The sequence below is a fragment of the Corynebacterium sp. HMSC034B08 genome, assembly GCF_001835805.1.
GTDB lineage: Bacteria > Actinomycetota > Actinomycetes > Mycobacteriales > Mycobacteriaceae > Corynebacterium > Corynebacterium coyleae.
The window spans coordinates 1-55,987 of the sequence record NZ_KV825963.1 but is presented as its reverse complement, the minus strand read 5'-3'; the positions used below and the strand labels follow the sequence as shown (position 1 = coordinate 55,987).

Here is a 55,987-nt window from a genome sequence, read left to right as displayed (position 1 = left end):
CGCCCGACCTTGCCGGAGCACGACGTGCGCTTCGGTCGCCAGATCGGTCGCGAGCCGGTGAAGACCCCAGTGGAGATTGCGAAGGAGCGTGGCGAGGAGCCACCAAAGCGCTTCTCCATCCTGGAGGCGTCGAAGGCGACGCGTGAGCGTCGTCGCAAGGAACGCGAGGCGGAAGAGAAGGCAGCGGAGAAGAAGAGCTCCACGCGTTGGCAGCCGCCGAAGGGCCAGGCCCCGCAGTATCGCGGTGAGAAGCCGCCGGCGGACTGGACCTACGTGGGCGGGCCCAAACCACAACAGCCCGAGCCGAAGCAGCACCCGGGTGCGGAGAACTACCCAACCCGGGAGACCGAGGAGATCGGCTTCCGCCTGCCGGAGCACGAACGCCCAGACCACCCAGCGCGTGGTCCGGAGCCGGAAACCCGTCCGACTGCGTCTGAAGACGAGACGACCCAGTTGCCGCGCGAGCCGCAGGAACCGAAGCACAGGAGAGACGACGATGACGACGCCTAAGTTTGACCACGAGCGCGCCGAAGCCGCCGTGCGTGAGCTGCTCATCGCGGTGGGGGAAGACCCGGACCGCGAGGGCCTCGTGGAGACGCCAGCGCGTGTGGCGCGCGCCTACGCAGAGGTGTTCGCGGGCCTGCACGAGGACCCGAAGGTGCACCTGGAGAAGTCCTTTTCGGAGAACCACCGCGAGTTGGTGCTCGTGCGTGACATTCCGATCTACTCCACCTGCGAGCACCACCTCGTGCCGTTCTACGGCGTGGCCCACATTGGCTACATCCCGGGCCCGGACGGCAAGGTGACCGGCCTGTCCAAGTTGGCCCGTGTGGCGGATATGTATGCGAAGCGCCCGCAGGTGCAGGAGCGGTTGACGGCGCAGATTGCGGATGCGATCGTCGAAAAGCTTGATGCGTCTGCGGTGATCGTTGTCATCGAATGCGAGCACCTGTGCATGGCAATGCGTGGAATTCGGAAGCCGGGTGCGACGACGACCACGTCCGCTGTGCGCGGCGGTTTTCAGAAGAACGCGGCCTCGCGTGCCGAGGTCATGAGCCTGATTAGGGGATAGACACCAATGACCACTGTCGCCGACCTGACACTTCCCGGGCGCACGAGTGTGATGGGGATTGTCAACGTCACGGAGGATTCGTTTTCGGATGGCGGCAAGTGGCTCGCCACCGACGACGCCATCGCGCACGCCCACGAGTTGGTGAAGTTGGGGGCGGACATTATCGACGTCGGCGCCGAATCCACCCGACCCGGCGCCACCCGCGTTCCCGCGGAGGTGGAAGCGGAGCGCATTCGCCCGGTGATCCGGACGTTGCACGAGGATGGCATCCGGACCTCGATTGACACGATGCGTGCCGCTACCGCGCAGGCCGCTGCTGAAGAGGGCGTGGATCTGATCAACGACGTCTCCGGTGGCCTGGCGGATGAGGACATGTACCGCGTGATGGCGGAAACGCAGCTGCCGGTGTGCCTCATGCACTGGCGTGCGGACGCGTTTGTCAACGCCTCGGGCGCGGCTGACCATGGCGGGGATGTGGTCAAGGATGTCCACCAGGTGCTGGCGGAACTCGTCGAGAACGCCCTGGCCGCGGGTGTGGCCAAGGAGCAGATCACGCTGGACCCGGGCTTGGGCTTTGCCAAGACCGCGGCCGATAACTGGGCGCTGCTCAACGCTCTGCCGGAGTTCATCGCCGGTGAGTTTCCGATTCTTGTGGGTGCGTCGCGCAAGCGTTTCCTCAGAGAGATCCGCGCGGACCGCGGTCTTGAGCACTCCCCGGTGGATGCGGATCCGGCTACCGCTGCCGTCACGGCGCTGTCCGCCCAGGCCGGCGCGTGGTGCGTGCGTGTGCACGAGGTTGCGGTCTCGCGCGATGCGGTGGATGTGGTGGCAAGGTGGAACCATGGCTGACCGCATCGAACTCAAAGGGCTTAAGTTCCACGCCAACCACGGCGTACTCGAGCACGAAACGGAGTTTGGCCAGGCGTTCTCGCTGGACATCACGTGCTGGTTGGAGTTTGCAGACGCCGCGCGTGACGACGACCTGACCAAAACCGTCAACTACGCCGAACTCGCCGACACCGCGCTGGCGATTGCAACCGGTACGCCACGTCAGTTGATTGAGACCGTGGTTGTCGAGATCGCAGAGACCGCTATGCGCACCTACGACGTGCTGCAGGCCATCGAGGTCACTCTGCACAAGCCGCACGCGCCGATCCCGGCAGTGTTCGACGACGTCGCAGTAGTGGCTCGCCGCTCCCGGAAACGGATGTGATGCCCATGCGCGCAGTGCTGTCCTCCGGATCGAACATGGGTGATGCGCGTGCGCACCTGCGCGCGGTTGTGGACGAGTTCGTGAGCGAAACCGTTGCCGCCAGCTCCGTCTACGCCACCGCCCCCTGGGGCAAGACGGACCAGCCGGACTTTCTGAACCAAAGCCTGCTGGTGGAGGTGGACCAAACCCCACACGAGTTGCTCGATCGCTGCCAGCGCCTAGAAAACGATGCCGAGCGTGTGCGCGTGGAGCGCTGGGGCCCTCGCACCCTAGACGTGGACATTGTCTGGATCGAGGGCTACACCTCCGACGACCCGGTGCTGACGGTCCCGCACCCGCGCGCGCACCTGCGCCAGTTTGTGCTCGAGCCGTGGTTGGAGATTGATCCGGGCGCGGAGTTGAGGGGGTCGTCGATACGCGAATTGCTCGATGGCCTGGAGGATCAAGAGGTGCGCAAACTATGAAGCGCACGCCGATCGAAGGCCTTATCGCCGCCGCTGGCTTCAGCGCCGCAGCCGCGTTGATTGTGGTGCGGCGTTATTACAGCTGGCTGGAGTCGCTGGACCTAATCGTGCCGCTGTCGCTGTGGTGCATCGCCGCGGTCGCCGGGTGGCTGGCATGGGTGGTGCACAAGCGCCGCAAGGACGGCCAGGTGGGGCTGGACCGCAGCCAACTCAACCCGATGCAGGCGGCGAACTTCATGGTGTTCGGCAAGGCCAGCGCGTGGGCGGGTGCGATCTGCGGCGGCATGTATGCAGGTGCGTTGATGTATGTGGTGCGCAAACTTGATGTGCTGGCGGCGGCATCTGACGACGTCGTTCCCCTGACGGTGGGCACTCTCGGCGGCATCGCGCTGTGTGTGGCCGGGTTGGTGCTGGAGAAAAACTGCGAGGTGTCGCCACCCGCCGACGGGCAGGGGGTTGGCTAGAGTGTTGGGCATGAGTGCCAAAAACACATCCAGTGACAGCGCAACCCTGTGGGTCATCGTCCCCTTTGTTGTCGCCGTAATTGGCACCGTTGTCATGCTGTTTACCAACTCTGCCAACGCGCTGAAGATCGCGTTGATCTTCGCGCTGTGGGCCGGAGCGGCCGGGTTGATCTTGAACTTCCGCAGCCGCCGCGAGCGTGACGACGCCACCCGGGACGCCGAAGCCGCCCGCGAGCAAGTCCGCGAGCAGGAAGAGCGCCACAAGGCCGTCATCGCCGCCCTGCCGCAGGGCGAGGGTTCCGCGGTGGACATGGAAGCCCTTCGCGCGCTGCAGGACGAGATCCAGGCACTGCGAGCACAGTTGGAGGAGCTCAACGGCCGCGTCTTCGAGTACGAGCCAGCCGCCGTGCGCGCCTCTGCGCGTCGCATCTCCGAGTTGGAGAGCACCCCAGAGCCAGAGCCAGAGCCAGCGCCGGAACCCACCCCGGAACCAGAACCGATCTCAGAACCAGAACCAGCGCGCCCGTCGCCGTCGACCGACGACACGGTTGTGCTCGACCGCGTGCGTCCGACAGGTGCGCCGAGCTCGGATGCGATCGCTGGCCGCATTGGCACCCAGCCGTCCGGCCGCCCTGCCCGCAACCCGCTGTCTGACCTGATCAGCGAGCGCAAGGCGCAAGCGGAAGCAGAAGCAAAGCCAGAACCGCAGCCAGAACCAACCCCGGAACCGGAACCGCAGGAGGAGCCGCGCCGTTCGGGCCGCCGTCGTCGTGACGAGCGCGAGAACTCCATTTCCGTCGCTGAACTGCTCGCGCGCCGGGGGAAGTAAATGGCGCCACGCCTGCTCGTAGGCGCAATCCCCGGCCACAGCCAACTCGCTTACGACATGGAGCGCGCCGGGCACACCGTGCGCCCGATCGATATCAGCACCGACCCGGGCGCAATCGCGCACGTGGACCTCGTGCTCATTGACGGCTCCGCGAACGATATCCGCGCCGCCGCAGAAATCCTGGCTGATTACGCGCGCCCGCAGCAGATGTTCCTCCACACCGCGTTGGAGGAAGGCCCGCAGTTGCTTGACGACGTCGAAACGTCCCAGGCCATCACCATGTGCGCCCACAACCTCTTCGACAACATCTGGGTCACCTCCGCCACGGACGAACTCGGCGAGACCGTCGTGGGGCTGCTCATCGCGGAGATCGGCGGTACGAGCATGCGTATCGACGACACCGTCCGCCCCACCATCGCCGCCGCTCAGGAACTTCGCGCGCTGGAGGCGACGGTGCGCGACGACGCGCTCGAGCTGCTCATCGACGCGGTCCCGTCGTTTGAGGCGGTGGCGGAGAAGTTCATGGCGGCGGCGTCGGGTCGTCGATACGCAAGGAGCGTCAGCGAACTGGATCGGATGCTCGTCGCGCTGCCGGAACCGGGAGTGCGCAGGCTGTTTGTGGATCTGCAGCGCCGACGCGGTGAGATGGAGCAGGACACGGATACGGAACTGTGGGTTATTCAGAAATACGAGGGAAGATAAAGGGGAAGATTAATGGCGTTTGAGGCAGGTAAGGCGGCCGTCGTTACGGACGAGGCGCTGCTGGCGACCTACGGGCGGGCGTTTCGCAAGATCGGCAAGTCTGTTGTGGTGGTGCCGCTGGGCCGCGACGTGCACGCGGGCCACATTGAGTTGATCCGTGCGGCGAAGTCGCTGCTCGGCTCGTATGTTGTGGTCACGTTTACTGGCGACGAGGTGCCGGACATCTTCGCCGAGGAGAAGGTGGACGTGGTGTTCCACGGCCCGCTGGAGACCAAGGTGCGGGTGGATTCCGGGATGGATCCGCTGGAGGACCCGGAGCACACGCAGCGCGAGGTGGCGCGCATCCTTGCTGCGATTAACGCCTCGCATGCGACGGATGTGGTGTTGGGGGAGAAGGACTTTGAGGTGCTCGTCGCCACGCAATATGCGGTCTCTGGCCTGCGTATGGAGGTCAAACTGCACTCCGTGCCTACCGTGCGCACCCCGAACGGGCTGGCGGTGTCGCTGCGCAACGCCGACGTGCCGGAGGATCTGCGCGAGGCCGCTCTCGCACTGCCGGCGGCGCTGACCGCAGGCGCCCACGCCGCTGAGCAGGGCGCCGAGGTCGTGCTTGAAACCGTGCGTGGTGTGCTCGCCGCCGAGGGCCTTGAACCGGCCTACCTTGAGCTGCGCGACCTGGCGATGCGCGAAGCGCCCGAGCGTGGCGACGCCCGCCTCCTCGCCGCCGTCGACCTCGGCCCTGTGCGCCTGGCCGACAACGTCGGTTTGCCGCTCGGGATTGGCTTCAAGCACATCGAAGAAGATAGGTAGCCGAACGGGCTGCGGTCGCAGGCGGTAGAATGCGGCGCATGTCTGTGCCCAACATCGCCGGAATCCTCGCCGACCGCTTCGGCTTCGCCTTCACCCCTGAGCAGGTGCGTGAAAGCGGCCGTACTGAAACGTCCACGTTGTACACCGCGTCGGACGACAAAGGCCACGCCGTAGAGGTGGAGGTCTTTGACACGAAGGTGGCGGAACACCTCGGCGCCGACGTGAACACGCTGAACAGCCGCCTCGCTTTGGCGGCGCACCCGGGCGCGTTCCAGCCGCGCAGTGTGGGCACCACCGACGAAGGGCAGCTTTTCGTCCTGCGCGAGGCCGCAACCGGCACGCCGCTCAGCGACCTCATTGCGGAAAAGGGCGCGACGTTTACCCAGCAGGAAGTGCGCGACTTGCTTGCCCCGGTGGCCGAGGCCATCGACGATTACGACTTGAAGGGCCTGTCCGGGTTCGTCTCCCGTTCTATTTCGCCGGAGCGCCTCTTGGTGCAGCCGCAGTGGTCGACCACCCCGGTGAAGCTCACCCTGGTTGGTCCGAGTACCGACGCGGTTGGCTCGGATGAGGAGTTGGCCAAGGCGAATGTGGACAAGTTCGCCAGCGTGGTCAGTCTGATGACGGGCGAGGCTCCGCGCGAGGGCACCCGCACCTGTGCGGACGTGCTGCAGATGGTGGCAGTGGGCGACGCGCCCCAGGAGGCGTCCAACATCGACGTTGCTCCCAACCCGGAGGACGGCTATCGCAAGCGCCCTGAGCCGTACGCGTACGGCCCGGACGGCAACTACACCCGCCCGGCGGCGACGAACGAGAAGAAAGTCCCGTGGCCGTGGATCATCGCGATCCTGGCGCTACTGCTCATCGCTATTGCGGCACTGTGGTATTGGTCCGCCAACCGCGGCGAGGCCTGGGAGGGTGCGGAGGCGCAGATCGCCGAGGAGTACCCGGATATCGTGTCCAAGAAGTCCGGCCAGAAGGGCTGGCAGGATCTGCGCTGCGAGAACGGCTCGACCGATCCGGACCAGGAAGGCAAGATCCGCTGCGCCAACGCAGAGTTGGGCGTGTCTGTGGTGAAGTACGCCGACGAGTATGACCGCGACGATGCGGTGCCGGACCCGCGCGAGGCCGTCGTTCTGGGCTCCGGTGAGTGCACCGTGAACTCCTATGAGTTGCCGGACGCGAACCCGCCTGCCTATGTGATGGTGCCGCAGGACAAGCCTGAATACCTCATGATTATTAACGGTTTGAACTCGGAAGAGCAGCGTCTGGATCTTCCGCTTTGCCAATAGACTACGATTGACCGGCGTGAGTACGCAGGATCTTTCAGAGCAGCAGCAAATCCGCCGGGAGAAGAGGCAACGGCTTATCGGCGAGGGCCGTGATGCCTACCCCGTCGAAGTTGACCGTACGACCTCGCTGAAGGACCTGCGGGCGAAGTACCAGGTCGTTGAAGAGGGCGAAGGCGACGGCGTGACCCGCCTTGAGGCCGGCCAGGAAACCCAGGATGTGGTGGCTGTCGCCGGCCGCATCATGTTCCAGCGCAACACCGGCAAGCTCTGCTTTGCCACCTTGCAGGAGGGTGACGGCACCCAGTTGCAGGTCATGTTGTCGCTGGCAGAGGTGGGCGAGGAGGCCCTCGCGCAGTGGAAGGCTGACACGGACCTGGGTGACATTGTCTCGGTTCGTGGGCGCATCATTGCTTCTCGACGAGGCGAGCTCTCCGTCCAGGCACAGTCCTGGCACATGGCCTCGAAGGCCTTGAGCCCGCTTCCGGTCGCGTTTGCGGACATGAACGAGGAGCAGCGCGTCCGTCGCCGTTACACGGATCTGATCATGCGCGAGGATGCGCGCAAGAACGCCATGACCCGCATCAAGGTCATGGCCGCGGTGCGTAAGTTCCTTACGGGCCTGGACTTTGTGGAGATTGAGACGCCGATGCTGCAGACGCTGCACGGCGGTGCTGCGGCTCGTCCGTTTGTCACCCACTCCAACGCGCTGGACATTGACCTCTACCTGCGCATCGCGCCGGAGCTTTACCTGAAGAGGGCCGTTGTTGGTGGTCTGGAGCGCGTCTTTGAGATCAATAAGAACTTCCGCAACGAGGGCGTGGATTCGTCCCACTCGCCGGAGTTCACCATGTTGGAGACCTACCAGGCGTGGGGCACCTACAAGGACGGTGCCGAAACCATGAAGGGTCTTGTCCAGTTCTGTGCCCAGGAAGTCTTCGGCTCCCAGAAGGTCACGCTGGCTGACGGCACCGAGTACGACTTCGGCGGCGAGTGGAAGGTACTGGAGATGTACCCGTCGCTCAACGAGGCGCTGCAGCGTAAGTTCCCGGGCCAGCCTGAGGTGACCATCGATTCCTCCGTGGAGGAACTCAAGGGCATCGCTGAGACTATCGGTCTGAAGGTTCCGGAGAATGCAGGCTGGCTGCACGGCAAGCTTGTTGAGGAAATCTGGGAGGAGCTTTGCTCCGACCAGCTCTACGAGCCGACCTTTGTCATTAACTTCCCGGTGGAGACCTCCCCGCTGACCCGCGACCACCGCGAGCAGCCGGGTGTGACCGAGAAGTTCGACCTCTACGTCCGTGGCTTCGAGCTGGCTACCGGCTACTCCGAGCTCATCGACCCCGTGATCCAGCGCGAGCGCTTCGAAGACCAGGCCCGCCTGGCGGCGCATGGTGACGACGAGGCCATGGTGCTCGACGAGGACTTCCTCGCCGCTATGGAGCAGGGCATGCCGCCGACAGCAGGTTGTGGCATGGGCGTGGACCGCCTGCTCATGGCCCTGACCGGCCTGGGCATCCGCGAGACCGTCCTGTTCCCGATGGTGAAGCCGGAGGCGTAACGACGATGCGCCGTTGGCCCCTCGCAGCAGCCGGAGTACTCCTCGCAGCCTCGTTGGCGGGCTGTGGCAGTAGTGAACAAGCAGAGCTTGCGGAGCCAACGGTGCCTACCACGCCAACCACAACAACGTCGCAGTTGCCCCCACCGGATTGCTCCACTGATGCAATCAAAAATTCGCCAGGGCTTGAAGAGTTTGAGCTGTATGGTCCTTGCGAAGGTGGCTTCACTCGTCCTGGAGTTCCGAATTCCGGCAACATCATCCTCGCGCAGTGGGACGGTAAGCACTGGGTAGAGGTAGAGCCCGACGGTGTGTGGGATGGCATGGGTATGGCGCGGCCGTGCTTTAACCCGGGTCGTCTTGAGGAGCTCGGCGTTCCCGAATCCCTAGCGGATAAGGAGCCACGCTGCGGCGTATACCCGCCTGGTCAGGAGCCGCCGCACAAGAAGCAGGCGAAGGCTTCCACCCCTGTGCCGACATCGAGCACACTCGACCCAAACTGGGGGATTAAGCGCGACAGCGATGGCGTGATTGTCGAGGCGCAGTTTGAAGGGGTTAAGCGTCAAATCTCCGCGCCGAATTGTGATGGACGAGGAATTCTCATTCTCGATTCCGTAATTGCGGACGGAGATATTGGCTCGACACACTCCAAGCTTGCGTTTGACATTGCGTATCTCGGCGATGGAAATGCTGAGTACACCTATCCAGGCCACTGCCCGTCGCTTCGCGCACAGGTCGATGGCAACGACATCTACCCGGTGTATCTCGACTTTGGTCACGACACGGATGCGCTGTGTGCTGCGAAGAAGGACTACGGCGGGAACGCGCGAGTGTTGTCGGATCGTGAGGAATATCTCGACCCCTGCTAATTGTGCACGGTGGTTATAACCAACTAACGTTTGATGTGACTAAACCATGTGGTTGAAAGGAGCATCAGCATGGCGACCACTAAGGCGAGCCTGCAAGATCAGGCTGCCGATATCCTCGCCGGAATCGGCGGGGCCGACAACATCGCGTCGATGACACACTGTGCGACCCGACTGCGGTTCGAACTCAACGACGCCTCCCTGGCCGACAAAGACCGCCTCGAAGCAAACCCGAAGGTAATGGGCGCGGTCCCCCAGGGCGGCAGCCACTACCAGGTCATTGTCGGTGGTGACGTGGCTACGGTGTACAACGCGATCAATAACCTGCCTGAGATGGCGGGCCGCACCACGTCCAACGACGAGCTAAAGAAGCAGCAGCGCGACAAGGCCAAGGGCAAGATGCCGTGGCTCGATACGTTCTTCGAGTATCTCTCAGACTCTTTCCGCCCGATCCTGGGCGTGCTGCTCGGCGCGTCGCTGATCATTGCGTTCGCTGCCTTCCTCGACGCCTTCGACATCATCGACTTCCGTGCGGAAGTGAAGACGCCGGGCTGGCAGTTCGTCGACGCCATGTGGGGCTCGGTGTTCTTCTTCCTGCCGGTGGCGGTTGCCTACAACGCGGGCAAGAAGCTCAACATCGACCCGTGGGTGCCGGCCGCGATCATGCTCGCGCTATTTACCCCGGACTTCATTGACTTGAAGGACCACCCCGATGCGCGGATGATCGATCTCTTCGGCGCACCGACCGACGTCGTCGACGTCTTCGGCCTGCCGATGATTCTGAACGGCTACAACGGCAACGTGTTCGTGCCGCTGATCATGGCGGCTGTTGCCGCCCTGCTGTACAAGGGGTTGCAGAAGATCATCCCGTCTGCCGTGCACATGGTGTTTGTGCCGTTTTTGACGCTGCTGGTCATGATCCCGGTCACCGCGTTTATCATCGGCCCGTTCGGCTACCTGCTCGGCGCGTGGATCGGTACTGGTCTGGCGTGGATGAACGGCAATGCGCCGTTCCTGTTCGCGCTGCTGATCCCGATGCTCTACCCGTTCCTGGTTCCGCTTGGCCTGCACTGGCCGCTCAACGCGTTGATGCTGGTGAACATCAACACCCTTGGCTACGACTTCATCCAGGGACCAATGGGTGCGTGGAACTTTGCCTGCTTCGGCGCCACCGCCGCGGTGCTGGCTATTTCTATTCGTGACCGCGACCCGCTGATGCGCCAGACCTCCGGTTCCGCCCTCGCCGCGGGCCTGCTCGGCGGCATCTCCGAGCCGTCGCTCTACGGTATCCACCTGCGCTTTAAGAAGATCTACCCGCGCATGCTCGTCGGCTGCTTCGCCGGCGGCCTGACTATCGCGATCCTGGGCACCCCGTTCGGTGGCGTGAAGACGAACGCGTTCGTGTTCACCTCCATCCCGACCATGTTCGTGTTCGACCCAATGTGGGTCTACATGATCGCCATCGCAGTGGCGTTCTTCACCTCGTTCTTCATCATCCTGATCACCGACTACCGCACCCCTGAGGAGAAGGCGGACGCGCTTGCTCGCGCGGCTGCTGCTCGTGAGGAGGAGCCGGTTGCGGTTGTGGGGTCGTCGCAAAGCACTGAAAGCACAGTGCTCGCTCCTGTCGCTGGTGAGGTTGTGGCGATGGCAGCGCTTAACGACGCCGCCTTCGCCTCCGGCGCCCTCGGCCAGGCTGTTGGTGTGATTCCGGCGAATGACAAACTCACCGTGGTTGCGCCCGCTGCGGGCAAGGTGATTTCTGTGGCGAAGACGGGCCACGCCTACGGCATCAAGACCGACGACGGCGCGGAACTGCTCGTCCACATCGGCATCGACACCGTGAAACTCGAGGGCGAGGGCTTCACCCCGCTGGTAGAGAAGAAACAGGAGGTCGCTGCCGGTGACGCACTGGCGGAGGTGGACTTCCCGGCGATTGCCGCCAAGGGGGTCGACACCACTGTGATCACCACCGTGGTCAACTCCAAGAAACTCGGCGGAGTAAACGACGTGGCCGATGGCACCGTCGAAATTGGAGATGCCATCCTCGAGATCACGCCCGCCGAGTAGGCTCGGTGCCATGACTGAGCGCACAGTTCTTCATGGCATTGGTGTGTCCGCCGGTACTGCCTGCGGACCCGTCGCGGTAGTGACCCCGGCGGTGGGTATCGATAACCACGAGCCCGCCTCCGTGGACCCCGAGGCGGATGGTCAGCGGATACGGGAAGTGTTGGGGGAGGTGGCGTCGTCGTTACGCGAACGTGCGGCGCACGCCAACTCGAAGGCGTCGCAGGACGTGCTCGAGGCCACCGCGGCGCTGGCCACGGACCGTGGCCTGACCCGCGGGGTGGACAAGGAACTGAAGAAGGGCAGCGGCCCCACCAAAGCGGTACACGATGCGGTGGAGACGTACGCGAACAAGCTGCGCAAGCTCGGCGGCTACATGGCCGAGCGTGTCACTGACCTCTACGACATCCGCGACCGCGCCACCGCGCGCCTGCGGGGCTTGCCGGAGCCGGGCGTGCCGGATCTGACGGCGCCGTCGATCCTGGTCGCGCACGATCTTGCGCCCGCCGAGACCGCCACACTGGATCCGGCGATGGTGCTCGGCATTGTCACCGAGGCGGGTGGCGCGACCTCGCATACCGCGATCCTCGCCGCACAGCTCGGCATCCCAGCTGCGGTGCAGGTCAAGGGCATTTCCGATGCGATTGTCGACGACCCCCGCATCGCCCTCGACGGCAGCACCGGCCAAATCATCGTCGCCCCGTCCGATGAGGACGTCGCCGAACTCGACGAGCGCTCCCGCCGCCGCGCCGCCGCACTGGAAGGCTCCGCCGGCGCCGGCGCCACCCGCGACGGCCACGCCGTGAAACTGCTGGCCAACATCGGCACCGCCGAAGACGCGGTGAAGGCTGCGGGCTATGACCTGGAAGGCTCCGGCCTGTTCCGCTCTGAGTTTCTCTTCCTGGACCGCGACTCCGCGCCCAGCGTGGACGAGCAGACCGAGACCTACACCAAGGTCCTCGAGGCCTTCGGTGCGCGCCGCGTGGTGGTGCGCACCCTCGACGCCGGCGCCGACAAGCCGCTGTCGTTTGCGGACCTTGGCGAGGAGGAAAACCCCGCCCTCGGCCGCCGTGGCCTGCGCCTGTCCCAAGCCCGCGAGGATCTGCTCGCCGACCAGTTGGAGGCACTCGCCAACGCGCAGCGTAACGTGCCGGACGCCGAACTGTGGGTCATGGCGCCCATGGTCGCCACGGTCGAGGAGGCCGAGTGGTTCGCCGAACGCGCCCGCGCTGCTGGACTGAAGCAGGTGGGCATCATGGTCGAAACCCCTGCGGCCGCGATTCGCGCCGGGCAGGTGCTCGACGTTGTGGACTTCGGCTCCATCGGCACCAACGACCTTTCCCAGTACACGATGGCCGCTGACCGCATGCAGGGCGAACTCGCCGAACTGCTCTCGCCCTGGCAGCCCGCGGTGCTGTCCATGATCCGCGAGACCTGCCGCGGCGGTGAAGCTACTGGCAAACCCATCGGTGTGTGCGGCGAGGCCGGCGGCGACCCGCTCATGGCCCTCGTCCTTGTCGGCCTTGGCGTGAAGTCACTGTCTATGGCGCCCGGCAAGGTCAACGCCGTGCGCGCGGCGCTGCGCCTGCACGACATGGATACCTGCCGGAAGATGGCCGATGCTGCCCTTGCCGCCCGGACCGCTGAAGATGCACGTGAGGCGGTGCTTGGGATCGCGGATTCGGTAATTCTTGACCTACTGTGAACCGCATAGTCTAGTATTGGCAGACAAGGTTGTTCACAATAGGGAAAGGGCTTCCCCATGAAGCGTTTCGCGTCCATTGCTTTGTCTGCCGCAGTTGGCCTTGGCCTCGTTGCTTGCTCCAGTGATTCGGGCGACCTCGAGCCACTTACGGTGTTAGCAGTGCCGACACCGCATGCGGAAATTCTGCGCTATGTCGATGAGAAGAATCCGGAGTACGAGCTCGACGTGAAGGTCGTTCCGGGTGGTATCGACCCGAACATGTCGGTAGCCAATGGCTCTGCTGCTGCGAACTTCTACCAACATCCGCCATACCTGCTGGACTGGGAGACTCAGACCGGTAAAAAGTTGGTCAACATCGTCGGAGTCCACATTGAGCCGATGGGGATGTACTCCAACTCCATTGATTCCATCGATCAGCTGAAACAAGGGGCGAAGATTGCGACGCCGAACTCCCCGTCCGACCTAGCGCGTGCGTTGATCCTGCTGGAGGCCAACGGTGTCATCGGTCTGGACCAGGAGATCGATCCGGCAAACGTGTCCAAGATCAACCTGCAGTCGATCACCGACAACCCGAAGGACATTGAGATCGTCCCAGTCGACGATGTGATCGTTATCCAGTCGTTGTCGGATGACTCGATCGACGGCGTCATCTCGTCGTCCAACTTCGCACTCCAGGTCGGCCTGAACCCGTCGGAGGATTCTGTCATTGCCGAGAGCCCGGAGAACAACCCGTACGTGAACATCCTCGCAGCCAATGAGGACGCGGCGAAGGATCCCCGCATCGAGAAGTTGGCGGCGGACCTGAGCTCGCCGGAGACCGCAGAGTGGATCCGCGAGAAGTACAGCGGCTCCGTAATCCCGGTGAATTAATGAAAATCCACGGTATCGACGTTGACCCGCAAGGCCGGTGCGCGCATTGGCATTCGGAGCGCGACGTCGTCGCCAACACCTGCGGGGCCTGCCACAAACTCTGGGCCTGTTCGCTGTGCCATGACGAGTTGGCGGATCACCGGTTTGTGGGCGTCGATAAGCACCTGCGCTCTGTGATGTGCGGCGCGTGCGGTTACATGATGACTCACGCCGAGTATGGGGCCGCGTGCCCCTCGTGCGGGCACCCGTTTAATCCGGGCTGCAAACTGCATGAAAGTGTGTATTTCAGGGATGTTCGCTAAGGGTGAACATCCCCTCTGAGCACTGCTTTTCGACGATTCCACGCCCCCGGCAGCCAAAACGTGGGAAGTGATGTCGCACCCCGGCGTTATGGTGGTGGACAACGATTTAGCTATAGAAGGGGTCAGCCACATGTTCGAGCGGTTTACCGACCGGGCCCGTCGCGTCATCGTCCTGGCGCAGGAGGAAGCGCGCGCGCTCAATCACAACTACATGGGCACCGAGCACATCCTGCTCGGCCTGATTAAGGAAGGCGAGGGCGTCGCCGCGAAGGCCCTCGAATCCATGGGTATCAACCTTGAGGATGTGCGCCGTGAGGTCATCGACATCATTGGCCACGGCACCCAGCCGGTCACCGGTCACATCCCGTTTACCCCGCGTGCCAAGAAGGTTCTGGAGCTCTCCCTGCGTGAGGGTCTGCAGATGGGCCACAAGTACATCGGCACCGAGTTTTTGCTGCTCGGCCTGATCCGTGAGGGCGAGGGCGTTGCGGCGCAGGTGCTGATCAAGCTCGGCGCTGACCTGCCGCGTGTGCGCCAGCAGGTTATCCAGTTGCTGTCTGGTTACGAGGGCGGCGAGGCGCAGAATCCGGAGTCCCCGCAGCAGGGCGGCGGCCCGGGCTTCGCAGGTGCGGGTGCTGGTGGCAACCGTGCAGGTGGTGGCGGCCCGCAGGGCGGCGAGCGTTCCAACTCGCTCGTACTCGACCAGTTCGGCCGTAACCTCACCGCAGCTGCCAAGGAAGGCAAGCTCGACCCGGTTGTGGGCCGTGACAAGGAAATCGAGCGCGTCATGCAGGTCCTGTCGCGCCGTACCAAGAACAACCCGGTGCTCATCGGTGAGCCGGGCGTCGGTAAGACCGCGGTCGTGGAGGGCTTGGCGCTCGACATTGCGAACGGCAACGTCCCGGAGACCCTGAAGGACAAGCAGGTTTACTCGCTGGACCTGGGCTCCCTGGTTGCAGGTTCGCGTTACCGCGGTGACTTCGAGGAGCGCCTGAAGAAGGTGCTCAAGGAGATCAACCAGCGCGGCGACATCATCCTGTTTATCGACGAGATCCACACCCTCGTCGGCGCCGGTGCCGCCGAAGGTGCGATCGACGCTGCTTCGCTGCTGAAGCCGAAGCTGGCTCGTGGCGAGCTCCAGACCATCGGCGCAACCACGCTGGACGAATACCGCAAGCACATTGAGAAGGACGCCGCTCTTGAGCGTCGTTTCCAGCCGGTGCAGGTGGACGAGCCGAGCATCGAGGACACCATCCAGATCCTCAAGGGTCTGCGCGACCGCTACGAGGCGCACCACCGCGTGTCCTACACCGACGATGCACTCAAGGCTGCAGCGAACCTGTCGGATCGCTACATCAACGATCGTTTCCTGCCGGATAAGGCAGTCGATCTTCTCGACGAGGCCGGCGCCCGCATGCGCATCAAGCGCATGACCGCCCCGGATTCCCTGCGTGAGGTCGACGACCGCATCGCTGAGGTCCGCAAGGAAAAGGAAGCGGCGATCGACGCCCAGGACTTTGAGAAGGCAGCCAGCCTGCGCGAAACGGAGCGCAAGCTCACCGAGGAGCGCGCCGCGAAGGAGAAGAAGTGGCGCTCGGACGACCTCGAGGACATCGCCGAGGTTGGCGAGGAGCAGATCGCTGACGTGCTGGCCAACTGGACCGGCATCCCGGTGTTCAAGCTCACCGAGAGCGAGTCGAAGCGCCTGCTCAACATGGAAGGCGAGCTGCACAAGCGCATCATCGGCCAGGACGAGGCTGTTAAGGCTGTGTCCCGTTCCATCCGCCGCACCCGCGCAGGTCTGAAGGATCCGAACCGTCCGTCCGGTTCGTTCATCTTCGCTGGCCCGTCCGGTGTGGGTAAGACGGAGCTGTCGAAGGCGCTTGCAGAGTTCCTCTTCGGCGACGACGACTCCTTGATCCAGGTGGACATGGGCGAGTTCCACGATCGCTTCACGGCGTCGCGTCTCTTCGGTGCCCCTCCGGGATACGTCGGCTACGAAGAGGGCGGCCAGCTCACCGAGAAGGTGCGCCGCAAGCCGTTCTCGGTCGTGCTTTTCGACGAGATCGAGAAGGCCCACAAGGAGATCTACAACACCCTCCTGCAGGTGCTGGAAGAAGGCCACGTCACCGACGGCCAGGGCCGCAACGTGGACTTCAAGAACACGGTGCTGATCTTCACCTCGAACCTGGGTACCTCCGACATCTCCAAGCCGGTCGGCCTGGGCTTCACCGGGGACACCGCCGCGGATTCCGAGGCGCAGTACGAGCGCATGAAGGGTAAGGTCCACGACGAGCTGAAGAAGCACTTCCGCCCGGAGTTCCTGAACCGTATCGACGAGATCGTCGTGTTCAAGCAGCTCTCCCAGGAAGAGATTGTCCAGATGGTGGACCTGCTCATCGCTCGAGTGGACAAGAACCTGGCCGCGCAGGACATGGGCATCGAGCTCACCGAGAACGCCAAGAACCTGCTTGCAGTCCGTGGTTTCGACCCCGTGCTGGGTGCACGTCCGCTGCGTCGCACCATCCAGCGCGAGATCGAGGACATCCTGTCCGAGAAGATCCTCTTCGGCGAGATCGGTGCCGGCGAGATCATCACCGTGGACGTCGAGGGCTGGGACGGCGACGTGGAGACGGCCCGCAAGGATCGTGGCAAGGCCGCCCCGGATGCGACCTTCACCTTCACCCCACGTCCACGCCCGCTGCCAGCGGAGGCCTTCGACGTCGAGCTGGAAGAAGAGGTCCGCGACATCGAGCCGGAGCGCACCCAGCCGGAGTCCGAAGCCTCCGAGTTCCCGGATGAGCGCGACACCGCAGACGATCAGAAGGGCAACGAGGGCAAGGAAGACAACGGCCCCGAGCCGGTGTAACCCCACCAGGCGGCTGCGGCACCGAGCACGCCAAGGATGCCCAGGACTAACGCGGTGATCTCCACCGCGTTGAGCCCCTCCACCACCTCATATGCAGGGTGGTCGGAGGGGCACACCCGTTTCATAGGCTGTTCGGCGAAACGATCATCCATCCACGCAATCGCATTATCGGCCTGCAAAAGCAGGGGAGCGGCATGGCCCGAACCAGGAACGCGTGGCGTCAACTGCAGACGCCCCGAAGACAATGGTTGCGTCGGGGAACCCGGCACCACCACGCGGCGGTACTCCACCTGCGCACCGACGGCGCAATAGTCCTCTGCCAGTTGGGTGGCTTGCGGCTCCGGAACGAGGTCGTCGTCGGCATTCGTCATCACCATGATCGGCGCAGACGGCGCGACGGTGCCCATTTTGTTCAGTTCCAGATACTTCGCCAGCCGCTCATCCGAGTGCACCACTTCAGCGAACGAGTTGCCTGCGGTGAACAGTGTGGAAGGGTCGGCCGGCGCAGACAACGAGGCGTCGACCACGCACGAGTTTTTCAGTCCTTCGAGCCAAACTTTGCCTTCGTCGGTGAGGTGTTCCTGCAAGGCCTCGCCGAATTCCGGGTAGCTTTCGGAGTAGCTCGCAGCGGCAAAACCGGCCACGGCGGTGAGCATCGGGGCGGTACCTTGCTCCAGCACACCCAGCGGGTCGGCTGGCGGAGCACCGGAGAACGTTCCCATCACGTTGAGTTCGGGGGCGTAGTCGGCGACGAGTTCCGCAGCGGCCGCGGCAGCGCCACCGCCTTGGGAGTAGCCCCAGAAGCCCACTTTTTGGTTTGGTTTTGCAACGGCGCGGGCGGCGTCGATAAGCGCATGCCCCTGATCCACCCTGTTCAAGTAGGTGTGCAACCCATCGGTGCCCAACCCGATGTAGTCGGTGACCACCACGGAATAGCCGGCATCCAGCAGCTTCTGTACCAGGGGCGCCTCATAGTTAATGTTCACGGTGCCGTCTTCGATGCGCACCAGCATGGACGAGCCTGCCGATGGCGCGCACTGATCACCCAGACCACGCGTGCCCGGTGCGAGCGCGATGAGTCCCTTCGCGCGGCGATGCTTGTAAAACGCCCCAGTCACCGCGACCTTCTCGCCCTTGTCATTCGTGGTGGTGTAGCGGATGCGCTGGCCGGTCGACCCTGGCACCCGCTTCACCGCGTCAAGCGAGCCCGCCTCGCTACCTGGTGCGCCGGCCAGTGGTTTCCACGATGACTCCGGAAGCGACGACAACGACGACGCGTCGCGTACCACCTCGAGTGTCGACGACCCCACCGACGACAGCGACGACAACGACTCCGCGCTCAGGTCCGCAGCCTGCGCGGATGGGGCCAATAACACCGGAATGAGCAGGGAGCACCAACGTTTTTGCATGTACAGCAGTGTAAACTGCCGGCTATGGGATTCCAGTTTCGTAAGCGCCAGAAGCTCAGCAAGGACAGCTGGCTGAATTACTCCGGTTCGGGCGTTTCCGCCTCCAAACGCGTCGGGCCAGTGACCATCAACTCCCGCGGCGGCGTATGGGTCAAGCTGCCGGGTGGGCTGACCTACCGCGGTAAGTGGAAGTAACCGCGCTCATCTTGTTCAGCGAGGCCGTCCTCCAACAGTGAGAACAGTGCGCGTGAGCGTTGCGCGTCGTCGGGCCAGACGGCATCGATAATCGCCTGCTCAACCGGCGAATCTGCCTCGCGCAGCACCTTCATAATCTTGCCACGCACCTGCCTATCCGTGCCCTCAAAACGTTGCGACGGCCGCCGCTGCCCCTCCTCAGGTGCCGGCCTGCCCGCCGCCAACCAGGCACAATCCTGCGCAACCGGGCACGCATCGCACTTCGGTGCCTTCGCGGTGCACACCAGCGCACCAAGCTCCATGAGCCCGACCGAAAACTCGGGACCGTTGTCCTCCGGAAGCAGGTGCGCAACCTCCTGGATTTCCTTCTTCCCCGGCACCCCCAGCGCCTGGCCGCGCTCCACACGCGCCACCACGCGACGCACATTCGTGTCAACAACCGGCACGTTCTTCCCGTAGGCGAAACACGCCACCGCCCGCGCCGTGTAGTCCCCAATGCCAGGCAGTGCCAGCAGCGCGTCCACATCGTCCGGCACAACGCCGCCATGCTTGTCGACGATCACCTGCGCGCACTCCCGCAACCTCAACGCCCGCCGTGGGTAGCCGAGGTTGGCCCAGGCGCGCAGGATGTCGTCGATACGCGCCTGCGCAAAATCGTGCGGAGTCGGCCAGCGCTCAATCCACTTCAACCAAATGGGGGCAACGCGCTCCACCTGGGTTTGGTGGCTCATAACCTCGCTGATCAGCACACCCCACGGTGACGTACCCGGTTTGCGCCACGGCAAATCCCGTGCGTTGGCGCGATACCAATCAACTATCTGATTTGGGCGAATATTCTGCACAATGCGTGCCACAATAGCCGGTATGACTAATGCAACAGAGCTCCAGGCCGCTACCTCCCCGCGCGAAGTGTGGGACCTGCTTCGCGCAGGCAACGAGCGATTCGCCACCGGCAACACCGTCGCCCCGCACCGCGACGCCGAAACACTCCAGCAGCTCACCTCCGGCCAGAACCCAGCCGTATGTGTCATCGGTTGTTCTGACTCGCGCGTGCCCGTCGAGCTGCTTTTCGACGCCGGCTTCGGCGACATCTTCGTCATCCGCACCGCCGGCGGCTGCGTCGACTCCGCTGTCTCCGCATCCGTGGAGTTCGCCGTCGACGGCCTCGGAGTAGACCTCGTGCTGTTCCTCTCCCACGAAAAGTGCGGCGCTGTCGGCTCCGCAGTCCAGGCGTTCGAGTCCGGCGAGATCCCGCACGGCCTGACCCGCCTGTTCGTCGAGAAGATCGCCCCATCCATCGTCGAGGCCGAAAAGCGCGGCGAACAGGTCGAGCAAGCCCACGCCCGCCACGGCGCCGAGCACTTGGTCGCCCGCATCCCCGCCGTCGTTGCTGGCTTGAGCAAGCGCAGCATCGGTGTGGTTGGCGCGCGTTACCGTCTTTCGGACGGCCGTGTCGAGACCACCTACGAAAACTTCGGCGATTAAGTTATAAGCATGTCGAACCAGCGCCCATTGCCCCCGGAGATCTACATGCGTCGCCGCGTCGCGGCCCTCGTCATCCTCCTCGTGGTTGTGGCGTTGCTGGTCTGGGCGCTTTCCGCCATGGCCCGCAGCGGCGGATCCGGATCGGATGGGGCAACCGAAACCTCCACCGAGCAAACCGTGAACCCGACCGTGGCTACCGAGCCGACCGTCGCCGCGCCTGAGGAATCTACGTCTGAGACTGCGTCCGCATCCCCGTCGGAGGAACCTTCCTCCAGTGTTGAGGCCGCACCGGCCCGCACTGGCGCATGCGAACTCAAGGACCTACGGATCAAGGCGTTGCCGAACCAGCCGTCCTACGCCGCAGGCACCGAGCCGGTGTTCTACATGGAAGTGGAAAACCCGACCGACACCGACTGCGTCATCGACCTTGACGAGAACATCCTGCGCTTCGAGGTGTACGACATGCGTACCAACGAGCGCATGTGGGCAGACACCGACTGCTACCAGCCCGTCGTGTCCGGCACCCAGACCTACAAGGCGGGGGAGAAGCAGGGCTACCAGGCTCGCTGGTCCGGCACCGTATCTCAGCCGGGTAAGTGTGATGACCGTCCCGCGATCGAGCCGGGGTCCTACTTCCTGCACACGGTCATCGGCGACAATGCTTCGGAAGCAGCCCCCTTCAACATCACCTAGTTTCTTGTAGTTACTTAGCTAACAGCGCGATCGCCTCCCCGAGCGTAGAGACCTGACTGACCCGCATTCCCTCGACCGGTTCGAGTTCTCCGCTGGGCACGATCGCGTTTTCGTATCCCAACCTCGCCGCCTCCTGCAGGCGGCGTCCGAGGTTAGGCACCCTTCGTAGTTCACCCGCGAGGCCCACTTCGCCGATGACCACAGTCTTCGGCGGCAGCGGTGTTTCGTGCAGGCTCGACCATGTAGCCAGCGCGACCGCAAGATCCGTTGCTGTTTCGGTGATCTTCACACCGCCAACGGTTGCTACGTACGCGTCCTTGTCATTCGTGCGCTGCCCGCAGCGTGCCTGCAGGACAGCGAGCACCATCGGCACCCTGTTGAAATCCAAGCCCGTGACCACGCGTCGCGGGCTCTTATTCACCGGATCGACGGTAAGTGCCTGGACTTCCGCCAGCATCGGCCGGACGCCATCCATCGCCACCGTGACCGCAGAACCGTCCGGAGTCTTCCCGCGGTGAGAGAGGAACAGCCCCGATGGGTCCGGTACCTCCCGGATGCCACCAGCGGTCTGCTCGAAGCACCCCACCTCGTCCGTTGCCCCGAAGCGATTCTTCATGCCACGCAGCATGCGTAACGACGACTGCCTGTCACCCTCAAAGTTCAACACCACATCCACCAGGTGCTCGAGCACGCGCGGGCCGGCCACGTTGCCGTCCTTAGTCACATGCCCCACCAGGATGATCGGCAGGTTCGTCGTCTTCGCCAGTGTGGTCAGCGCAGCCGTTACTGCGCGGGACTGTGCCACCCCACCCGCAACACCCTCCACACCCGCGGCGTGCATAGTCTGCACCGAATCCACAATGAGCAGCGAGGGGTTGACCTGCTGGACGTGGCCAAACACCACGTCGAGGTTCGACTCCGCCGCCAAGTACAGCGTGTCTTTCAGCGCATCGGTGCGCTCAGCACGGGCACGGACCTGGCCTGCAGATTCCTCAGCAGTCACGTATAGCGCCTTGCGGCCATCCATCGCCGCCCACCGGGATGCCACCTCAAGCAACAGCGTCGATTTACCCACGCCCGGCTCACCGGCCATCAGCACCACCGACCCCGGCACGACACCGGAACCCAACACCCGGTCGAGTTCCCGGATGCCAGAGGGCAACGTGCGCGTCGCAGTCGCGTTCACCTTCGTAATCGGGGTTGCGGGCGACGTTGGTGTCAGCGCGGACGTCTTTACCGAACCTGCGGAAACCGCAGCCGGCGCTTCTTCTTGCAACGTGCCCCACGACCCGCACTCAGGGCAGCGGCCGAGCCACTTCGGGGAAGAGTAGCCGCATTCGGAGCACGTGTGGATCACGCGAGGTTTCTTAGCCATGTGCGACACCGTATAACACGCACACGACACGGAGCCTGCAAGTGTTCGAAAAGTGTTCGAAAACGTAAAGGCCGCTGGTTAACCCAGCGGCATGTGTTCGTCGATAAGCGAAAAGCTCTTAGTGCTTCGCGCCAGTCTCGCGGTCAACCTGGCCCGAAACGAGGTGCGGTGCAGACACGGTAGCCACAACGTCGATGGAGCCGGTGTCAAAGTTGAACGTGACCGGGACGTTGCCGCCGTACGCGAAATCGTCGTTAGCCAGCGAGGTAGCGGTGTAGCTGATGCAGTTCGCGTCATCCTGCGGCAGGCGCTCGAGGCCCTCGGCGGAATCAGCAACCAACACGCAGTTGTACTTAATCGTGTTGTTGTTTGCGATCTTGACGGTGTTGCCACCAGCGGTGACGGACTTCAACGTGTGATCCGTCATGGAGGTGTCCTGGTTCGTCGCGGTGAACTTGAGGGCAGCCTTGCCGTCCTCAGCCAAGACGACGGTGACATCCTGCACAGCAACTTCGCCGTTCTCGGTTGCGGCGCTGGCACCATCCACAGCAGCGACCTGGTTCGAGGTCTGAGTAATCTGGCCAGCGGAGCAGCCAACAAGGGCCAAGGATGCGCAGCCAGCGGCAGCGATAACGGCTACCTGCTTCAGGGACTTCACGTGGGGTCCTCCATAGTCAAACGGTTTCGAAGGTTATTCTCTGGAATACTTTAGCGCCTAGACAGCAACTTTTCCCATTTTATCCCCTATTCGGAGCTTTGAAGGCGGTGGTAGGGTTGTGGGGTCAAAACTTCGCCGGGAGCACCAAGGAGCGTTTATGGAATTCAAGGTCGGAGAAGTGGTCGTTTACCCGCACCACGGCGCGGCGCGTATCGCCGACATCGAAGAGCGTGAGATGCGCGGCGAGAAGCTGGACTTCTTGGTGCTGCAGATTCTCCACTCAGACCTTGAGGTTCGCGTGCCCGTAAAGAACTCCGAGCTTGTCGGTGTGCGTGACGTAGTCAACGAGGAGGGCCTGCAGAAGGTGTTCTCCGTGCTGCGTGAGACGGATGTTGAGGAGGCTGGCAACTGGTCTCGTCGCTACAAGGCGAACCAGGAGCGCCTTGCCTCCGGCGACATTAATAAGGTGGCCGAGGTTGTACGTGACCTGTGGCGCCGTGACCAGGGCAAGGGTCTTTCTGCTGGTGAGAAGCGCATGCTTGGCAAAGCTCGCCAGATTCTCGTCGGCGAGCTCGCGCTTGCAGAGCCTGTCGATGAGAAGAAGGTCGAGGAGATGGAAGCCGAGATCCAGAAGATCATCGACGAGCAGGTCAAGGCCGGTATCTCCGAGGCGCCGGGCGATGTTGACGCCGAAGATGATGTTGACCTCGACGAGCTTTCTTTCGACGACGAGTAAGACGAGCCCTTGGACCGCCGTGTTGTAGCGGTTGTTGCCGCAGCAGGTCAGGGCACCCGGCTGGGCGCTGAGGTGCCAAAGGCGTACGTCCCGTTGCGCGGGCGCACGCTTTTGGAGCGTTCCGTCACCGCGATGGAAACCTCCGAGATTGTGGACCAGATTCTCGTCGTCATCAGCCCTGCCATGGAGGAGCACGCCCGTCAGTGCCTGCGGGGGCACGACGTGCAGTTTGTGCATGGCGGTGCGGAGCGCGCGGACTCCATCTACGCAGCGCTCGAAGCAATTTCGCTTGACGACGCCTGCGTGCTCGTCCACGACGCCGCCCGCGCCCTCACCCCTCCCGGCATGATTGCCCGCGTGGCCCGTGCCGTGCTCGATGGCGCGCCCGCGGTGGTGCCGGTTGTACCTGTCGCGGACACCATTAAACAGGTCAGTGGGGGTGCGGTGAATGCGGTGGAGGCGACGCTGGACCGCGGCCGTTTGCGGGCCGCACAGACACCGCAAGGCTTTGACCTGCGCCAATTGCGTGCCGCCAACCGTGCTTACCTTGAGCAGTCGCCCGAGTTCGTGGCAACTGATGACGCGTCCCTGATGGAGTGGTACGGCGCCCCCGTCACCACAGTTCAGGGCGATCCGATGGCGTTCAAGATTACCACCCCGATCGATCTTCGCCTGGCGAAAAGCATTACCGATGAGGCCGAGCCGACCGTGTTCGAGATCCCCGGCAACTAGCTAGGGCGTTCGAACGAATTATCTAAAAAGTTTCGAAAAACCCTTGCATTGTCGCGGTGGTGGCATGTATGTTCGATTGAAAGATCGAAAGGGGGGACAATGTCTACCGGATACTTCGCAACAGAACGTCAGGATGACCAGATTAGCGTCGCAGGTCAAGCGATGCGAGACGCGGAATACAGTATCTTTCACGCTTACGCTGAGCCCGGTGCGATTATCGACGACTTCGAACTGGTAAGCCAGCGCATCGCAAGCGCCGCCGGCCGTACCGTGAGCTGGGCTGAAAGCGGAATTCTTGGGTATAGCGTCTTGGCAGACCTGCCGAAACTACGCCAAATGCAGGCTGATATGCGACGGCTAGATATCACGCGCCTTAGCGCAATCGAGACCGTGCTAAACCGGTTGAACGATCTCGCCACGCCCGAAGTGTTGGCTGAGTTCGACGACTACCTAGTCAAGGTGTTCACGCCGCGTTCCGCCGGGATGGAGTTGCCATCGGCGACGTCGCTAAAGCGCCGCCTGCGGGACCGGATCAAGCAGGTTGATGCGAAGTTGGCACCAAGCCCGAAGAAAACGAAAGCTCGCAAGAAAGCAAAAGATGCGCCATTCGGCACCTGCCAAGGCGTGTTCTATGGCCAAGACGACGGGGACGCCGGTCTGAATATCTCTGGCGACTCGGCAACGATTGGTCTGATGGATATGTATGTCGGTGCCGTCGCGAAGGAACACAAGCTCAGTCGTGACGATGCACTGCAGATGATCCTCACCGGCCAGCAGCACTCGTCGATTCAGTTGGTGCTGCACGTGTTTTCGCCGAAGACCCCAGGCGCCGGCTACTTCGTTCCCGGCTTCGGCTGGTCGGGGGCAGACGGCACGGAAATCATCGACGCGCTCAAAGAAACCGCCAAGGTGAAGGTCATCGACCTCGACGAGGCTGAACATGCCGAGACCGACGCCTATGTGCCCACCGAAGCAATGAAGGCGTTCGTGCAAACCCGCGACGGTACCTGCCGTTGGCCGGGTTGCAACGTTGCCGCGAGGCGCTGCCAGCTCGACCACCGCATTCCCTACGGCAACGGCGGCAAAACGACGCCGTCGAACCTGTTCTGTCTGTGCCAGCGTCACCACAACATCAAGACGGACCGCCGCGCTACCTATGTGGTCGATCACGTCACGGGCGAAGTCGTCTGGCTTTTCGATGACGGCACCTTCCAGGTCAGCGAACCCGACGGCTTGATCGTCGAGTATCTCGCCGAAGGTGAAAACCCGCGGTGGAAGTCCACTCTGGAACAGCGTCGGAAGCGGCGCCGCGACAGTGCGGAGTTCAACGCCCGGTGTCACTCGGCGGTGGAGCAGTACGAAAAGGACTACGACTGGGAAGCCTGCGTGGAAACGATCACCACGCTGGAGGATAAGTTTGGCCGCAAGTTCGAGTATGCGCCGGAGAAGATGCCGGAGATTACGCCGGAACTCCTCGCCTCGCTGAAGAGACACCTGCGCGACCTCGAACTGGAGCGCGAGGGCTTCGAAGAATGCGACTCGGCGTCCCCGGAGTCGGTAGTGTTCAGTCCATGACGAATCTGCGAGTTGGTACTGCCTTCGATGCCCATCAGATCCAGGCCGGGAAGGAGTGCTGGATCGCCGGAATTCTGCACGAGGGCCAGGATGGTTGCGAAGGTCATTCAGATGGCGATGTTGTCAGCCACGCGATCGTGGACGCGGTGCTGTCGGCGGCGGGCCTTGGGGATCTCGGCTCGTTCGTCGGGGTCGGCCGCCCGGAGTATGACGGGGTCCGAGGGGTGCAGTTGCTCGAGGAGCTCCGTGCGCTTGTCGACGACCACGGCCACACCGTCGTCAATGTTTCTGCACAAATGATTGGGCAGACCCCGAAGATGGGCCCGGTGCGGGAGGAAGCGGAAAGGGTCCTCTCTGAGGCCCTGGGGGCCCCGGTATCGGTGTCGGCGACGACGACGGACCACATGGGGTTCACTGGTTCGGGTGAGGGCCGGGCGGCGATTGCCACTGCGTTGGTGGAATTGAACGGCAACGTAGGATAAACGGCGTGAATCAACGTATTTTCGACACCAAGACCCGCACGCTGCGAGACTTCGAGCCGGTGAATCCTAGCCACGTTTCGATTTATCTGTGTGGCGCCACTCCGCAGGCGAAGCCGCATATTGGCCACCTGCGTTCGGGTGTTGCGTTTGATATTGTTCGTCGCTGGTTTGCGGCGAAGGGCAACGACGTCGCGTTTGTGCGCAACGTTACGGATATTGACGACAAGATTCTCGCCAAGGCAGACGAGCGCAATCGCCCCTGGTGGGAGTGGGTGTCCACGTACGAGCGTGAGTTCACGCGCGCGTACGACACGCTTGGTGTGTTGCCGCCGTCGGTGGAGCCGCGGGCGACTGGGCATGTGACGCAGATGGTCGATTACATGCAGCGCCTGATTGATAACGGCTACGCCTATGCAGCGGACGGTTCGGTGTACTTCGACGTCGACGCTTGGGTGAAGGCGGGCGGCGATTACGGCTCGATTTCCGGCAACAAGGTTGAGGAGATGGAGCAGGGGGAGACGTCGAACGCGGGCAAGCGTGGCGCACGTGATTTCGCGTTGTGGAAGGCGGCGAAGCCGGGTGAGCCGAGTTGGCCGACCCCGTGGGGCGATGGGCGTCCGGGGTGGCACTTGGAGTGCTCGGCGATGTCCACGTGGTACCTGGGTGGCACGTTTGACATCCACGGTGGTGGCCTTGACCTGCAGTTCCCGCACCACGAGAACGAGCAGGCGCAGTCGCATGCGGCGGGCGATGATTTCGCGCAGTACTGGATGCACAACCACTGGGTGACCATGGCTGGCGAGAAGATGTCGAAGAGCCTGGGCAATGTGCTGTCCATCGACAACATGCTGGAGGAGGTGCGCCCGGTGGAGTTGCGTTACTACCTCGGGTCGGCGCATTACCGCAGCGTGTTGGAGTATTCGCCGGAGGCGCTCAAGGAAGCTGCGGCCGGCTTTAGGCGCATTGAGGAGTTTGTGAAGCGCGCTGGTATGCCGGAGCCGTCGACGTGGACTGAGGCATTTGAGCAGGCGCTTAACGACGACTTCGCCGTCCCGAAAGCCCTCGCAGAAATCCACAACCTTGTGCGCGAGGGCAATAAGGCAGCCGATCCGGCCCCGATCGCGGCGCAGGTGCGTGCGATGGCGGCGGTGTTGGGTGTTGATCCGGGGGCGTGGCCGTCGTCGTCAAGCAATGGCAATAGCAAGGCATTAGACGTGCTGGTGGAAGCTGAACTGGAACGCCGTGCGACCGCGCGTGCGGAGAAGGATTGGGCCACGGCGGACGAGGTGCGCGACCGGTTGGCGCGTGCGGGAATTGAAGTGACCGACACGGCCGAGGGGCCGCAGTGGCAGGTAAAGGAGTAGACGATGGCGAAACCGTATCAGCGTCGTGACGTACAGAAGAAGAACAAGAAGGGCCCAACGAAGGGCTCTGGCGGGCAGCGTCGCCGTGGCCTGAAGGGCAAAGGTGCGACGCCGAAGGCTGAGGATCGCGTCTACCACGCGGCGCATAAGCGCAAGTTGGAGCAGAAGCGCCGCGCGCAGGGCCGGCACGATCGTGAGGTGGCGGATCTGGTGGTGGGCCGCAACCCGGTCATTGAGTGTCTGAAGGCGAAGGTGCCGTCGGAGGCGTTGTTCGTCGCGCAGGGCACCGGCCACGATGATCGTCTGAGCGAGGCCGTTGCGCTGGCGAACAGCAAGAACATTCCGGTGCAGGAAGTGCCGCGTCAGCAGTTGGATGCGATGACCGGTAACGGCCTACACCAGGGCATTGGGTTGAAGATCCAGCCGTACAAGTACGCGGACCTGGATGACCTGCTGGAGTCGGTGGATGGCCCCGGCATGTTTGTGGTGCTGGACAACATTACGGATCCGCGCAATCTTGGTGCGGTGATTCGTTCGACTGCGGCGTTCGGTGGTAACGGCGTGATCATCCCGGAACGGCGTTCGGCGCAGGTCACGGGTGTGGCGTGGCGGACGTCGGCGGGTACGGCGGCGCAGTTGCCGGTGGCGCGCGTGACCAACGTGACTCGCACGGTGAAGAAGTTCCAGGACAACGGCTACACGGTCGTCGGCCTGGATGCGGGCGGCGAGCACACCCTGGACACGTTTGACCAGGCCACGGGCCCGGTAGTGATCGTGGTTGGCTCCGAGGGGAAGGGTATTTCCCGCCTGGTGCGCGAGAACTGCGACGTGATCATGTCGGTGCCGATGACGGATTGGGTGGAGTCCCTCAACGCGTCGGTGGCGGCGGGCGTGGTGCTTAGCGAGTTCGCTCGTCAAAGAAGAATCGCTGAATAACCTCACCGCCGGTGATCTCGTCGGTGCCGGGCCCAAGCCGCGCGTCGAGCGTTTTGGCTACCGGCACCATGTGGCCGAAGCCGTCGATGGTGATGAGGCGGACGGGGGCGGGGCCGTGCCAGTCGTCGATACGCAGGGCACCGCTTGTCGACGACCCCCGCCACTCACACGAGTTGAGTTCCGCAAAGAACTGCGCAGAGTTGATTGCGGAACGGGTCTGGCCACGGTTGTTGCCGCCGATCCCGGCTTCGCCGCCGTTGTAGGGGACGAGCGGGTCGGCGGTGCCTTGGACGGAAACGAGCGGGGTGGGCTGATAATCGGAAGTGCCAACACACGTGTTGGATTCGACGGGCATGGAGGCGCCGAAGGTGGCGGCGCCGTCGAGGAGGCCGGGGGCGTCGAAAAGGAGGCGCATGACCATTTGGCCGCCGTTGGAAAAGCCGATGCCGATCACGCGACGCGGGGCGTGGTGTGCGATGACCTTCCGTAGGAATCCGACGTCGTCGATGTTCAGGCGGCGTGCGGACTCGTTGAAACCGGTGCGCAGGTCGTTGAAGTGGTGCTCCACACCGTCCGGGTAGGCCACGGTCGCGCCGAGGGTTTCAAAGGTTCGGTCGGTGAAGTTGCGCATCACGTTGCCGGATTGGCGCGAGCCGTGCAGCACCAGCAGGAGCGTGTCGGGGTCGCCTTCGACGGCGGTCCAGGTGCGAGTGCGGCCTTGGTGCTCTAGCGAGAGGCGTTCCATGCTTCCCTTTCGTCGGCGAGTTCCGCCAAGAGCTCAGCCATGGCGTCAACACCTGCGACGCGACGCGACGCCAGCGAGGGTTTGTCGCCGACCTTTACCGCCAGGTCGGTGGGGCCGAGGGCGGCGATGGCGGTTTCGTCGGTGTCGTCGTCACCCGCGAACACGGTGGCCGCGAAGTCGCGCTTGTATTCGGCGAGCCAGGTGCCCTTCGTGATATCCACGGCCGAAAACTCCACCACATTGTGTCCCAGTGTGATCTTTCGGGCGGGCAGGGCAGCGGCGGCGTCGAGCATGTCCTGGGCCGCTTGCTTATCCGCGACCGGCGCCACGTGCAACACCCTTTGATACGGCTTCACCTCCACATATGCGGGGGGAATCGCAATGTCGCGCAGTTGGCGTTCGATGTCGTCGAGGTGGGCGCGGGAGTCGTCGTCAAGCGTGGGCCCGGGCTCGGCACCGTGGGAGCCGACGAGGGTGACATTGAGGCCGGAAGGGAGGACCTGGCGCAGACCGTCGAGGTGTCGTCCGGACAGGATGGCTACCTCGGTGCCGGGGAGCGCAGCAAGGCGACGGATCGCGTCCTCGGCCGCCGGATGCATTGTGACCGCGTAGGGGTCGGGGTTGAGTTCAGCAAGCGTGCCGTCGAAGTCGAGGCATACCAACAACGTTTCGGCCTGAGCAATCACCATGTGCGCAGTTTAACGGCCGGGGCATCCACGGCGTCACTGAGCAGGGTGAGTACAAGGTCGGTATCGGTTGGGCGGGTGACGGTGAACTCGGTGTCGTCGTGAAGCAGGGGCGCCAACTGGTCGTGCATGTGGCGGGCCCAACCGGCGCAGTCGCCCGGGTCGCCGACCGTCACGTCGTGGAGGCGCACAGTGTCGTCGCCTTCAAACTCGCCGGACACTTCAGCGCAGCCGGTGGTGCCGGAAAACGACGAACCCGAAAAGGTGACGGATGCGCCGCCGGTATTGCGCGCGACGGGCGCCTCTGGGGCGGTGTACACGCCAACGACGTGCCACTGCTGCGGGCTGGAACACGCCGCGAGCAGCATCACCGGGGCGAGCAGCAGCGCGCGCTTCACAACGCCTCCAAGAAGTCCTGCGCCCAGCGGGTCACGTCGTGTTCCATGACCCAGTCGTGCATCGCCCGCATGCGTGCCGGGTCAGGGTCGGTGGCGGCCATAATCGCGGCTTTGACGGACCCGAGGTCGAACGGGTTGCACAGGTACGCCTGGTTGAGTTCGACTGCAGCGCCTGCGAACTCGGAAAGCACAAGCGCGCCGTCGCCCTTCGGGTGTGCGGCGACGTACTCCTTGGCCACGAGGTTCATGCCGTCCTTGAACGGCGTAACCAGCATGATGTCGGCCGCCGCATAAAAGGTGCCCAGCTTGTTTTTGGGCACGCCGCGGTGGATGTAGTGCACGACCGGGCGGCCGACCTGGCCGAAGCGGCCGTTGATACGCCCGATCGCCTGCTCAACTTCCGTACGGGTCTTGCGGTAGTGCTCGATGCGTTCACGCGACGGCGTAGCCAACTGCACCACGGCAATATCGTCGAGTTCGCCTTCCTCCAGCAGTTCCTCGACCGCCAGCAGTCGCTGCAGGATGCCCTTGGTGTAATCCATCCGATCCACGCCCAGCAGCACGTGCTTCGGGTTGCCGAGCGAATTGCGCAGTGTGCGTATCGACGACTCCGTCGCCGCCTGCACCTCATCCGCATCAATAGAAATGGGGAAGGTGCCAGTACGAATATCGGTGGTGAGCAGGCGGAAGTTCTCTTCGTCGGTGGTGCGCTGAAAACCGATCAGGTCGCAGCCGGACAGGCCGGAGAGGATCTCGTCGCGCCACGGCAACTGCTGGAACAGCGCCGGAGCCGGGAACGGGATGTGCAGGAAGAAGCCGATGGTTAAGTCGGGGCGTAGTTCGCGCAGCATCCCCGGTACGAGCTGAAGCTGGTAGTCCTGCACCCACACCGTGGCGTTTTTGCCAGCGGCTTTGGCGGTCGCCCGCGCAAACTTTTCGTTGACGGCGACGTAGCGCTCCCACCACTCCTGCCTGTACTCGGGGGTGACGATGAGGTCGTGGTACAGCGGCCACAACGTGGAGTTGGAAAAGCCCTCGTAGAAGCCCTCGAAGTCGTCCTGATCCAAGCACACGGGGACCAGCGAGATGCCGTTGAACTCAAACGGTTCGAGTTCTGCGCTGGTATCGCCAGGCCATCCCACCCAGCAGCCCCCACGGGAGCGCAGTACCGGTGCGAGGGCTGCGACTAAACCGCCAGGGGAGACCTCGTAATGGTCGCCCACCTTGTCTACAGGCAGGCGGTTGGCCACGACGAGGAACTCGTTGCTACCCATTAGGCCTTCTTGGCGGTCTTCTTCGTCGACTTTTTAGCAGTCTTCTTGGCAGCCTTCTTCACTGCCTTCTTGGTGGACTTTTTCTTCGTCGCCTTCTTCTTGGTGGCCTTCTTCTTGGACGCCTTCTTCTTCGTGGCCTTCTTCTTGGTGGCCTTCTTCGGCGCTTCCTCTTCCGCTGCTTGCTCCAGGTCCTCGACGTAGCGCTTGTACACGAAGCCCTGCGGGGTGACACCCAGCATGGACATGAGCGTTACGCCGTCCAGGAAGTCCTCAGCGTAAGTGGCCACGATCCGACGGGCGCCCGACGCAGTTTGCTCCTCAACGGCATGCGTTTGTTCGGCGGTGGGGCGCGAATCGGTGATCTTAGGTGGCACTTGGGGGTTCCTCCTTGCAAGAACGACAGCTAAAGCCCCATCATTCTACGCCACCTGCTTAACGACGGCGCCGTACCCGACGAATCTGCTGGAAAGTCAGCCGGCCAGCGCGCCTAAACGCCTCGTACGGCACGTAGAGCTGTGGGGCACGGATGCGGCGGGCCAGCCACTCGCCGAACACCACACCGCCGGCTAGGGCGAGGCAGGTGCCGATCGCGGTCAGCAGGTTCATCATGCCGAGCAGGAGCTGCTCGTTCATCAGCGCGTACATGCCGCGGTAGATCCACGAACCGGGCAGGAACGGGGTCACGCCGGCGACAGCAGTGATCACCGGGTTGATCAAGAAGCGGCGGGAAATGAGACCGCCGGCCAAACCGACGGCGACCGCACACGCCGCGATAGCCAACAGTCGGCCAGCGCCGAGCGGGGTGAGCACGATGTAGAAGATGAACGAACCTGTCGCTGCGGTGACGAAGGACAGCAGCACAGCGGCTCGTTCCGCAAAGCAACACACCGCGAACGAGGCTGCCGCCATCGCACCACCGAAGGTGGTCAGCCACACGTTGTTGTACGCCGCATCAGCTGGGAGCACCTCGACTGGTGGCAGTGGCATCCCGACCAGCTCGGAAATCTGCACGCCAGCGGCGACGCCTGCGACGATGCCGCCGGTGCCCAACATGGCTTGGAAGAAGCGGGCGGAGGCGTTGACCATGGACCCGGTGACGCCGTCGAGAAGCGATTGCACCAGCGTCAAACCTGCAAGCAGGACGATGATGCCTGTTGCGATCAGCTGACTGGGGTTGATCGTGTGCCCGATCGAGGCGGAAAAGTCATAGGCGATTGCAGCGGGCAGCGTGGCGACGAACCCACCAATCACATTGTGAAAAAACCCGGGCAACCCGCCACGGGAGAGCAACTTGGAAAAGCCCATGATGAGAAACGCGGTCAGGCCGCCGAAGAACATGAGCAGCAAATCGCCGCCGAGCAGCATGGCGACGAAGAAACCCATCACAGCCCAACCGGCCAAGTTGCGGGTGTTGCGGTAAGGGATGGGGGCGTTGTCGATCTCGTCGAGAATCTTCTCCGCCATCTCGGGAGGCGTCGCACCTGAGCGGATCGAGCGGATCAGGCGGTCCACTTCCTGCAGTTTGTGGTAGTTCTCGCTGATCATGGTGACCACGCGGAACACGGTGACCGGGGTGCGATGGTCCACGCCGATGATGGTGTTCAACGTAATCGTGTTCACCGTGATGGACACGTGCACATAGTGCAGGCCGTACGACGAACACACGGTGTGGATCTGCTTGATCGCGTCCGCAGATGTTGTTGCGTTTGCGATGAGGATCTCGCCGATGCGGGCGGCGATGTTCATCACCGCGGCGACCTCGGTCGGGTCGGTCAGGTTGATCGGGGCGAGGACGGATGGGGGAGGAGAGGTGCGGGCAGCGTCGATCGTCGCTAAGCGTTGGCGCGAACCTCTGAGCTTTCCCCACAATCTCTTTTCCACACAGGCCACACTATCGGCTTGGCGGTTTTCGCGCGACCACGGGCTATGTGTAAGATCTAGCGCGTTGCTGGAGTGGCGCAATCGGTAGCGCAACGCACTTGTAATGCGTAGGTTGCGAGTTCAAGTCTCGTCTCCAGCTCGTGGGTCCCCTCGTCGATACGTATCGGCGAGGGGGCACTTTCTTTGGCGAACAAAGATCGACTTGCTCAACCTTGGGCAGCAAGTACACAGGCGACGTACAGCGTTGTGTTGTTTAATCGTGGCAAGTGCATGATTGCCGCAAAAATTAAGGAGAACACAAACCATGGCTGACTCGCAGAACCTCAAGGTGCTGGTTGTTGATGACGAGCCGAACATCGTCGAACTGTTGACGGTGTCTCTGAAGTTCCAGGGTTTTGATGTGGAGACCGCCAACTCTGGTGCGGAAGCCCTCGAGCTGGCGCGCACCTCCCGCCCGGATGCGTACATCCTGGACGTGATGATGCCGGAGATGGACGGCTTTGAGCTGCTCAGCAAGCTACGAGCTGAAGGACTTGACAGTCCGGTGCTGTTCCTGACAGCAAAGGATGCCGTGGAGGACCGTATCCACGGCCTGACCATTGGCGCGGATGATTACGTGACCAAGCCGTTCTCGCTCGAAGAGGTGATCACGCGCCTGCGTGTGATCCTGCGGCGCGGCAACGTGGTGGACGATTCGAACCAGGATTCCACTCTGCGTTATGCGGACTTGACGCTTAACGACGACACCCACGAGGTCACCAAAGCCGGCGAGATCGTCGAGCTCTCCCCGACGGAGTTCAACCTGCTGCGCTACCTCATGCTCAACGCTGAGGTGGTCGTGTCCAAGGCGAAGATCCTGGACAACGTGTGGCACTACGACTTCGGCGGCGACGGCAACGTGGTCGAGTCCTACATTTCCTACCTGCGCCGCAAAGTAGACACGGGCGATGTGCCGCTGATCCACACGGTCCGTGGTGTCGGTTACGTGCTGCGCACCCCACGCCAGTAGGCCTTTCGCAACGTTATGGCGTATTCCTTATTTACGGGGCCGACAAAGAAGCCACTGAAGCGGCAACTTGTCACCACCGTGATGGTCATCTCCGTGATCGGTACGACACTGAGTTCCGTGCTGATCTACTTCCTCATGCGCAACCTGCTGCTGGATCGTGCAGACGACCAGCTGCGGGAAGGCTTGGATACGTGGGCGCACCAGGGGCCGGTGTGGCAGTTCAACCCTTGGAACCTGCCGAGTGAGTTCACCCAATCCAGGCTGTACCCGGACCGGGGCGTGATGGTGTCGCGCCCGGGGGAGGTCAACTCGCCAGATTGGAGCCAGATCAAAACGACTGACTTCGGACAGTTGGTCACGATCACTTCTGATCTCAGCGACCCAAATACGACGACTGTGAAGCGCTGGCGTGCCATTGCCACGGAGCAGTCCGACGGTTCCGTGCAGTATGTGGCGAAGTCGCTGGAGTCGGAGTACCGGATGTTGCGCTCCCTGGCACAGATTGAGGCGCTGGTTGGGGCTCTGGTGCTCGTCGGCATTGGCATTGCAAGTAACTACTTCGTGGCACGTGCGTTGGCTCCGTTAAAGATTGTGGAAAACACCGCTCTGGCGATCGCCGGAGGCGATACCGACAGGCGAGTGCCCGCTTGGCCACGTGAGACAGAAGTGGGCAGTCTGTCGTTTGCCATGAACACCATGGTGAGCCGCTTGCAAGAATCGCTGGAAAATGCGAAAACGCAGGAAGAGCAGATGCGCCGCTTCGTTGGCGATGCTTCACACGAACTGCGTACACCGCTCACCAGCGTGCGCGGATACACCGAGCTGTACCGCAAGGGCATGGTGGATGACCCGCAAATGGTGCTGAGCAAGATCGATGAAGAGTCCGCGCGTATGCAGCTGCTCGTCGAGGACCTGCTGGCGCTAACCCGTGCGGAGGGTTCCCGCCTGGAGAAGCAGGAGGTGGATGTGCTCGAGCTTGCGCTTTCGGTGAAGGACTCGATGCACGCCGCCTACCCAGAGCGGGTGGTGGACGTGGTCAAGGACACCCCAGACGTCCCTGTCGTGGTGGGGGATCCCGGCCGGCTGCGCCAGGTAGTGGTCAACTTGGTCACTAACGCCTTTAAGCACGCGGGTCCGGATGCAGAGGTGACCATCACGATCCGTCACAACCTGGACCGTGTGGTCCTCGACATTGCGGATAATGGCTGCGGCATGGAACAGAAGGACGCCGAGCATATTTTCGAGCGCTTCTACCGCGCGGATGCGTCGCGCAACCGCAGCTCGGGCGGAGGCTCGGGTCTGGGGCTGGCGATTACCAAGTCGCTGATCGAGGCCCACGGCGGCACCGTGGTTGTCGATACGGCGCCGGGCGAGGGCTCGACGTTTACTATTTCGCTTCCAGCTGCTTAATGCCTTCGCGGATGGTGTCGGCGGCGGCGTCCATCTTGGCGGCGTCGGTTTCGTCGGCACGCATTGCGCTGGCCAGCGAGTAGCCGGACATGTCGTTGGCGGGGAAGACGTGGATGTGGGCGTGGGGGACCTCGAATCCTGCGATGAGGTAGCCCGCGCGCTGCGCATCAAACTTATCGACGACAACCCGTCCGACCTTCTGCGCCACCTCATTCATGTGCGCCCACAGGTCCGCCGGGATGTCGGTCCACTTGTCAATCTCTTCGATGGGAACGACCAGCGTGTGGCCGTACGCGACCGGTTCGATGGTGAGGAATGCGGCGACCTTGTCGTCCTGGTACACAATTCGGCCCGGGATGTCGCCTGCAATAATTTTGCTGAATACAGTGCTCATAGTCTCCGACGCTACCGGTAAGTTGGATCGCATGCGCATCCTTGTCATCGGTTCGGGCGGCCGGGAACACGCCCTTCTCCATGCAATGCACGGCAATGAGCTCACTGTCGCGCCGGGTAACGCGGGTATGTCCCGCCTGGCCACGGTGCGTCCGCTCGACGTGTCGTCCCCAGTAGATATTGTGTCGCTCGCCCGCGAGATCGACGCGGAACTCGTCGTCATTGGTCCCGAGGTGCCGTTGGTTGCGGGTGCAGCCGACGCGTTGATCGACGCCGGCTTCCCCGTCTTCGGACCAACGAAGGCGGCCGCGCAGCTTGAGGGCTCGAAGGCGTTTGCCAAGGAAGTCATGGCGGCAGCTGGTGTGAAGACGGCGACGGCGACCCGCGCGGAATCCGCCGACACCATCGAGGCAGCGCTTGACGAGTACGGCCCGCGCTACGTGGTCAAAGACGACGGCCTTGCTGGAGGCAAGGGCGTTGTGGTCACCGAGGACCGTGCCGAGGCCAAAGCGCACGCAGAGGCTGTCATTGAGGCTGGAAACCCAGTGCTGTTCGAGTCCTTCCTTGAAGGCCCGGAGGTGTCGCTGTTCTGCCTCGTCGACGGCGAAACGGTCGTGCCGCTGCTGCCGGCGCAGGACCACAAGCGCGCCTACGACAACGACGAAGGCCCGAACACCGGTGGCATGGGTGCGTACGCGCCGCTGCCGTGGTTGCCGGAGTACGGAGTGCAGGTGCTTGTCGACGACATCGCCCGCCCCGTGGCCACCGAAATGGTCAACCGTGGCATTCCGTACCAGGGCCTGCTCTACATCGGTGCCGCGTGGGGGCCGGAAGGCCCGGCGGTGGTGGAGTTCAACGCCCGCTTCGGTGACCCGGAAACCCAGGCCGTGCTGTCGTTGTTGGAGACCCCGCTGGCGGAGGTGCTGCTGGCTGTCGCACAAGGTCGCTTGAGTGAGATCGAGCCGCTGCAGTGGCGTGACGGGTTCGCTGCCATGGTCGTGCTGGCTGCCGAGGGCTACCCGCAGGCCGCAAAGACCGGTGGTGTGATCACCGGCGACGCACTCGATGACCCGACGAAGGTCCTCCACGCAGGCACCAAGGAAGCGGACGGCAATTATGTGGCGTCTGGTGGCCGTGTGCTTGGCGTCGTCGGCAATGGCGCAACGCTCAAGGAGGCCGTGGACAACGCGTACCGCATCATTGAGGGCATCGAACTGCCCGGGTCCTTCTACCGCAAAGACATCGCTCGCCCCGCCATCGAAGGCGCTATTTCCCTAGGATAAATGCCGTGAAACCGAATAATTCCAATGTTTTGAGCAACCGTTACGCCTCCCCGGAGATGGCCACCCTGTGGGCTCCGGAGCACAAGATCATCCTTGAGCGCCAACTGTGGATCGCAGTGCTCAAGGCCCAAAAGGAACTCGGTGTCGAGGTCGCCGAGGGCGCTATCGAGGACTACGAGAAGGTCATCGACAAGGTCGACCTGGACTCGATCGCGCAGCGCGAGAAGGTCACTCGCCACGACGTGAAGGCACGCATTGAGGAGTTCAATGCGCTGGCGGGCCACGAGGAGATCCACAAGGGGATGACCTCGCGCGACCTGACCGAAAATGTGGAGCAGCTCCAGGTGCGCAAGGCGCTGGAACTGACCCGCGACAAGGCAGTCGCGCTGCTCAAGGCGGTGGGCAACCGCGCTGGCGAGTACAAGTCCCTGGTCATGGCTGGACGCTCCCACAATGTTGCGGCGCAGGCCACCACGCTGGGCAAGCGTTTCGCCTCTGCTGCCGATGAGATCCTGGTGGCCATCGAACGCATTGAGGAACTGTTGGATCGGCTCCCACTTCGCGGCATCAAGGGCCCGATGGGTACCGCGCAGGACATGCTGGATCTCATGGGTGGCGACGAGGCCAAGCTGGCGCAGCTCGAGCAGGGCATCGCAGAAGGTCTCGGCTTCGACCGCGTCTTTGACTCGGTGGGTCAGGTGTACCCGCGCTCGCTCGACTTCGACGTGGTGTCCTCGCTGGTGCAGTTGGGTGCAGGCCCGTCGTCGCTGGCCACCACGATCCGCCTCATGGCTGGCAACGAGACGGTCACGGAGGGCTTCAAGGAAGGCCAGGTTGGTTCCTCGGCGATGCCGCACAAGATGAACGCACGCTCCTGTGAGCGCGTCGGCGGCTTCCAGGTCATCCTGCGTGGCTACCTCACCATGGTTGGCGACCTTGCTGGCCAGCAGTGGAACGAGGGCGACGTGTTCTGCTCCGTGGTGCGTCGCGTGGCGCTGCCGGATGCGTTCTTCGCCATTGACGGCCAGCTGGAAACCATGCTGACCGTGCTCGACGAGTTCGGCGCGTTCCCGGCCATGATCAACCGCGAGCTGGACCGCTACCTGCCGTTCCTTGCCACCACCCGCATCCTCATGGCGTCGGTGCGCGCCGGCGTCGGCCGTGAGACCGCACACGAGGTGATCAAGGAAAACGCCGTCGCTATGGCGCTGGACATGCGCGAGCGCGGCGCAGAGCAGAACCTTGTGGAGCGTTTGGCTAACGACGAGCGCCTTCCGTTGGACAAGGCAGCACTGGACAAGGCGCTCGAGGACCGCCACGCGTTCATCGGCGCTGCCGAGGCGCAGGTGGATCGTGTGCTTGCACGCGTGCAAGAGGTTGTGGATGCGCACCCGGAGGCTGCGAACTACACCCCGGGCGAGATCCTCTAGGGGGAAGTAAAGGTCACAGTGGCGTCGCGGGTGCTGACCTCGACGCCGGTGCCTACTACACCCCGGTCTGCGGTGCCGGACCAGGAGGCGACGAAGCCGTGCTGGGGCCCGGTGAGGTCCGGGGTGTAGCCGGTGAGGGTGCTTTCGCCGCAGTATTCGGGGTTGGCGGTGTTGGCGGTGAGGGTGTCGTCGATAGGCGTGAGCTTCGGCAGCGTGACGGTGACGTCCACGGGGAACTCACCCACCGCAACCGGGGTGAACGTGACGGGGAAACACACGAGCATGTTTGCCTGCTCGGCGCTGCGTGGGGCGCGCCGCGTTTTGGGGGCATCGACGGTGATGTCCCACTGCACGGGGACGTGGAAGCTCACATCCTCGGTGACCACGCGGGCGGTGTCGCCGAACGACAATGTGGTGCCGTCGCGGGTTGGTTCAAACGCTGGCATGTTGCCGGCGAACTCCGAAGGGGTGCCGCACGCAGTCAAAACGAGGGGGAGGAGGACTGCAGTCGCGCGTTTGATCACGGGGAATATACTAACGCGCATGCGTCCAGAGCTTTCTGATTATGCCCATCTCGCCGGCGGCAAGGTCCGCGAAATTTACGAAGTCGATGACAACACGCTGCTGATGGTGGCATCCGACCGTATTTCGGCGTTCGATTTCTCGCTCGAGCCGGCCATTCCGGACAAGGGGCGTATCCTCACCGCAACGTCGATGTTCTTCTTCGACCTGCTCGGCGATGTCCCCAACCATCTTGCGGGGCCGATTGACGACGAGCGCATTCCCGAAGAGGTCCTCGGCCGCGCCATGGTGGTCAAGAAGCTCGACATGGTGCCGTTCGAATGCGTTGCCCGCGGTTACCTCACCGGCTCTGGCAAGAAGGAATACGACGCCACTGGCCGCGTCTGTGGTGTGAAACTGCCGGAGGGCCTAACTGAGGCATCGAAGTTGCCTGAGCCGATTTTCACCCCGGCGACCAAGGCGGAGCAGGGGGACCACGACGAGAACGTCACCTTCGAGTTCGTGGCCAACAAGGTTGGTTCTGGTCTGGCTGAGCGCCTGCGTGCAGCAACGCTGGATGTCTACACCCGTGCCGCCGAGTACGCGGAGACCAAGGGCATCATCCTCGCGGACACCAAGTTTGAGTTCGGTTTGGACGAAAACGGTGAGCTCGTGCTTGCCGACGAAGTCCTCACCCCGGATTCTTCCCGCTACTGGCCGGCGGACAGCTACGAAGAGGGTGCGACCCAGCCGAGCTTTGACAAGCAGTACGTGCGCAACTGGCTGACAAGCTCGAAGTCCGGTTGGGACCCAGCCGATGGTGTGCAGCCGCCTGAACTGCCCGGATCCGTGGTGGAGGCCACCCGCGACCGTTACATCGAGGCGTACGAGCGTCTGAGTGGCCGACGCTTCTCTGAATGGCCGGGGGAGCACGCGTAGGCTTTCTGGGCATGAATGCTCCGAAAGCTGCGAAGCACCCGATTACACGATCGTTCCACGGCCGCGACTTTGTCGACGACTACGAGTGGCTGCGGGACAAAGAAAGCCCCGAGGTAATCAGTTACCTCGAAGCTGAAAACGCCTACACGGAGTCGAAGACCGCCGCGTGGTCCGGGCTTGTCGACGACATCTACGCCGAGATCAAGTCCCGCATCAAGGAAACGGACATGTCCGTGCCGCAGCGCCAGGGCGACTGGTGGTACTACGGCCGCACCATTGAGGGCAAGAACTACGGCATTTCCTGCCGTGTGCCGACGCGTGACGAGCCGTGGACACCGCCCGAGGTCAACGACCACATGGCGGACGAGCAGGTCCTGCTGGACATCAACGAACTGGCAGAAGGCCACGATTTCTTCTCGCTGGGTGCCTCGTCGGTGGCCACGACCGGTCGTCTGTTGGCCTACTCCTACGACACTGAAGGCGACGAGCGCTTCACGCTGCGCATCAAGAACCTTGAGACGGGCGAGCTTCTCGACGACCGCCTCGACAACATCTTCTACGGCGCCACCTGGGCCGGCGAAGAGTACCTGTTCTACGTGCGTGTGGACGACGCTTGGCGCCCCCACCAGGTCTGGCGCCACAAGGTGGGCACCCCGGCCGAGGACGACGTGCTGATCTACGAAGAGACGGACGAGAAATTCGGCGTCGGTGTGGGGGCGGACCGCGCCGAGCGGTTCCTCATGATTGTGACGTCCTCTTCGCTGACCTCCGAGTACCGGGTGCTGGATTTGGACAATCCGACCGGTGAGTTCGAGGTGCTGTGGCCGCGCGAGTCCGGCATTGAGTACCACCCGGACTACTGCGTGGTGGACGGTAAAGAGCAGTGGGTGATCACCCACAACGCCCACGGGCCGAACTTCTGTGTGGCCACCACGCCGGTCGGTGAGTTGCCGGCCCTGCGCGATTTGGACGTGCTGGTGGAGCACTCAGATTCGATGCGTATCGAGGGCATCGATACGTACCGCGACTTCATGTTCATGGGGTATCGCCGGGGAGGGATTCCGCGGTTGGCGGTGTCGTCGCTAAGCAATGGCTTCGGCGAGTTCACCGAGCTTGAGTTCTCTGAGGAGCTCTACACCGCGAGCCTCGGCGGCAACCCGGAGTGGGACGCGCCGGTGGTGCGTATCGTGTACTCCTCGTACACGCAGCCGTCGCAGGTCGTTGATTATGAGGTGGCGACCGGTGAGATGACGCTGCTGAAGGAACAGGAAGTCGAAGGCGGCTACAACGCCGACGACTACGAGGCCTTCCGCGTGTGGGCCACCGCCAAGGATGGCGCGAAAGTGCCGGTATCCGTGGTGCGTCGCAAGGGTGTCACAGGCCCTGCGCCGCTTTTGCTGTACGGCTACGGCTCGTATGAGGCGTCGATGGACCCGGGATTCTCGGTGGCGCGGCTGTCGCTGCTGGATCGCGGCATGATCTGGGCGTGCGCCCACGTGCGCGGCGGCGGTGAGATGGGCCGCGGCTGGTACGACAACGGCAAGATGCTGCACAAGGTGAACACGTTCACCGACTTCATCGCGTGTGCCGACGCCGTAGTGGCCGAGGGGCTGACCACGCACGAGCAGATGGTTGCCGAAGGCGGTTCCGCAGGTGGCCTGCTCATGGGTGCGGTGGCGAACATGGCCCCGGAGAAGTTCGCCGGCATCCAGGCGATCGTGCCGTTCGTGGATCCGCTGACCTCCATCCTGAAACCCGAACTGCCGCTGACCGTCGGCGAGTGGGAGGAGTGGGGCGACCCGTACCACGACGTCACCGTTTACGACTACATGGCTACATACGCCCCGTACGAGAACGTCAAGGCACAGAAGTATCCGGACATTCTGGCGATTACCAGCCTGAACGACACCCGTGTGCTCTACGTGGAGCCCGCGAAGTGGGTGGCAAAACTGCGCGAGGTAGCCACCGGTGGCGAGATCCTGCTCAAGACCGAAATGTCCGCAGGACACGGCGGTGTATCGGGCCGGTACGCCAAGTGGAAGCAAACCGCGTTTGAGTACGCGTGGACGTTGGTGAAGTCGGGCGCAGTCGACGAACCTGTGCGATAATCCCGGCTATGCCCGGCAGCTTGCTTGTCTCTATCTCGTCCATCTTCGACGCCACGTTGGACGACGTGACAAGCATGGTGCGCGACCTGGATAAGGAAAGCGTGCCGGTGTCGCTGCTTGTGGCGCCGCATATCGACGCCACCTGGCACCTGGCCAAAGACACCACCACCAGGGGTTGGCTTGCAGAGCAGCGCGATGATCGCGCGCTGCTGCTCAACGGGTTCGACCAGGCGGTACAGGGCAGGCGCAGTGAGTTTGCCACCCTCGGTGCCCACGAAGCACGGCTGCGCTTAAAGGGGGCGACCCGTCAGATGGCTGCGCTGGGCTTTGACCTGGACATGTTTGCCCCGCCGCGTTGGCGCATGTCCGAGGGCACGCTTGAGGTGATGGGGGAGTTCGGGTTTGTGGTCGCGGCGTCGACGAAGGGGATCTACCGGCTGGCTCGCGGAGAGTTTGCTCAGGCCCGCAACCTGTCGGTGGGTGAGGGCTACGGTGCGGCGAAGTGGTGGCGCCGAAACGTGATCAAGGCCGCCGGGCGCGGCGCGGAGAAAGGCAACACGATCCGCCTGTCCGTGTCCGGGCGTGAGTTGGGGCAGAAGAAGGTGCGCCGCGACTTCCTCGCTGCGGCGGCTGAGGCCATCGAGGCTGGCGCAAAACCTGCCGACTACCGCGCCTTCAGGTAAGCGATCGCCCGGCACACGAGGTAGATGCCGAAAGAGATAAACGCCACGAACACGCTCACCGGCACGCCAGGGGCGAGCGAGAGCACCATGCCGCCGATCGCGGAAACCTCGGCGAACAGGATTGACAGCCACACGGCACGCACCGGGTTCGCGGTGACTTGGGCGGCGGCCGCGCCGGGTGTGATCAGCATCGACATGACCAGCAGTGCGCCGACGATCTGTACCGACTGTGCGGAGGCAATGCCGACCAGCACCGCGAACACCAGCGCCATCGTGCGTACCGGGACACCGCACGCGGCTGCCATCACAGGATCAGCGGAGGCGAACAGCAACGGGCGCCACAACACGACAACCGCGACGGCGACCAGCACCGTGGTTGCCGCCAACAGCATCACGTTCTGGGCGGACACACCCACGATCTGGCCCGTCAGAAGTGCCAGCGCACGGTTGGAGTTGCCGGGGTAGAGGTGGATAAACAGCACGGATAGGGCCATGCCGAAACTCATCGCCACGCCAACGGCGGAATCTTGCTGGCCTTTCAGCCCCAGCGCAGCGAGTACCAGCGCTGCCACGATCGCACCCGCGACCGCGCCGAATCCGACGTTGAGGCCGAACAGCAGCGCGGCGGACGCGCCCATGAGCGCTAGCTCAGAGGTGGCGTGGACCGAAAACGACATCTGGCGCAGCACGATCAGTGGCGCCATCACGCCGGACAGGATGCCCAAAAACGCACATGCGATGAGTGTGGTTTGGACGAAGTCTTGGCTCAGCAGGTACGAGGTATCGGTGATAAACGTGCTCACAGGACCACCATCCGTCCGTCGACTTCCACAACGTCTACTCGTGTGCCGTAGAGCTCGCTAAGCACCTCCGAGCGCATCACCTCGGCCACGGGCCCGATGACGTGGCCCTCAGGTCCGATGTAGAGCACTCGGTCCACCACGTCGAGCACCGGGTTGATGGAGTGCGTCACGCACACTACGGCAGCTGGGTGCCCTGCTAAACGCTCAACAGTATCGCGTGCGCGGGCGGGGTCGAGGGAGAGCAGGGGTTCGTCGGCAAGCACAAGCTCCGGATCCTGTGCGAAGGCTTGTGCTTGGCGGATGAGCTGTTGCTGCCCACCGGAGAGGATGCCGACGCGGCGGTCGGCAAACGATTGCGCGCCCACGGAGGCAAGCTGCGCCTCGACGTCTTCTGGTTTTGTACGTTTCCCCATTGCAAGTTTGACCAGGTCACGCCCGCGAACGGGGAGGTCTTTGGGGAACATGTGTTGCTGCGGGATAAACCCGATGCGGCCGTGCACTTCCGCCGAGCCGTGCGTGAGGCGGCGGGTTCCCATGAACGTGCCCAACAGGGTGGATTTGCCCACCCCATTGGGGCCGAGCACCGCGATGAATTCGCCGCGTTCAATGGTCAGGTCGAGGCCCGACCACAACGGGTCGACGGCGGCGCCGCGTAGCTCAGCAATCAAATGTGTATGTCCTGACTAATGGTGGTGGAGGCTTGGCTCGGCGTTGTTGGCGATCTCCACGATTTGGTCCACGATCTTCTCAAAGTAGTCGAGGAAGTTCTCGCCTGCCGGGGAAGTTTCCCGAATCTCAACAATGGGGACATTTTCATCTGCGCGACAGCGGCCAACCGTTCGGTGGCGCTGTTGGTGCTCTGTGGGTTGACGAAAAGCATGTCAATGTCGCCCTGTTTGATCTGGTTCAAAAACGCCGACACCGCAGCCGCAGACGGCTCCTGGTGGTTCAGGCTGGCCTTGACGTACTCCTCCGGGGTGATGTCGTGCAGTTCAGTGCCCCATACAAGCCCGGCGGCGATCGGCTCGGTCATGCCGATGTGCACGTGCGGCACGGAAGCGAGCTTCTCCTCGATCGCAGCAATTCGCGTATCGACGACCCCAGCATCCCCACCGGTACGCTGCGCCACCGCATCGGCTACCTCGCGGACCTTTGACGGTGCGAACCAGGCGTGCTCCAACTCGTCGAGGGACTCCGGCAGGTGATCGCTGTGGGCGTGCTCGTGATCGTGCTCTGCGTGGTCGAGCAGCGGAATGGCGTGCACGATGCGGTCCTGCTCCGCGACGGTGTACAAGGCCGCGTCGTAGGCGCCACCATTAGCGACGACCGTCGCCGCCTCCTTGATACGAGACAGGTCCTTGGCGGACGGCTCGAAGTGGTGCGGGTCTACAGCGTCGCCGGTGATGATCGCATCCACGTCCTCCCCGGTCACGGCGGCGGCAACATCCGCCCACACCCCGGTGGTGGCGATGATGCCGGAACCTTCGGCCGCGTCTTCGGACTCCGTAGAGCATGCGGTCAGCGCGGTGCCTGCAAGAGTGACTGCAGCCAGCGTGGCAAGGGTCTTGGCCTGAAAACCGTTTTGCATACGCGGTATTCAATCACTATTGGAAACTGTTTTCAATCTGTTTCGGACGAAGAACCAGTGCTGCGAGCAGTGCCATCAACAACACCGCGCCCACAATCCACCCGGCGCGGAGGTACGACAACGACTGTGAGCTGGTGGCGTCGAAACCCACCTTCACCGGATTGTGATCGGAGGACCGGAATGGGGTCCCGGGCTCGTCGATGAGCGGTTCGTCGCTGTTGATCGCCCACACCAGGGAATCTTTCACGAGGTCCATCGCGGCATCGTTGGCTAACACGTGGTCGAGTGAGCCCACCTTGTTGTCGTACTGATACGACGGGCGTTCCTGCGGGATCGTGGCGTAGCCGGCGTCGTTGAGCACGGCGATCGCGTCTTCTTGGGAGTAGGCGTTGAAGTCGCCAATGAGGAACGTGGGCAGGTCGCGCCAGTCGTCTTGCATGTCGCGGAGTCGGGCGTTGTTGCCTTGGCCGTCGGCGGTGGCGTCGTCATTACGCGAGACTGTGCCCTTGGACTTGAAATGATTCACCACCGCAACAATGTGGTCACCGCCGGCGGCAGGCGCGAACTCCTGGGCGAGCGGCTGGCGGGCGATGCCGGTGAACGTGGAGTCGTCGAAAATGCGCGACTGCCCAACCGGACGCACCTTCGCCGGCTGGTAAATAAACGCCACGCGGATCGCATCTTCGCGAGTGCCAAGCTCGCTTGGCGACGACACCACCGCCCACCGATCCTCCCCCGCCGCAGCATTGAGCGCATCGACCAAGTGCTGCAGTGACTCGTCGCGCCGGGCGGTATCGCCTGTGGTGCGGGCGGTGTTCTCCACCTCCGACAGGCCGAGGATCGCAGTATCGAGCTGGTTGATCGCGTTGACCAGCTTCGCCTCTTGCAGCGCGAGGGCCTGCGCATCGTGCGCGCCGCGGAACAGGTGGCAGTTCGTGCAGCCGTGCTCCGGGTCGATGTCGGGGAAGTGGGTGAAGTAATTCATCACGTTGAAAAACCCGATGGACAAATCCCCGCGTACCTTCGCTGGCGCATCGAGGATGCCTGCGCGGGAATCGTCCCAGGTGATCGGCAGATCTTCGGCGCGGGTTTGACCGGTGATTGGGCGCAACGGCTGGAACGTCCAATCCCCGTTGTTGTAGCCCACCACCACATCTTGTTGGAAGGCCACGGTGTCGAATGTGCGGATGGACCTCGTGGGGGAAATGTACGGCAGTGGCACGTCGGGTTCTTTGGCGTAGTTGCGGGTGCGTCCGTCGTCGAGGTTGACGAACTCCGCCGCCTGCTGCGCGCTCATCCGCGCTACCTGGTGGGCGTCGGGGCGGATCTTTTCCGTGGGCCAAAAATGCGGCTCGGCGCCCGGTGCCAGACCCACGGTGCCGTACTGGCTGAGGTTGTCATTGCCGGTCACGGTGTAGGCGCCGGGCCTGACCAGCATGCCCTCGTAAGGCTCGCGGGCGGCGTCGCCGGCCGGGAGGGCATCGAGGGGGATGGGCGTTGGGGCGGGCAGGGGGTCGTCGAGAAGCGAGATGCTGCTCGCTGAAATCTGGGTCTGGCCGTAGAACTCCTTCGCCGTGCCTTCCACTCGCACCGAATCGCCGTGGGCGGGATAGCGGCCCTGCTTGCCCACGAACACGAAAATGCCGTCCGAGGCGTCCCCCGGCTGCTTCGGCTGGCCGGATCCGCCCGTCTGCATGAAGAAGCCGCGCTTGCCGCCCTCGTCGTAGACTGCCGTGACTACGCCGGTGGTGATGACGGTCGTGCCCTCAACCGGGGAGACCGCGCCGGTGCCCTGGATCTCCGCGATGGTCAACACCCGCGGATCTGCTTGCGCGATCCCAGAATTGCGCGGAGTGGGGGCACCCGTGCGGAAATCGGCGGCGTTGTTGTCGGTATCCGTGCCATCGGTGACGCGCTGGATGGACAGTTGGTTCGTCGTCTTCTCGGCGGGCGCTCCCTCTGCAAGATGGGGTGGCGTGTCACCCCAAGCCACGCGGTCTACCTCGCCGTCCGCGTTGCGCAGCACCGCAACCGCACTCGTGGCAGAAAAGTTAAACGCCGCCTCACGGTCCGGTGACGGCAGATCGGCTCCCGTCTCGCCGGAAACCCCGCTGATCAGGTAATACCCACCCGCCGGCACCACCCCGAACAACTCAACCACCGTGCCGGAGTTGCCCTTGGCGGAAAACTGCTCCAGCTCCCAGCCGTCGATTGAAACGTCCTGACCGGTGGGGTTGAACAGTTCCACAAAGTCCGCGTTCAGTAGCGCCTGCGCATTGCTGCCGCCACCGTAGACCTCGTTGATCACCACCGCCTCAGCATGTGGCACAAGCGCGATGCTTAACGACGACACCAGCACCAACCACAGCAGACGAGCCCGAAACATTCCCTTAACGTAGCCGGTCATCCGATATTGCTGGACGCGTCTGTCCGTCCGATATACTCGCTGCCGTACCGCAAAGGTCGATCAACCTCCCGAAATGTGAAGGATTCTCATGGCACGAGTCGTCGTCAATGTCATGCCCAAGGCCGAAATTCTTGACCCCCAAGGTCAGGCGGTGCTGCGCGCACTGGGCCGCATCGGTGTCGAGGGGGTGACCGACGTCCGCCAAGGCAAGCGATTCGAGATCGAGGTGGACGACTCCGTCACCGACGCCGAGCTGCAGCGCATGGCGGAAACCCTCCTGACTAACACTGTGATTGAAGACTTCGAGGTTGTGCGATGAGCGCAACTATCGGAGTCATTACTTTTCCCGGCACCCTCGACGACGTTGACGCGCTGCGCGCCGTCCGCCTCGCCGGTGCCGAGCCGAAGCAACTCTGGCACGCCGACAACGACCTGACTGGCGTCGACGCCGTTGTCGTCCCGGGCGGCTTCTCCTACGGCGACTACCTGCGCTCCGGCGCGATCGCCGCGCAGGCCCCGATGATGGGCGCTGTTGTGGAGGCCGCGAAGAAGGGTATGCCGGTCCTTGGCATCTGCAACGGCTTCCAGATCCTCACCGAAGCCGGCCTGCTGCCGGGCGCGCTGACCCGCAACCAGGGCCTGAACTTCCACTGCGTGGACACCTACCTCGAGGTAGCCAACACTGACACCGCATGGACCAGCCAGTTGGGCGAGCGCATCTACGTGCCCGCCAAGCACGGCGAAGGCCGCTTCCAGGCGTCCCCGGAAACCATCGAGGCGCTGGAGAAGGAAGGCCGCGTGGTCTTCCGCTACACCGACAATTTCAACGGCTCCATCAACGCAATCGCCGGCGTGACTAACGAAACCGGCCGCGTTGTGGGGCTCATGCCGCACCCGGAGCATGCGATTGAGACGCTCACCGGGCCGTCCACCGACGGGTTGGGCCTGTTCACTTCCGCCATCGACGCGATTTCGAAGATCGGAGCGTAAAAGACCATGACTGTGCACAACGACACTGTTGAAAACGCCGTCGACACCCCTGACCTTGAGCAGCCGTACGCGGAACTCGGGTTGCAGGATGACGAATACGCGAAGATCAAGGCAATCCTCGGCCGCCGCCCGACGGACGCAGAGCTCACGCTCTACTCCGTGATGTGGTCGGAGCACTGCTCCTACAAGTCCTCCAAGACCCACCTGCGCTACTTCGGTCAGACCATGACCGAGGAGATGGAAAAGAAGATCCTCGCCGGCATCGGCGAGAACGCCGGCGTGGTGGACATCGGAGACGGCGACGCCGTGACCTTCCGTGTGGAAAGCCACAACCACCCGTCCTTCGTCGAGCCCTACCAGGGCGCGGCCACCGGCGTTGGCGGCATCGTCCGCGACATCATGGCCATGGGTGCCCGTCCGATCGCTGTGATGGACCAGCTCCGCTTCGGCCCGATCGACGCCGAGGACACCAAGCGCGTCCTGCCGGGCGTGGTCCACGGCATCGGCGGATACGGCAACTGCCTGGGCCTGCCGAACATCGGCGGCGAGACTGTCTTCGACGCCGCATACGCCGGCAACCCACTGGTCAACGCCCTGTGCGTGGGCACCCTCAAGGTGGAAGACCTCCACCTCGCGTTCGCATCCGGCACCGGCAACAAGGTCATCCTGTTCGGCTCCCGCACCGGCCTCGACGGCATCGGCGGCGTGTCCGTGCTGGGCTCCGCCACCTTCGAAGAAGGCGAAGAGCGCAAGCTCCCAGCAGTCCAGGTGGGCGACCCGTTCGCGGAGAAGGTGCTCATCGAGTGCTGCCTCGAGCTCTACGCAGCTGGCGTGGTCGAGGGCATTCAGGACCTCGGCGGCGGTGGCCTGTCGTGTGCCACCTCCGAGCTGGCTGCATCCGGCGACGGCGGCATGACCGTCAACCTGGACAACGTGCCGCTGCGCGCCGAAAACATGTCGGCAGCAGAGATCCTCGCCTCCGAATCCCAGGAGCGCATGTGCGCCGTCGTGGCGCCGGAGGACGTGGACAAGTTCATGGAGATCTGCGCCAAGTGGGACGTGCTGGCCTCCGTCATCGGCGAGGTCACCTCCGACAAGGACCGCCTCCAGGTGTTCCACAACGGTGAACTCGTGGTGGACGCACCGCCGTCAACGATCGACGAAGGCCCGGTCTACGAGCGCCCGTACGCTCGTCCGGCGTGGCTGGATGAGGTGCAGGGCGGTGGTGTCGTCGATAAGCAGGCGGACATCAAGGATGCCTGGCTGAAGATGGTTGCCTCCCCGGCACTGTGCTCGCGTGACTTCATCACCGAGCAGTACGACCGCTACGTGCGCGGCAACACAGTGCAGGCCAAGTACGCCAATTCCGGTGTGCTGCGCATCAACGAAGAGACCAACCGCGGCGTTGCCGTCTCCGCCGACGCGTCGGGGCGCTACACCTACCTGGACCCGAATATGGGCGCACGCCTGGCGCTGGCAGAGGCCTACCGCAACGTCGCCGTCACCGGCGCCACCCCGTTCGCAGTAACCAACTGCCTGAACTTCGGCTCCCCGGAGAACCCGGACGTGATGTGGCAGTTCCGCGCAGCAGTCCACGGCCTGGCAGACGGCTCCGCCGAACTGGAAATCCCGGTCTCCGGCGGCAACGTCTCCTTCTACAACCAGACCGGCGAGACCCCGATCCTGCCGACCCCGGTGGTTGGCGTCCTCGGTGTCATCGAGGACGTTGCGCAGGCCATCCCGCACGCCCTGCCTGCGGACGACGAGGAGTACACCCTGGTCCTGCTCGGCGAAACCAAGGACGAGTTTGGCGGCTCCGTGTGGCAAGACATCTCCGGCGCTGGCCTGTCGGGCCTTCCGCCGCAGGTAGACCTTGCTAACGAGGAGCGCCTCGCACAGTTCCTCGGTGGTAACGCAGCCGGCGTAGCAGCAGCACACGACCTGTCCGAGGGCGGCCTGTCCCAGGCCGTGTTCGAGATGCTGCTCGGCTCCAAGAAGGGCGCTGAGTTGAACCTCGAAGGCGTCCACGAGGACGCGTTTACCGCGCTGTTCTCCGAGTCCGCATCCCGCGTGCTCGTAGCAGTCTCCCGCGACCGCGCAGAAGCAGCGGTCGAGCGTGCTACCGCAGCCGGCATCCCGGTCGCAGTGCTTGGCGACACGGCTCAGGACGGTGTCCTGCGCGTCGCCGGCGAAGAAATCTCCGTGCAGGAGCTTGCCGATGCATGGGCTGCGACCATGCCGTCGCACTTCGCAGCCGCAACCGCGCCGAACGCGGCCGTCTAGTCCGTCCGCTGCATAGCCGGTGCCTGTTCCACAATGGGCACCGGCTCATATTGTGCGCGCAGGTCTTTCAGCGTCTGCGTGTGATCCCAGAGGCGCTTGTCCTCATCCGTAACCGGCGTGAACTTACGTGCCGGCAGCGGGGTGCCGTCGATATCCATGCCGATGTAGGTAAACGTCGCGTGGATCGCATCCTTCAAGTTGTCGCGGCCACCACGCGGGTCGCCCGCGCGCAGGTGCACTGAGGTGTGAATGGAACGCGCATCCGTACGGGTGATGCGCGCATCCACCTCAATCAGGTCGCCGATGTGCACCGGGTGGTAGAAGCGAATACCACCCGCGTAGACGGCGACGGTGCGCTCGCCAGACCACTCCATGGTGCAGGCCGTGCCGGCCTCATCGATCCATTCCATGGCGGTGCCACCGTGGACGTTGCCGCCCCAGTTCACATCGGTTGGTTTCGCCATAAAACGGTGCACGATGCGCTGCGCCGTGGAGTCGTCGGTGTATGTCTGCGACTCCATCTCCGCCTCAATGGCCTTGCGCAGGTCGATGCGCGACTTCGCGGCCTCGGCCACGCGGCGCTCCTCGGCGTTGGTCGGAACGAATGTCGGCACAGGCATGGACTTGCCAGTGTCCGGATCCTTTGCCACGAAAATGACCAGGCAGTCGCAGGCGCGGGTGAACACGCCCTCGCGCGGGTCGGCGGAAAGCACCTCGTTGACAATGTGCATCGAGGAACGGCCCGTCATGGCGATGCGCGAGCGCACCTCCACAATGTGGCCCGAAGGGATCGGGCGGGTGAAGTGAATGTGGCCCACCTACGCGGTCACACAGTAGGTGGCGGACCACTGGGCGGCGCAGGCGTAGGCGGCCTTATCGATCCACTCCAGCACGCGACCACCGGAGACACCCTGTGCGCCGTAGTGGAGCACATCGGTGGGGGAGGCCATAAACCGCAGGGTGACGCGAGGGGAGCGTTCGGTAGCAACTACATGGGAATTGGGCATGCCGACACCTTAATATGGGTCCACATGGTGCAAAAGCAGGACCCGATACTGACACGCCAGGCCGTCGATGCGGTCAAAGCATGGATCGAGGGGGACGAGGAGTCGTCGAGAAGCGAGATTGCAAATGCTTGTCGACGAACCGCGCGCACCCTCGCCGAAGAACTCCCCGGCCACTCCGTGGAACTGCGCGTGCCCCCATTTGTGGCCGTGCAATGCGTCGAAGGCCCACGCCACACTCGTGGCACGCCGCCAAACGTGGTGGAGATGGATCCCCGCACCTGGATGCGACTGGCCACTGGTTTAACCACCTTCGAGGAAGAACTCGCGCAGGGCAACGTGGATGCTTCCGGATCGCGTGCAGGCGAGATCGCGGCGGGTCTTCCAGTAATTGCCCTCCGCTGACATTCCTCGGATACAGTGTTTGTCGTGCATACGAAGAGCCCCACGGGGAAGACCAACTTCGAGAACAACGACGAACCACGCGACGAATGTGGCGTGTTCGGTGTCTGGGCACCGGGCGAGGACGTGTCCAAGCTGACCTATTTCGGCTTGTTCGCGCTGCAGCACCGCGGCCAGGAAGGCGCCGGCATTGCCGTAGGTGACAAGGACAACGTCGTGGTGTTTAAAGACACCGGCCTGGTCAGCCAGGTCTTTGACGAACCTGTCCTGGAGGCGTTGCAGGGCGATGTGGCGATCGGCCACACCCGCTACTCCACAGCTGGCGGGAACTCCTGGGAAAACGTCCAGCCGATGTTCCGCACCTCGCCCAATGGCACCGACATTGCGTTGGCGCACAACGGCAACCTGGTGAACTTCAAGGAACTCGAAGAAGAAGCGATCGAGCGCAAGCTCATCCCGGCGTCGGGCGTGGATGGACAGGGCTCGTCCTCAGACACCGCTGTGGTGTCTGCGTTGCTGGCGGATCTGGTCACTGAGGACAAGACGCTTCTCGACGCCGCACGGGAACTCCTCCCACGCGTCGAAGGCGCATTCTGCTTCATGGTCACCGACGGCCAGACCCTCTACGCCGCGCGCGACCCGCACGGCGTGCGCCCGCTGTCGCTGGGCCGCCTCGACGGCGGTTGGGTGATCGCCTCCGAGACGTGTGCGTTGGACATCGTCGGCGCCTCGTTCGTGCGCGATATCGAGCCGGGCGAGCTTGTGGCGATTGATAACGCGGGCGTCCACTCCGAACGCTTCGCCGAGACCCCGAAGGCGCACTGCGTGTTCGAGTACGTCTACGTCGCCCGCCCCGACTCCATCATCGACGGCCAGACCGTCAACCTGTCGCGCATCGAGATCGGCCGCCGTCTCGCCCGCGTCACCCCGGTGGACGGCGACCTGGTAATGCCGGTGCCCGAATCCGGCACCCCCGCCGCCATCGGCTACGCGGAAGAGTCCGGCATCCCGTTCAAGCAGGGCCTGATGAAGAACGCCTATGTCGGCCGCACCTTCATTCAGCCGTCGGACACCCTGCGTCAGCTGGGCCTGCGCCTGAAGCTGAACCCGGTGCGCGAGGTCATCGAGGGCAAAAAGCTCATCGTTGTCGACGACTCCATCGTGCGCGGCAACACCCAGCGCAAACTCATCCGCATGCTGCGCGAAGCCGGCGCCGCCGAGGTGCACGTGCGTATCGCGTCGCCGCCGGTGAAGTGGCCGTGCTTCTACGGCATCGATTTCGCAAGCCCCGGCGAACTCATCGCCAACCACGGCCGTACTGATTCCGATGAGGCGATCGCGGAGTCGATCCGCACCATGATCGGGGCGGACTCGCTCGCGTTCGTGCCTATCGACGACATGATCGCCTCCACGAACCAACACGAAGACAACCTTTGTGCCGCCTGCTTTACAGGCAAATACCCCCTGGGGCTGCCCGACGGTAACCGCAACGCCGACCTTGTCCGACGCATCCAGAAAGGTGCTGAAGCCTAATGACCACTGAGCAGACCCCAGTTTCCTACGAGGCCGCCGGCGTATCCATCGAGGCCGGCGATAAGGCCGTCGAACTGTTCGCCCCGCACGCCAAGCGCGCCACCCGTCCTGAGGTTCGTGGCAGCCTCGGCGGCTTTGCCGGCCTGTTCGCGCTGGGCAAGTACAAGGAGCCACTGCTGGCAGCAGGCTCTGACGGCGTGGGCACCAAGCTGGCCATTGCGCAGGCGATGGACAAGCACGACACCATCGGTATCGACCTCGTCGCAATGTGCGTAGACGACCTTGTCGTCTGTGGTGCCGAGCCGCTGTTCCTGCAGGACTACATCGCTATTGGCAAGGTCGTGCCGGAGAAGGTCGCCGAAATCGTCGGCGGCATCGCCGAGGGATGCGTCCAGGCTGGCTGTGCTCTGCTCGGCGGCGAGACCGCTGAACACCCCGGCGTGATGGAGCCGGACGATTACGACGTCTCCGCAACCGCAGTCGGTGTCGTTGAGGCCTCGGAACTGCTTGGTCCTGAAAAGGTCCGCGAGGGCGACATCATCATCGGTATGGCATCGTCTGGCCTGCACTCCAACGGCTACTCCCTGGCCCGCCACGTGCTTCTCGAGCGCGCCGGCCTGCCTCTGGACGCCGAGATGGAAGAGCTGGGCCGCACGCTTGGCGAGGAACTTCTCGAGCCAACCCGCATCTACGCACTCGACTGCCTAGAACTGGCCGCCGAGTGCGAGGTCCGCACGTTCTGCGACGTCACCGGCGGTGGCCTGGCAGGCAACATGGAACGCATCATTCCTGAGGGCCTTGTCGCAGAGATGCACCGCAACACCTGGACCCCAGGTCCGATCTTCCGCACCATCAAGTCCGTCGGCCAGGTCCCGGACGAGGAGATGGAGAAGACCTTCAACATGGGCGTCGGCATGACTGCCGTCGTTGCCGAGGAAGACCGCGATCGCGCCCTGGCCATCCTGGCCGCCCGTCACGTGGATGCGTGGGTGCTCGGCGAGGTCCGCGCCACCAGCGAAGGCGACGAGAAACGCGCCGTGCTGACAGGCTCCCACCCGCAGTACTAAACGCGATCGCTAGGTCTGTTTTCGGGCTGATACGAGGATTCGTTCTCGTATCAGCCCGTTTCTGCTTTTAGGGCGCGGTGTCTTTTGCTGGTCGTCTAGCTGGTCTCGTGATGTTGCTAGACGGTCTCGTTTCGACGGCTCCAAACCCCCAGGTGGTGTTGAGGGTCATTGTCACTATGGAGCTGATCGTCTGGTTGGCGTTTCGGGGAGCTAGACGATGGTCGTTGTGGCGGCGCAGACGGACGTGAAACACCCTGTTTTCGTGTCTTGAGGCCTGTTATGGCGTGCCTGCTCGCAAGGCGGGGGTAATTTGCGGGGGTAGGGCGGTGGTGTGGATTGCTGAACAATCCGCACCTCACACCCATTTCAGGCCGTTTCCACGGTCGTTGAACAATCTTTCCGACCATTTCCGGGTCGTTTTGAAGTGCTGTTCCGGCATTTCCCCAGGTC

55 protein-coding genes, 1 tRNA gene and 1 pseudogene (1 of these 57 cut by a window edge) are annotated in these 55,987 nt (G+C 63.4%); 40 read left to right on the top strand and 17 right to left on the bottom strand.

Annotated features, from left to right (window positions below):
• From ftsH to HMPREF2656_RS06195, 17 genes are all read left to right on the top strand, one after another.
• Window positions 1-510, top strand: the 3' end of a protein-coding gene (ftsH, locus tag HMPREF2656_RS06270; protein WP_070816143.1) for an ATP-dependent zinc metalloprotease FtsH. The gene continues 1,839 nt to the left of window position 1, outside the view; 510 of the gene's 2,349 nt are visible here — the last part of the coding sequence; the start codon falls outside the window, past its left edge; the stop codon is at window positions 508-510.
• Entirely contained in the window at window positions 497-1,072 is a 576-nt protein-coding gene (gene folE / locus HMPREF2656_RS06265) for a GTP cyclohydrolase I FolE (RefSeq protein WP_070816142.1), read from the top strand. The genes ftsH and folE overlap by 14 nt, the downstream gene beginning before the upstream one ends.
• 6 nt (window positions 1,073-1,078) lie before the next feature.
• Complete coding sequence (folP, locus tag HMPREF2656_RS06260; protein ID WP_070816141.1) at window positions 1,079-1,921, top strand: dihydropteroate synthase; 843 nt, start codon at window positions 1,079-1,081, stop codon at window positions 1,919-1,921.
• Entirely contained in the window at window positions 1,914-2,285 is a 372-nt protein-coding gene (gene folB, locus HMPREF2656_RS06255; RefSeq protein WP_070816140.1) for a dihydroneopterin aldolase, read from the top strand. Before folP ends, folB begins: the two co-directional genes overlap by 8 nt.
• 5 nt (window positions 2,286-2,290) lie before the next feature.
• Entirely contained in the window at window positions 2,291-2,749 is a 459-nt protein-coding gene (folK, locus tag HMPREF2656_RS06250; RefSeq protein ID WP_070816158.1) for a 2-amino-4-hydroxy-6-hydroxymethyldihydropteridine diphosphokinase, read from the top strand.
• A complete protein-coding gene (locus tag HMPREF2656_RS06245) occupies window positions 2,746-3,213 on the top strand; it encodes a DUF3180 domain-containing protein (protein ID WP_070816139.1) in 468 nt (155 codons plus the stop codon). The genes folK and HMPREF2656_RS06245 overlap by 4 nt, the downstream gene beginning before the upstream one ends.
• Window positions 3,214-3,223: 10 nt before the next feature.
• Window positions 3,224-4,042 (top strand): DUF6779 domain-containing protein, encoded by an 819-nt coding sequence (locus HMPREF2656_RS06240; protein WP_070816157.1) that lies wholly within the window; start codon window positions 3,224-3,226, stop codon window positions 4,040-4,042.
• Window positions 4,043-4,744 (top strand): 6PGD fold domain-containing protein, encoded by a 702-nt coding sequence (locus tag HMPREF2656_RS06235; RefSeq protein WP_070816138.1) that lies wholly within the window; start codon window positions 4,043-4,045, stop codon window positions 4,742-4,744. It begins immediately after the preceding gene.
• A 12-nt stretch (window positions 4,745-4,756) separates the two neighbouring features.
• Window positions 4,757-5,554: a pantoate--beta-alanine ligase gene (locus tag HMPREF2656_RS06230; RefSeq protein ID WP_070816137.1), complete on the top strand. Its 798-nt coding sequence runs from the start codon at window positions 4,757-4,759 to the stop codon at window positions 5,552-5,554.
• Window positions 5,555-5,592: 38 nt separating this feature from the next.
• Window positions 5,593-6,846, top strand: a complete 1,254-nt coding sequence (locus HMPREF2656_RS06225) for a hypothetical protein (protein ID WP_070483446.1) — start codon at window positions 5,593-5,595, stop codon at window positions 6,844-6,846.
• Window positions 6,847-6,862: 16 nt separating this feature from the next.
• On the top strand, window positions 6,863-8,404 hold the full coding sequence (gene lysS, locus HMPREF2656_RS06220; protein ID WP_070816136.1) for a lysine--tRNA ligase: 1,542 nt from the start codon (window positions 6,863-6,865) through the stop codon (window positions 8,402-8,404).
• Window positions 8,405-8,409: 5 nt separating this feature from the next.
• Entirely contained in the window at window positions 8,410-9,270 is an 861-nt protein-coding gene (locus HMPREF2656_RS06215) for a hypothetical protein (protein ID WP_141761032.1), read from the top strand.
• Between the two features lie 69 nt (window positions 9,271-9,339).
• Window positions 9,340-11,337, top strand: a complete 1,998-nt coding sequence (locus HMPREF2656_RS06210) for a glucose PTS transporter subunit IIA (protein WP_070816134.1) — start codon at window positions 9,340-9,342, stop codon at window positions 11,335-11,337.
• Window positions 11,338-11,347: 10 nt separating this feature from the next.
• Window positions 11,348-13,039 carry a phosphoenolpyruvate--protein phosphotransferase gene (ptsP, locus tag HMPREF2656_RS06205; protein WP_070816133.1) on the top strand — a complete coding sequence of 564 codons (1,692 nt, stop codon included), beginning with the start codon at window positions 11,348-11,350 and terminating at the stop codon, window positions 13,037-13,039.
• Window positions 13,040-13,096: 57 nt separating this feature from the next.
• Complete coding sequence (locus tag HMPREF2656_RS06200) at window positions 13,097-13,909, top strand: MetQ/NlpA family ABC transporter substrate-binding protein (protein WP_070422489.1); 813 nt, start codon at window positions 13,097-13,099, stop codon at window positions 13,907-13,909.
• Window positions 13,909-14,211 (top strand): CHY zinc finger protein, encoded by a 303-nt coding sequence (locus tag HMPREF2656_RS12515; protein WP_083319468.1) that lies wholly within the window; start codon window positions 13,909-13,911, stop codon window positions 14,209-14,211. The genes HMPREF2656_RS06200 and HMPREF2656_RS12515 overlap by 1 nt, the downstream gene beginning before the upstream one ends.
• Before the next feature lie 130 nt (window positions 14,212-14,341).
• Window positions 14,342-17,080, top strand: a complete 2,739-nt coding sequence (locus HMPREF2656_RS06195) for an ATP-dependent Clp protease ATP-binding subunit (RefSeq protein ID WP_070816132.1) — start codon at window positions 14,342-14,344, stop codon at window positions 17,078-17,080.
• Here the strand turns inward: HMPREF2656_RS06195 and HMPREF2656_RS06190 are convergent.
• Window positions 17,032-18,489, bottom strand: coding sequence for a lipase family protein (locus HMPREF2656_RS06190; protein ID WP_070816131.1), 1,458 nt, complete (start codon window positions 18,487-18,489; stop codon window positions 17,032-17,034). The genes HMPREF2656_RS06195 and HMPREF2656_RS06190 overlap by 49 nt on opposite strands.
• A 24-nt stretch (window positions 18,490-18,513) precedes the next feature.
• Here HMPREF2656_RS06190 and HMPREF2656_RS12510 point away from each other — a divergent pair, with 24 nt between their 5' ends.
• Window positions 18,514-18,684 (top strand): DUF4236 domain-containing protein, encoded by a 171-nt coding sequence (locus tag HMPREF2656_RS12510; RefSeq protein ID WP_083319467.1) that lies wholly within the window; start codon window positions 18,514-18,516, stop codon window positions 18,682-18,684.
• Here HMPREF2656_RS12510 and HMPREF2656_RS06185 read toward each other — a convergent pair.
• Complete coding sequence (locus HMPREF2656_RS06185; protein WP_371440650.1) at window positions 18,663-19,415, bottom strand: HhH-GPD family protein; 753 nt, start codon at window positions 19,413-19,415, stop codon at window positions 18,663-18,665. The two genes, HMPREF2656_RS12510 and HMPREF2656_RS06185, sit on opposite strands and share 22 nt — an antisense overlap.
• Window positions 19,416-19,548: 133 nt before the next feature.
• On the opposite strand from HMPREF2656_RS06185, the gene HMPREF2656_RS06180 reads away from it, so the two are divergent.
• On the top strand, window positions 19,549-20,169 hold the full coding sequence (locus HMPREF2656_RS06180) for a carbonic anhydrase (protein ID WP_070422492.1): 621 nt from the start codon (window positions 19,549-19,551) through the stop codon (window positions 20,167-20,169).
• 9 nt (window positions 20,170-20,178) lie between these two features.
• Window positions 20,179-20,862: a hypothetical protein gene (locus HMPREF2656_RS06175; protein ID WP_070816130.1), complete on the top strand. Its 684-nt coding sequence runs from the start codon at window positions 20,179-20,181 to the stop codon at window positions 20,860-20,862.
• A gap of 10 nt (window positions 20,863-20,872) precedes the next feature.
• On the opposite strand, the gene radA is transcribed toward HMPREF2656_RS06175, so the two are convergent.
• Together radA and HMPREF2656_RS06165 are read right to left on the bottom strand one after the other, a co-directional pair.
• Window positions 20,873-22,237, bottom strand: a complete 1,365-nt coding sequence (radA, locus tag HMPREF2656_RS06170; RefSeq protein ID WP_070771822.1) for a DNA repair protein RadA — start codon at window positions 22,235-22,237, stop codon at window positions 20,873-20,875.
• A gap of 118 nt (window positions 22,238-22,355) precedes the next feature.
• Window positions 22,356-22,895: a hypothetical protein gene (locus HMPREF2656_RS06165; protein WP_070422495.1), complete on the bottom strand. Its 540-nt coding sequence runs from the start codon at window positions 22,893-22,895 to the stop codon at window positions 22,356-22,358.
• A gap of 157 nt (window positions 22,896-23,052) precedes the next feature.
• Here HMPREF2656_RS06165 and HMPREF2656_RS06160 point away from each other — a divergent pair, with 157 nt between their 5' ends.
• From HMPREF2656_RS06160 to rlmB, 6 genes are all read left to right on the top strand, one after another.
• Window positions 23,053-23,631, top strand: a complete 579-nt coding sequence (locus HMPREF2656_RS06160; protein ID WP_070450262.1) for a CarD family transcriptional regulator — start codon at window positions 23,053-23,055, stop codon at window positions 23,629-23,631.
• Window positions 23,632-23,640: 9 nt separating this feature from the next.
• On the top strand, window positions 23,641-24,363 hold the full coding sequence (gene ispD / locus HMPREF2656_RS06155; RefSeq protein WP_070816129.1) for a 2-C-methyl-D-erythritol 4-phosphate cytidylyltransferase: 723 nt from the start codon (window positions 23,641-23,643) through the stop codon (window positions 24,361-24,363).
• A 99-nt stretch (window positions 24,364-24,462) separates the two neighbouring features.
• Window positions 24,463-25,938, top strand: coding sequence for an HNH endonuclease signature motif containing protein (locus tag HMPREF2656_RS06150; RefSeq protein ID WP_070816128.1), 1,476 nt, complete (start codon window positions 24,463-24,465; stop codon window positions 25,936-25,938).
• Window positions 25,935-26,420, top strand: a complete 486-nt coding sequence (gene ispF / locus HMPREF2656_RS06145; RefSeq protein WP_070816127.1) for a 2-C-methyl-D-erythritol 2,4-cyclodiphosphate synthase — start codon at window positions 25,935-25,937, stop codon at window positions 26,418-26,420. The genes HMPREF2656_RS06150 and ispF overlap by 4 nt, the downstream gene beginning before the upstream one ends.
• A 5-nt stretch (window positions 26,421-26,425) precedes the next feature.
• Window positions 26,426-27,784, top strand: coding sequence for a cysteine--tRNA ligase (gene cysS, locus HMPREF2656_RS06140; protein ID WP_083319466.1), 1,359 nt, complete (start codon window positions 26,426-26,428; stop codon window positions 27,782-27,784).
• 3 nt (window positions 27,785-27,787) lie between these two features.
• Window positions 27,788-28,720, top strand: a complete 933-nt coding sequence (gene rlmB / locus HMPREF2656_RS06135; RefSeq protein ID WP_070422501.1) for a 23S rRNA (guanosine(2251)-2'-O)-methyltransferase RlmB — start codon at window positions 27,788-27,790, stop codon at window positions 28,718-28,720.
• Here rlmB and HMPREF2656_RS06130 read toward each other — a convergent pair.
• Genes HMPREF2656_RS06130 through HMPREF2656_RS06105 form a run of 6 tightly spaced genes read right to left on the bottom strand, consistent with a single transcriptional unit; the run spans window position 28,683 to window position 33,704 of the window.
• A complete protein-coding gene (locus HMPREF2656_RS06130) occupies window positions 28,683-29,465 on the bottom strand; it encodes a CE1 family esterase (protein ID WP_070816125.1) in 783 nt (260 codons plus the stop codon). The two genes, rlmB and HMPREF2656_RS06130, sit on opposite strands and share 38 nt — an antisense overlap.
• Window positions 29,447-30,154 (bottom strand): trehalose-phosphatase, encoded by a 708-nt coding sequence (locus tag HMPREF2656_RS06125; protein ID WP_070816124.1) that lies wholly within the window; start codon window positions 30,152-30,154, stop codon window positions 29,447-29,449. The genes HMPREF2656_RS06130 and HMPREF2656_RS06125 overlap by 19 nt, the downstream gene beginning before the upstream one ends.
• On the bottom strand, window positions 30,148-30,549 hold the full coding sequence (locus HMPREF2656_RS06120; RefSeq protein WP_070816123.1) for a YajG family lipoprotein: 402 nt from the start codon (window positions 30,547-30,549) through the stop codon (window positions 30,148-30,150). The genes HMPREF2656_RS06125 and HMPREF2656_RS06120 overlap by 7 nt, the downstream gene beginning before the upstream one ends.
• Complete coding sequence (locus HMPREF2656_RS06115) at window positions 30,546-31,823, bottom strand: alpha,alpha-trehalose-phosphate synthase (UDP-forming) (protein WP_070816122.1); 1,278 nt, start codon at window positions 31,821-31,823, stop codon at window positions 30,546-30,548. Before HMPREF2656_RS06115 ends, HMPREF2656_RS06120 begins: the two co-directional genes overlap by 4 nt.
• Window positions 31,823-32,197: a hypothetical protein gene (locus HMPREF2656_RS06110; protein WP_070422506.1), complete on the bottom strand. Its 375-nt coding sequence runs from the start codon at window positions 32,195-32,197 to the stop codon at window positions 31,823-31,825. Before HMPREF2656_RS06110 ends, HMPREF2656_RS06115 begins: the two co-directional genes overlap by 1 nt.
• Window positions 32,198-32,255: 58 nt before the next feature.
• Entirely contained in the window at window positions 32,256-33,704 is a 1,449-nt protein-coding gene (locus HMPREF2656_RS06105; RefSeq protein ID WP_246825127.1) for a threonine/serine exporter ThrE, read from the bottom strand.
• 66 nt (window positions 33,705-33,770) lie between these two features.
• Here HMPREF2656_RS06105 and HMPREF2656_RS06100 point away from each other — a divergent pair.
• The 3 genes from HMPREF2656_RS06100 (at window position 33,771) to HMPREF2656_RS06090 (ending at window position 36,123) form a co-directional block, all read left to right on the top strand.
• Window positions 33,771-33,843: transfer RNA gene (locus HMPREF2656_RS06100), tRNA-Thr, on the top strand.
• Between the two features lie 165 nt (window positions 33,844-34,008).
• Window positions 34,009-34,713: a response regulator transcription factor gene (locus tag HMPREF2656_RS06095; RefSeq protein ID WP_070422508.1), complete on the top strand. Its 705-nt coding sequence runs from the start codon at window positions 34,009-34,011 to the stop codon at window positions 34,711-34,713.
• Between the two features lie 15 nt (window positions 34,714-34,728).
• Window positions 34,729-36,123 (top strand): sensor histidine kinase, encoded by a 1,395-nt coding sequence (locus HMPREF2656_RS06090; RefSeq protein ID WP_070422509.1) that lies wholly within the window; start codon window positions 34,729-34,731, stop codon window positions 36,121-36,123.
• Here the strand turns inward: HMPREF2656_RS06090 and HMPREF2656_RS06085 are convergent.
• The gene (locus HMPREF2656_RS06085) at window positions 36,101-36,517 is read right to left on the bottom strand and encodes an HIT family protein (RefSeq protein WP_070614427.1); all 417 of its coding nucleotides are present in this window, start codon (window positions 36,515-36,517) and stop codon (window positions 36,101-36,103) included. The genes HMPREF2656_RS06090 and HMPREF2656_RS06085 overlap by 23 nt on opposite strands.
• 31 nt (window positions 36,518-36,548) lie before the next feature.
• Here HMPREF2656_RS06085 and purD point away from each other — a divergent pair, with 31 nt between their 5' ends.
• Window positions 36,549-37,799 carry a phosphoribosylamine--glycine ligase gene (gene purD / locus HMPREF2656_RS06080; RefSeq protein WP_070816120.1) on the top strand — a complete coding sequence of 417 codons (1,251 nt, stop codon included), beginning with the start codon at window positions 36,549-36,551 and terminating at the stop codon, window positions 37,797-37,799.
• 5 nt (window positions 37,800-37,804) lie between these two features.
• Window positions 37,805-39,229: an adenylosuccinate lyase gene (gene purB, locus HMPREF2656_RS06075; protein ID WP_224213538.1), complete on the top strand. Its 1,425-nt coding sequence runs from the start codon at window positions 37,805-37,807 to the stop codon at window positions 39,227-39,229.
• On the opposite strand, the gene HMPREF2656_RS06070 is transcribed toward purB, so the two are convergent.
• Window positions 39,226-39,753 carry a hypothetical protein gene (locus tag HMPREF2656_RS06070; protein ID WP_070816119.1) on the bottom strand — a complete coding sequence of 176 codons (528 nt, stop codon included), beginning with the start codon at window positions 39,751-39,753 and terminating at the stop codon, window positions 39,226-39,228. The two genes, purB and HMPREF2656_RS06070, sit on opposite strands and share 4 nt — an antisense overlap.
• 19 nt (window positions 39,754-39,772) lie before the next feature.
• On the opposite strand from HMPREF2656_RS06070, the gene HMPREF2656_RS06065 reads away from it, so the two are divergent.
• Genes HMPREF2656_RS06065 through HMPREF2656_RS06055 form a run of 3 tightly spaced genes read left to right on the top strand, consistent with a single transcriptional unit; the run spans window position 39,773 to window position 43,460 of the window.
• Entirely contained in the window at window positions 39,773-40,669 is an 897-nt protein-coding gene (locus tag HMPREF2656_RS06065; RefSeq protein WP_070816118.1) for a phosphoribosylaminoimidazolesuccinocarboxamide synthase, read from the top strand.
• A gap of 11 nt (window positions 40,670-40,680) precedes the next feature.
• Entirely contained in the window at window positions 40,681-42,777 is a 2,097-nt protein-coding gene (locus tag HMPREF2656_RS06060; RefSeq protein WP_070816155.1) for a S9 family peptidase, read from the top strand.
• An 8-nt stretch (window positions 42,778-42,785) separates the two neighbouring features.
• The gene (locus tag HMPREF2656_RS06055) at window positions 42,786-43,460 is read left to right on the top strand and encodes a DUF2334 domain-containing protein (RefSeq protein WP_070816117.1); all 675 of its coding nucleotides are present in this window, start codon (window positions 42,786-42,788) and stop codon (window positions 43,458-43,460) included.
• Here HMPREF2656_RS06055 and HMPREF2656_RS06050 read toward each other — a convergent pair.
• The 4 genes from HMPREF2656_RS06050 to HMPREF2656_RS06035 are packed head-to-tail and all read right to left on the bottom strand — an operon-like array spanning window position 43,442 to window position 48,237.
• Complete coding sequence (locus HMPREF2656_RS06050) at window positions 43,442-44,263, bottom strand: metal ABC transporter permease (RefSeq protein ID WP_070816116.1); 822 nt, start codon at window positions 44,261-44,263, stop codon at window positions 43,442-43,444. The genes HMPREF2656_RS06055 and HMPREF2656_RS06050 overlap by 19 nt on opposite strands.
• Complete coding sequence (locus HMPREF2656_RS06045; protein WP_070816115.1) at window positions 44,260-44,931, bottom strand: metal ABC transporter ATP-binding protein; 672 nt, start codon at window positions 44,929-44,931, stop codon at window positions 44,260-44,262. The genes HMPREF2656_RS06050 and HMPREF2656_RS06045 overlap by 4 nt, the downstream gene beginning before the upstream one ends.
• Window positions 44,928-45,851, bottom strand: coding sequence for a metal ABC transporter solute-binding protein, Zn/Mn family (locus HMPREF2656_RS06040; protein WP_083319465.1), 924 nt, complete (start codon window positions 45,849-45,851; stop codon window positions 44,928-44,930). Before HMPREF2656_RS06040 ends, HMPREF2656_RS06045 begins: the two co-directional genes overlap by 4 nt.
• Before the next feature lie 16 nt (window positions 45,852-45,867).
• Window positions 45,868-48,237, bottom strand: coding sequence for an ExeM/NucH family extracellular endonuclease (locus tag HMPREF2656_RS06035; RefSeq protein ID WP_083319464.1), 2,370 nt, complete (start codon window positions 48,235-48,237; stop codon window positions 45,868-45,870).
• Window positions 48,238-48,346: 109 nt separating this feature from the next.
• On the opposite strand from HMPREF2656_RS06035, the gene purS reads away from it, so the two are divergent.
• The 3 genes from purS to purL are packed head-to-tail and all read left to right on the top strand — an operon-like array spanning window position 48,347 to window position 51,531.
• Window positions 48,347-48,577 (top strand): phosphoribosylformylglycinamidine synthase subunit PurS, encoded by a 231-nt coding sequence (gene purS / locus HMPREF2656_RS06030; protein WP_070816113.1) that lies wholly within the window; start codon window positions 48,347-48,349, stop codon window positions 48,575-48,577.
• Window positions 48,574-49,248 (top strand): phosphoribosylformylglycinamidine synthase subunit PurQ, encoded by a 675-nt coding sequence (purQ, locus tag HMPREF2656_RS06025; RefSeq protein WP_070450214.1) that lies wholly within the window; start codon window positions 48,574-48,576, stop codon window positions 49,246-49,248. The genes purS and purQ overlap by 4 nt, the downstream gene beginning before the upstream one ends.
• 6 nt (window positions 49,249-49,254) lie before the next feature.
• On the top strand, window positions 49,255-51,531 hold the full coding sequence (gene purL / locus HMPREF2656_RS06020; protein ID WP_070816112.1) for a phosphoribosylformylglycinamidine synthase subunit PurL: 2,277 nt from the start codon (window positions 49,255-49,257) through the stop codon (window positions 51,529-51,531).
• On the opposite strand, the pseudogene HMPREF2656_RS06015 reads toward purL, so the two are convergent.
• Window positions 51,528-52,538, bottom strand: a pseudogene (locus HMPREF2656_RS06015) (acyl-CoA thioesterase). The gene purL and the pseudogene HMPREF2656_RS06015 overlap by 4 nt on opposite strands.
• A 24-nt stretch (window positions 52,539-52,562) precedes the next feature.
• Between HMPREF2656_RS06015 and HMPREF2656_RS06010 the strand changes: the two are divergent.
• The 3 genes from HMPREF2656_RS06010 to purM are packed head-to-tail and all read left to right on the top strand — an operon-like array spanning window position 52,563 to window position 55,537.
• Window positions 52,563-52,940 (top strand): sterol carrier family protein, encoded by a 378-nt coding sequence (locus tag HMPREF2656_RS06010; RefSeq protein WP_070422523.1) that lies wholly within the window; start codon window positions 52,563-52,565, stop codon window positions 52,938-52,940.
• Window positions 52,941-52,955: 15 nt separating this feature from the next.
• The gene (purF, locus tag HMPREF2656_RS06005) at window positions 52,956-54,470 is read left to right on the top strand and encodes an amidophosphoribosyltransferase (protein WP_070816111.1); all 1,515 of its coding nucleotides are present in this window, start codon (window positions 52,956-52,958) and stop codon (window positions 54,468-54,470) included.
• A complete protein-coding gene (gene purM, locus HMPREF2656_RS06000; protein WP_070816110.1) occupies window positions 54,470-55,537 on the top strand; it encodes a phosphoribosylformylglycinamidine cyclo-ligase in 1,068 nt (355 codons plus the stop codon). The genes purF and purM overlap by 1 nt, the downstream gene beginning before the upstream one ends.
• Window positions 55,538-55,987 lie beyond the last annotated feature (450 nt).

Excerpts from the sequence above, each read along its gene's own strand:
- folE (WP_070816142.1), top strand. The coding sequence starts at position 497 with ATGACGACGCCTAAGTTTGACCACGAGCGCGCCGAAGCCGCCGTGCGT.
- folP (WP_070816141.1), top strand. The coding sequence starts at position 1,079 with ATGACCACTGTCGCCGACCTGACACTTCCCGGGCGCACGAGTGTGATG.
- folB (WP_070816140.1), top strand. The coding sequence starts at position 1,914 with ATGGCTGACCGCATCGAACTCAAAGGGCTTAAGTTCCACGCCAACCAC.
- folK (WP_070816158.1), top strand. The coding sequence starts at position 2,291 with ATGCGCGCAGTGCTGTCCTCCGGATCGAACATGGGTGATGCGCGTGCG.
- HMPREF2656_RS06245 (WP_070816139.1), top strand. The coding sequence starts at position 2,746 with ATGAAGCGCACGCCGATCGAAGGCCTTATCGCCGCCGCTGGCTTCAGC.
- HMPREF2656_RS06240 (WP_070816157.1), top strand. The coding sequence starts at position 3,224 with ATGAGTGCCAAAAACACATCCAGTGACAGCGCAACCCTGTGGGTCATC.
- HMPREF2656_RS06235 (WP_070816138.1), top strand. The coding sequence starts at position 4,043 with ATGGCGCCACGCCTGCTCGTAGGCGCAATCCCCGGCCACAGCCAACTC.
- HMPREF2656_RS06230 (WP_070816137.1), top strand. The coding sequence starts at position 4,757 with ATGGCGTTTGAGGCAGGTAAGGCGGCCGTCGTTACGGACGAGGCGCTG.
- HMPREF2656_RS06225 (WP_070483446.1), top strand. The coding sequence starts at position 5,593 with ATGTCTGTGCCCAACATCGCCGGAATCCTCGCCGACCGCTTCGGCTTC.
- HMPREF2656_RS06215 (WP_141761032.1), top strand. The coding sequence starts at position 8,410 with ATGCGCCGTTGGCCCCTCGCAGCAGCCGGAGTACTCCTCGCAGCCTCG.
- HMPREF2656_RS06210 (WP_070816134.1), top strand. The coding sequence starts at position 9,340 with ATGGCGACCACTAAGGCGAGCCTGCAAGATCAGGCTGCCGATATCCTC.
- ptsP (WP_070816133.1), top strand. The coding sequence starts at position 11,348 with ATGACTGAGCGCACAGTTCTTCATGGCATTGGTGTGTCCGCCGGTACT.
- HMPREF2656_RS06200 (WP_070422489.1), top strand. The coding sequence starts at position 13,097 with ATGAAGCGTTTCGCGTCCATTGCTTTGTCTGCCGCAGTTGGCCTTGGC.
- HMPREF2656_RS12515 (WP_083319468.1), top strand. The coding sequence starts at position 13,909 with ATGAAAATCCACGGTATCGACGTTGACCCGCAAGGCCGGTGCGCGCAT.
- HMPREF2656_RS06195 (WP_070816132.1), top strand. The coding sequence starts at position 14,342 with ATGTTCGAGCGGTTTACCGACCGGGCCCGTCGCGTCATCGTCCTGGCG.
- HMPREF2656_RS06190 (WP_070816131.1), bottom strand. The coding sequence starts at position 18,489 with ATGCAAAAACGTTGGTGCTCCCTGCTCATTCCGGTGTTATTGGCCCCA.
- HMPREF2656_RS12510 (WP_083319467.1), top strand. The coding sequence starts at position 18,514 with ATGGGATTCCAGTTTCGTAAGCGCCAGAAGCTCAGCAAGGACAGCTGG.
- HMPREF2656_RS06185 (WP_371440650.1), bottom strand. The coding sequence starts at position 19,415 with ATGAGCCACCAAACCCAGGTGGAGCGCGTTGCCCCCATTTGGTTGAAG.
- HMPREF2656_RS06180 (WP_070422492.1), top strand. The coding sequence starts at position 19,549 with ATGACTAATGCAACAGAGCTCCAGGCCGCTACCTCCCCGCGCGAAGTG.
- HMPREF2656_RS06175 (WP_070816130.1), top strand. The coding sequence starts at position 20,179 with ATGTCGAACCAGCGCCCATTGCCCCCGGAGATCTACATGCGTCGCCGC.
- radA (WP_070771822.1), bottom strand. The coding sequence starts at position 22,237 with ATGGCTAAGAAACCTCGCGTGATCCACACGTGCTCCGAATGCGGCTAC.
- HMPREF2656_RS06160 (WP_070450262.1), top strand. The coding sequence starts at position 23,053 with ATGGAATTCAAGGTCGGAGAAGTGGTCGTTTACCCGCACCACGGCGCG.
- HMPREF2656_RS06150 (WP_070816128.1), top strand. The coding sequence starts at position 24,463 with ATGTCTACCGGATACTTCGCAACAGAACGTCAGGATGACCAGATTAGC.
- ispF (WP_070816127.1), top strand. The coding sequence starts at position 25,935 with ATGACGAATCTGCGAGTTGGTACTGCCTTCGATGCCCATCAGATCCAG.
- rlmB (WP_070422501.1), top strand. The coding sequence starts at position 27,788 with ATGGCGAAACCGTATCAGCGTCGTGACGTACAGAAGAAGAACAAGAAG.
- HMPREF2656_RS06130 (WP_070816125.1), bottom strand. The coding sequence starts at position 29,465 with ATGGAACGCCTCTCGCTAGAGCACCAAGGCCGCACTCGCACCTGGACC.
- HMPREF2656_RS06125 (WP_070816124.1), bottom strand. The coding sequence starts at position 30,154 with ATGGTGATTGCTCAGGCCGAAACGTTGTTGGTATGCCTCGACTTCGAC.
- HMPREF2656_RS06115 (WP_070816122.1), bottom strand. The coding sequence starts at position 31,823 with ATGGGTAGCAACGAGTTCCTCGTCGTGGCCAACCGCCTGCCTGTAGAC.
- HMPREF2656_RS06095 (WP_070422508.1), top strand. The coding sequence starts at position 34,009 with ATGGCTGACTCGCAGAACCTCAAGGTGCTGGTTGTTGATGACGAGCCG.
- HMPREF2656_RS06090 (WP_070422509.1), top strand. The coding sequence starts at position 34,729 with ATGGCGTATTCCTTATTTACGGGGCCGACAAAGAAGCCACTGAAGCGG.
- HMPREF2656_RS06085 (WP_070614427.1), bottom strand. The coding sequence starts at position 36,517 with ATGAGCACTGTATTCAGCAAAATTATTGCAGGCGACATCCCGGGCCGA.
- purD (WP_070816120.1), top strand. The coding sequence starts at position 36,549 with ATGCGCATCCTTGTCATCGGTTCGGGCGGCCGGGAACACGCCCTTCTC.
- HMPREF2656_RS06065 (WP_070816118.1), top strand. The coding sequence starts at position 39,773 with ATGCGTCCAGAGCTTTCTGATTATGCCCATCTCGCCGGCGGCAAGGTC.
- HMPREF2656_RS06060 (WP_070816155.1), top strand. The coding sequence starts at position 40,681 with ATGAATGCTCCGAAAGCTGCGAAGCACCCGATTACACGATCGTTCCAC.
- HMPREF2656_RS06055 (WP_070816117.1), top strand. The coding sequence starts at position 42,786 with ATGCCCGGCAGCTTGCTTGTCTCTATCTCGTCCATCTTCGACGCCACG.
- HMPREF2656_RS06040 (WP_083319465.1), bottom strand. The coding sequence starts at position 45,851 with ATGCAAAACGGTTTTCAGGCCAAGACCCTTGCCACGCTGGCTGCAGTC.
- HMPREF2656_RS06035 (WP_083319464.1), bottom strand. The coding sequence starts at position 48,237 with ATGTTTCGGGCTCGTCTGCTGTGGTTGGTGCTGGTGTCGTCGTTAAGC.
- purS (WP_070816113.1), top strand. The coding sequence starts at position 48,347 with ATGGCACGAGTCGTCGTCAATGTCATGCCCAAGGCCGAAATTCTTGAC.
- purQ (WP_070450214.1), top strand. The coding sequence starts at position 48,574 with ATGAGCGCAACTATCGGAGTCATTACTTTTCCCGGCACCCTCGACGAC.
- purL (WP_070816112.1), top strand. The coding sequence starts at position 49,255 with ATGACTGTGCACAACGACACTGTTGAAAACGCCGTCGACACCCCTGAC.
- HMPREF2656_RS06010 (WP_070422523.1), top strand. The coding sequence starts at position 52,563 with ATGGTGCAAAAGCAGGACCCGATACTGACACGCCAGGCCGTCGATGCG.
- purM (WP_070816110.1), top strand. The coding sequence starts at position 54,470 with ATGACCACTGAGCAGACCCCAGTTTCCTACGAGGCCGCCGGCGTATCC.